This window comes from Nonomuraea muscovyensis (assembly GCF_014207745.1).
Lineage (GTDB): Bacteria > Actinomycetota > Actinomycetes > Streptosporangiales > Streptosporangiaceae > Nonomuraea > Nonomuraea muscovyensis.
Map to the genome: position 1 here is coordinate 337,836 of NZ_JACHJB010000004.1, position 56,978 is coordinate 394,813.

The following is a 56,978-nucleotide window of genomic DNA, read 5'->3' on the forward strand; positions in this document are numbered from 1 at the left end:
GAGATGAGCAGGACCGGCAGCGCCAACACGGCCAGCCCGAGCCACTCCTTCCGCCCGGCCTTCGGTGGGGCTCCGTTCACGTTGTCGCTCCTTATGTACGTCGTACATCACCGCTCGCATACAGCGTACACAAGTCCGCCGACGGATCGACGTCTCCTTCGCGATGCGATTAGAAAACCCAGGGTAGACCGAATGATCGACAGAGGTACAGAGTGAGTTCGAGTCAGCGTTTCATCACACGGACAACTTCGATTACGTCACATGACCGCTGTGTTAGAATTCAGGATCGGAGGATCCATGCTGACCTGCGCACAATGTGGTAAGACCATGGACGCCCCGCCCAGAGGGCGGCGGCCTCGCTACTGTTCGCGTTCCTGCCAGGCCCGCGCCTACCGGGCACGGGCGGCCGCCAGGAACGACTCCCGGCACACCCACGCCGCCGCCGAACCCGCGCAGGACGGCCCGCCACCGCCCCAGCCCGAGGGCATCAACGTGCAGCGGCTGGTCCGCACCGCCATCGAGATCGCCGACGGCGAGGGCCTCGACGCGGTCTCCATGCGCCGGATCGCCACCCAGCTCGGCGTGGCCACGATGTCGCTGTACCGCTACGTCTCCGGCAAGGACGCGCTGATCGAGCTCATGGTCGACGCCGTGCACGGTGAGCACGACGACGCCATGCCGGCCGACGCCGGATGGCGGACCAGGCTCGAGTGGGCCGCGCGCCGCGAGTGGCGGCTGTACTCCCGGCATCCCTGGGTGCTGCAGATCGTCGCCACCCCCCAGCCGCCGGTCGGCCCCAACGTGCTGGCCGACGTCGAGCGGCTCATGCGCGCGCTGGACGGCCTCGGGCTCGACCCCGTGACCATGCACTGGGTGGCGATCGCAATCGGCGCCCAGGTGCAGGGCGCCGCCCTGCTGCTGGTCAACGAGGTGGAGGCGCAACGGCGCACCGGCCGCACCACCGAGCAGTGGCGCTCCGACAAGACCCCCGCCATCCGGGAGATCCTCGACTCCGGCCAGTTCCCCATGCTCACCCGCCTGTTCGAGGAGCGCGACGACGTGGCCGACATCAACGACTGGTTCGAGTTCAGCCTCGGCCGGCTCCTCGACGGCCTGGCCGTCTTCGTGGACGGCCGGACCAGCCTGGCCGACTGCCCCGAGGTCCGTCCGGTGACATGATCGGCGCGGTCGGCGCCGGGCGTGCGGCGGGAGCGTCACCGGCGTGAGCCCGCTCAGCCCGTCCGGTGGCCGAACTCCTTGGCGACGGCGCACACGTACGTGCCGTAGCCGGACGGGGCGAGTTGCGAGCCGAGGCGGTGGCAGGCCGCCGCGTCGATGTAGCCCATGCGCAGGGCGATCTCCTCCACGCAGGCGATCCGCACGCCCTGCCGCTGCTCCAGCGTCTGGACGTACTGGCTGGCCTGCAGCATCGACTCGGGGGTCCCGGCGTCCATCCAGGCGAACCCGCGGCCCAGGTCCACCAGCCGCGCCTTGCCCCTTTCCAGGTAGACGCGGTTCACATCGGTGATCTCGAGCTCTCCGCGCGCCGACGGGCTGATGTTCTTGGCGATGTCGACGACGTTGTTGTCGTACAGGTAGAGCCCCACGATCGCGCGGTTGGAGCGCGGCTCGGCCGGCTTCTCCTCCAGCGAGATGAGCCTGCCCTCGGCGTCGGTCTCCGCGATGCCGTACCGGTGCGGGTCGCTGACCGGGTAGCCGAACAGCACGCATCCGTCGACGTCGGCGACGCTGCGCTGGAGGATGTCGTAGAACGCGTTGCCGTGGAAGACGTTGTCGCCGAGCACCATGGCGACCGGGTCGTCGCCGATGTGGCCGGCGCCGATGATGAACGCCTCGGCCAGCCCGTGCGGCTCGTCCTGCCGCGCGTAGCTGATGTCGAGCCCGAGGTGCGAGCCGTCGCGCAGCAGCCGCTGCAGGTTGGGCAGATCGGCGGGCGTGGAGATGACCAGGATCTCCCTGACACCCGCCAGCATCAGCACCGACAGCGGATAGTAAATCATCGGCTTGTCATTGACGGGCAACAGTTGCTTAGATACGGCGAGCGTCACCGGATACAGGCGCGTGCCGTGCCCACCGGCCAGAACAATGCCTTTCACCGGAAAATCCTTTCGCGTGTGAGCATTACCGCAGAGCCTGGCATCGTGAATGTACGGCGACAACCCCGGTCGCCCCCTATCTTCGGCCGCCCCCCTATTTTCCCGGCCCGCCCGCACAACCGGGCTAGAATCGCCGGAAATTGCAGAACCAAGCAGCGGAAGGGGCGGCCATGCGGCTTCTCGTAACCGGAGGCGCGGGGTTCATCGGGTCACATTACGTGCGCACGGTGCTGAGCGGCGACGGGCCCGAGCACGTGACCGTGCTCGACGCGCTGACCTACGCCGGCAACCCGGCCAACCTCGACGAGGTGCGCGACGACCCGCGCTTCACCTTCGTCAAGGGCGACATCTGCGACGCCGACCTGGTGGACGACCTCGTCGCGGAGCACGACCAGGTCGTGCACTTCGCCGCCGAGTCGCACGTGGACAGGTCGATCGCGGCGGCCGGCGAATTCGTGCGCACCAATGTCACCGGCACCTTCACGCTGCTCGACGCCGCCGCGCGCCACCGGATAAGCACCTTTGTGCATATCTCGACGGACGAGGTGTACGGTTCGATCGACGAGGGATCGTGGCCGGAAACGGATCCGCTGCGCCCCAATTCGCCTTACTCCGCCACCAAGGCCGCGGCCGATCTGCTGGCACTCTCCTTTCATCGCACCCATGGCCTGGACGTGCGCGTCACCCGATGTTCCAACAACTACGGGCATCATCATTACCCCGAGAAAATCATCCCGCTTTTCATCACGAACCTGCTGGACGGACTGAAGGTCCCGCTCTACGGCACGGGCCGCAACGTCCGCGACTGGCTGCACATCGACGACCACGTCCAGGGGATCGAGCTGGTGCGGCGCGGGGGCCGGCCGGGCGAGGTGTACAACATCGGCGGCGGCGCCGAGCTCGCCAACAAGGAGCTGACGGGGCTGCTGCTGGAGGCGTGCGGCCACAGCTGGGACATGGTCACCTACACCGAGGACCGCAAGGGCCACGACGCGCGCTACTCGGTGGACCACGGCAAGATCTCCGACGAGCTGGGGTACCGCCCGCGCAAGGACTTCGCCACCGGGCTGGCCGAGACGGTCGCCTGGTACCGCGACCACCGGGACTGGTGGGAGCCTCTGGTGTCCCGCCACCGCTGACCGGGCCGGTCGGCGCCACTCGGCGCCATGTCACGGCGATGGACGCCGGCTGGTGTACTGAAGCGGGTGACCGCCGGACGGGGTGTCTCCGCGCGGCACGGCGATGGCGGCGACCAGCAGCCCCCGGCCCGCCAGCCAGCGGCCCCGGAACCCGGTGATCGGCCCGCCCTCGGGCGTGCGGCCCTCCACCAGCAGCCGGGCGGCGAACGTGCCCGCCTCCGGGTCCACCGTCACCGTCGCCTCGGAGAAGTCCAGCCACCGCCTCGTCAGCGGGAACCACGCCTTGTACACGGCCTCCTTCGCGCAGAACAGCAGCCGGTCCCACGAGATGTCCGGCCGGGCGACGGCCAGCTCGGCGATCCAGGCCCGCTCGGCGGCGTCGGACACGGCCTCCAGGACACCATCGGGTACGGCGGCGTTCGGCTCGGCGTCCACCCCGACCGTCAGCACGTCCACACTCGGGGCCACGGCGCACACCCGGTAGCCCTCGCAGTGGCTCATGCTGCCCACCACGCCGCGCGGCCACACGGGCGCGCCGCGCTCCCCCGGCAGGATCGGCACGGCCGGCTGCCCCAGCTTGGCCAGCGCCTCCCGGGCGCACACGCGCACGGTCGCGAACTCGTCGCGGCGCTTCTGCACCGCCCTGGCGATCAGCGCCTCCTCCTCGGGGAACAGCTCCGGGCCCGCCGCGTCCTCGAACGCCTCGACGGCCACCACCGCACGGGGCAGGATCTCCTCGATCATCGCGCCGCTCCCGCGGCCGGCCCGGCCTGGTCACGGACGGGCAGGATCACCCTGGGACGCGGGGGCAGGCCGGTGCCGCGCGCCCGCCACTCGCGCGGGTAGCCGACCGAGACCTCCTCGAACGGCACGCCGTCGTAGCGGGTGCTGCGGGGAATGTGCAGGTGACCGTACACGACGGCGGCGGTGCGGTACCTCAGGTGCCAGTCGGCGGTGCGCTCCGTCCCGCACCACAGCGCGAACTCGGGGTATCTCAGGATGTGCGTGGGGTCGCGCACCAGCGGATAGTGGTTGACGAACACGACCGGCTGCCCGGGGTCGAGCGCGTCGAGCCTGCGCTCGGTCTCGGCGATCCGCTCCGCGCACCAGGCGTCGATGCCCGGATGCGGGTCGGGATGCAGCAGCATCTCGTCGGTGCACACCACGCCCGCGTCGTAGGCCCGGGCCAGCGCCTCCTCCTTGGTCGCGGTGCCGGACGGCCGGAAGGTGTAGTCGTACAGCACGAACAGCGGCGCCACCGTCACCGGCCCGCCCTCGCCGCGCCAGACGGGGTAGGGATCCTCGGGCGTGATCACGCCCAGGCTCCGGCACAGGTCCACCAGATGCCGGTACCGCGCGCTGCCGCGCAACTGGACGGGGTCCTCGCGCGGGGTCCACAGCTCGTGGTTGCCCGGCGCCCACACCACGCTCGCGAACCGCTCGCTCAGCAGCCGCAGCGCCCACTCGATCTCGCTCGTCAACTCGCCGACGTCGCCCGCGACCAGCAGCCAGTCGCCCTCCACCTCGGGGTGCAGCGCCGCGACGTACTCGCGGTTCTCCGGATAGTGCACGTGCAGGTCGCTGACGGCCAGCAGCCGGGGGGCGGCACTCATGCCGTGATCATAAGCCGCCCGCCCGGCGAGCCCCAGCACCGCAGGGGCTTCGCGTCAGGAGGCCGACAACAGCGATGAAAGCGAAAACCCCAGGTAGATCCCTACCTGGGGTTTTCTGCGGTGCGCCGCCAGGGACTCGAACCCCGGACCCGCTGATTAAGAGTCAGCTGCTCTGACCAACTGAGCTAGCGGCGCCTGCAACACGTGTAACTGTAGCAGCCGCCGAGCACCGCTCGCACACTCAGCCGAGCCGGGAGGCCAGCCGCCCGTACGCCTCCAGCACCACATCCCAGAACCGGTCCACCTCCAGGGAGGTCGCCACCAGGGCGTTCGCGGGCCGGTCGCGCAGCGCGAAGTCGGTCACGGTCATCCCCGAGGTGTACCGGCCGGCGGTCTCCACGTGCACCACCGCGGGCAGGCAGGTGAACAGCGACGGGTCCAGCACGTACGCGACGGCGCAGGCGTCGTGGATGGCGGGGCCGCCCTCGGCCGTGACCACGCCGTACGAGGTGGCGGCCGGGACCAGCAGGTCGGCGGCCAGCCGGCCGAGGGGGCGCATCCGGTCGAGGACGCCCCGGGTGACCAGCGCGGTGAGGGTCACGTCGAGGCCGAGCATCTTCACCGTCCAGCCGGCGTCGAACACGATCGAGGCGGCCTCGGGATCGGCGGCCATGTTGAACTCGACGGCCGGGTTGTGGTTGCCGCGGGTGTAGCTGCCGCCCATGATGACGAAGTCGCGGGCCCACTCGGCGACGCGCGGCTCCCGGCGTAGGGCGAGGGCGATGTTGGTGAGCGGGCCGGTGGCGGCGAGCGTCACCTCGCCGGGCGCGGCGCGCAGGGTGTCCACGATGAAGTCCACGGCGTGGCCGGCGTCGGCGATGCGGGCGGGAGGCGGCAGGACGGCGTCGCCGAGGCCGGTGGAACCGTGCACGTGGGCCGCGCGGACCGTGTGCCGCAGCAGCGCGCCGGCGCTGCCGGGGACCACCGGGACGTCGCCGAGCCGCAGGAACTCCCTGAGCGCCAGGGCGTTGCGCGTCGTCCTGGCGAGATCGACGTTCCCGCCGACGGTGGTGATCCCGACGATCTCCAGGGAAGGGGAGCCACCCGCCAGGGCGAGCGCGAGCGCGTCGTCGATGCCGGGGTCGCAGTCGATGAGGAGCTTTGTCACGAAACCGAACCCTACGCAAGTCCGGACATGAGTCGGGGCCGGGCAGTTCCCCCAAACTGCCCGGCCCCGATCGAAGGCGGTCCAGGCCGGCGATTCCCCCAAAACGCCGGCGGTCCCGCACTGCGGACTGCGGTCCCCCTCCGCGTCCGCCTCGGTAAAAGCTCTGCAGGCCAGTCGCCGTGCTCCCGACCTGCCTCGACATTACCGAGACGAATGCAACGGACGCGTCATAACGGGGTCGAATATCGGCCTAATCGGGCTACGAAAGCTCCAAACGGACCTCCGTGCCCTCCGCGAGGGTGCGGCTCACCGTGCAGTACTTGTCGTGCACCCGCTGCGCGACCGCACGGTAGACCTCGTCGGCCTCCTTGGACGGCAGCTCGACGTCGTAGGTGATCGTCACCGGGCCGAGCAGGTTGGGCTCGACCTTGTCGGCGGACACCGTCATCGCCAGGCGCAGCAGCCGGTGGCCGCGCTGGGCCGTGAGCGGCTCCACGGTCACGATGTTGCACCCGCCGACGGCCGCCAGGAGCAACTCGACCGGCGTGAACACGCCGTCCTCGTCGCCGCCGCCCATGCGCACCTCGGCGCCTCGGTCGTTCGTCGCCCTGAACCCGCCGTCGTCGGTCCGCTCCACACGCACGTTTGCCATGACCTGACCCTACTCATCCGCTCCTACGGTGGCGGAACCGCGGCGGAGTCCCGCATCGCGCACGGCCCGGTGAGCGGCTTAGCGTGACATTACGGCTTCTGTGCAACGGTGGACGGCGGACAAGGAGGCAAGGTGACGACTTTTCCCGGAACCACCCGCGCCGAGACGATCAGCGGCATCCCCGTGAGCGTGGACATCCGCACGGCCCTGCCACGGCGGGAGCTGGCGCCTCTGCTCGACGACGCCTTCGCCTGGCTGCGGTGGGTGGACGAGACGTTCAACCCGGTCCACGAGGACAGCCAGATCGGCCGGCTCAACCGCGGGCGCACCATCGAGCAGATCCCCGAGCTGGTCGAGGTGCTGCACCGCTGCGACGAGCTGAGCGAGCGCACCGGCGGGTGGTTCGAGGCCCGGATCAACGGCGTCATCGACCCGTCCGGATACATCAAGGGGTGGGCCCTGGAACGGCTGTCCCGCGCGCTGACCAACGCCGGCGCCGTGGACCACCGCCTCGACGCGGGCGGCGACGTCAGGCTGCGCGGCTCGGCCGCGCCCGGCCGGCCCTGGCGGAGCGCGGTCCGCGACCCGCGGTCCGGGCTGGTCCGCAGGACGGTCGCGGCCCACGACCTCGCCATCGCCACGTCAGGCGGCGCCCCGGTGCTGAACCCGCGCACGGGCGGGCGCCAGGCCGGGCTGCGCTCCGTCACGGTGCTGGGGCCCGACCTCGGGGTCGCCGACGCCTACGCCACCGCCATGTACGCGATGGGGCCGGTCCTGGCCAGGCGGTTCGCCGTCGAGCTGGCCGAGTCGGAGCCGTACCAGGCGCTGATCATCGGCGGGGACGGCAGGGAGGTCGCCACGCCGGGCTTCGCGGCGTACGCGGTGTCGGAGGACCGCCTGGTCGGCTAGCCCCGCGGACCGCTGACCCGCAGACCCGTCGGACGGGCGGACGGGCGGACGGGCGGGACGGCGGCGCGGGGCCGGGAGCAGGACAGGGGGTCAGGCGTCCGGGTGCTTGGACAGGTAGTCGATGTAGACGGGGCGCAGGGCGTCGCCGAGGTGTCCCTCGCCGGCGGCGAGCGCATCGCTGAGCAGGGCGGACACCCGGCTGAGGTCGGCGGTCGTCTCCGTCTCGTGCCCTGACGCGGCCTCGGCGGCCGGGATGATCTTCAGCAGGTTCCACAGGAAACCGACGTCCCCGTGGCGAACGGCGTAGCGGACCGCACGCTCGTGCAGTTCGCCGGCGGGCAGTGACTCCAGTCCCTCGGTGCTCATCTCGCCTCCTCCCCGGCCCTCTATCCCGCGTCCCCGGCCCAAAACGCCACCCTGACGGCCGGGAAGCGCGAACGGCGCGCCGGTGGGCTATCCGAACGCCAGGCACGAATGGGAGGATCATCCAGCGTGAGATTCATCATCAGAACCATCGCGGCAGCGGCCGCGCTGTGGGTCGCCGTCCAACTCCTCGACGGCATCAAGGTCACCGCACCGGAGAACTCCGCCACCTACTGGGGCACGCTGCTCATCGTCGCGCTGATCTTCGGCCTGATCAACGCCGTCGTGAAGCCCATCGTCAAGGCGCTCGGCTGCGCGATCATCGTGCTCACGCTCGGAGTGTTCCTGCTGATCATCAACGCGGCCATGCTGCTGCTGACGAGCTGGATCGCGGGGCAGCTCGACATCCCCTTCCACGTCGACGACTTCTATCCGGCCGCCTTCTGGGGCGCGATCATCATCAGCGTGGTGAGCTGGCTGCTCGGGCTCTTCATCCCCGACGGCGACTGACCCCGCACGCCCCTCACGCCCGGGGCGGGTGGCTGACCGAGCCGCGTTCGCGCAGGGTGGGCTGCTGGACGACGCGGCGGCGGCGGCCGACGCCGTCGGCCGCCGCCGACACCAGGCGGACCGCGGCCCGCACGATGCCGTCGATGTCCCAGTCGACGGTGGTGAGCCCCGGCGTGAGCAGCCCCGACATGGGGTGGTCGTCGTACCCCATGACCGAGACGTCGCCGGGGATGGACAGCCCCAGCTCGGCCGCCGCCGCGTAGACGCCGTAGGCGATCGAGTCGGCGAAGCAGAAGACGGCGCTCGGCCGGACGTCGCTCAGGACGCGGTGGGCCGCCCGGGTGGCGGCGGCGAGCCCGTGGGGCGCGGTGACCACCGTGATGTCGAGGCCGAGCCGGTCGGCCTCGGCCGTGACGTGCACGTCGGCCGGGCGGTCGGGGGTGCTGGCCCGGGTCGGGGTGAGCACGGCGACGCGCCGGTGCCCGAGCTCCTTGAGGTGCTCCAGCGCGAGCGTGACGCCGCGGCGGTTGTCGAAGACCACCTCGCCGGCGGTGCCGGCCAGCGAGTCGCCGATCGCGACCACGGGCACGGACTCGCACAGCTCCGGCCAGAACGCCGCCGCCGGGTCGAGTGGCTGCACGATCATGCCGTCGACCCGCTGGTCGCGTAGCTGCTGGGCGAGGGCGCGCTCGCGGTCCGGGTCGCCGACGGCGTCGAGGATGAGGGCGTAGCGGTCCTTCTCGCGCAGGCCCCTGCTGATGCCGACGGCGAGCGACTGCTGCCACAGGTCTTCGAGGGAGCCGCAGAGCAGGCCGATCATGCCGGTGCGGCCGCTGGCCAGCGCCCTGGCGATGGGGTCGGCCTCGTAACCGAGTTCGGCGGCTGCGGCGCGGACCCGCTCCATGGTCTCCTCGGAGACCTGCAGGCCGCGCAGCGCGTAGGAGACGGCCGCAGGAGACAGCCCTGTAGCGCGGGCCACTTCCCGGATCGTCGCTCTCTTCCGGGGCATTGCGTCAGCTTATTGCGTGGCGCCGCCGCAATCGGGAAAGCCACCGTACCGGCCGGGGCATCGCGTTGACAGGAACCGAGGTGAAGCGGTTCACTGAACCGTATCACTGAACCGCTTCACGAGCTCGATTCGGCGGAATGATCCTCTAACCTATAAAGTCTGTAGGAAATACAGGGAGGTGTGATCGTGACCATCGACGTGCACCAGCACGTGTGGACCCCGTCCTTCGTCGAAGCGCTGCGTGCCCGCCGCACACCGCCCCGCCTGGACGGCTGGACGCTGCTGCTCGACGGTGAGCCTCCCTACGAGGTGAACCCCGCCGACCACGAGGCCCGCGACACCACCGGCCTGGCGCTGGCCCTGGTGTCCCTGTCCAGCCCCCTCGGCATCGAGTCGCTGCCTCCCGAGGAGGCGTGGCCGCTCATCGACGCCTACCACGACGGCGCGCTCGCGCTCGGCGAGCCGTTCGGCGCCTGGGCGGCCACCTGCCACAGCGAGCCCGACCCGGGCCGCCTGGCCGAGGACCTCGACCGCGGCTTCGCCGGGCTCCAGATCCCCGCGACGGCCCTGCCCGACGACCGGCTGCTGGAGGTGCTCACCGACCGCGACCTGCCGCTCTTCGTCCACCCCGGCCCGGCCGCGGCCCAGCCGGACGCGTCCCTGCCGTCGTGGTGGCCCGCGCTGGTGCCGTACGTGCAGCAGATGCACGCGGCCTGGCACCACTTCCACGCCGTCGTCCGCCCCAGGCACCCGAGGCTGCGCGTGTGCTTCGCGCTGCTCGCCGGCCTGGCGCCGCTGCACACCGAGCGGCTGCTCGCCAGGGGCGGCGCCGGCCGTGGCCGGGTCGATCCGGGCTGCTACGTGGAGACCTCCTCCTACGGCCCGCGCGCCATCGACGCGGTCGTCCGCGAACTCGGCGTCGACGTCGTCGTGAACGGCTCCGACGCCCCCTACGCCACCGCACCCGAGCCCGGACTCGGCGAGGCCGCCTCGCACGCGATCCGGGTCGTCAACCCCCGTCGTCTACTCGGTAGAAAGGAGACACTCACGTGACCGAGGCCGCTCAGCCGACCATCGACCACAGCCGTCCCACCCAGGACACGAGCCTGTGCACCGGGCTTCCGGAGCGCACGCTCGACCGTCGCGAGTTGCGCGCCCTGGTCGACGACCTGGCCGCCCGCCCGCAGGAGTGGGTCCACCACGTGGACTTCCCCGAGGACGGCGGGCGCCACTACGCCTCGCTGCACCGGGACGCCTACGTGGACGTCTGGCTGCTGTGCTGGCGGCCCGAGGACGACACGGGCTGGCACGACCACGACATCTCCTCCGGCGCGGTGCGCGTGGTGCAGGGGGCGCTGCTCGAGTGCAACCCGCGCATCGGCGGCGAGCACCTGGAGACGGTGGTGACGGAGGGACAGGCGTTCTCGTTCGGCCCGGACCACATCCACCGGCTCACGGGCGCCGTGCAGGGCAGCGTCTCGATCCACGCCTACTCGCCGCCGCTGTGGCGGCTCGGCCAGTACTCGATCGACGGCACCGGCGTGATGCGCCGCGTCTCGGTCAGCTACGCCGACGAGCTGCGCCCGCTCGACCCGGAGCCCGAGGCGGAGCTGCCCGCTAGGGACGGCGCCGCGGCCTGAGCACGCAGCAGCTTCCGCAGGCGTCCGCCCCGGGCAGCGTGACCCACAGGCAGCACGTCCTGCGGAAGTAGCCGTCGCCGTGGGGCTCGATCAGCCCGTCCACGGGCTTGCCCACCTGGCGCAGCAGCTCCATGAAGTCGGCCGGGACGACGCTGGTCAGCGGATGGACCAGCGCCTCGGCGGTCGAGCCCCACAGCGTCCGCTCGCCCACCTTGGCCAGCGAGGCCAAGGTGCGCACCAGGGGCTCCTGCGCGTCGGCCAGCGCCCGGGCGATCGCCGGCGCGCCGGTGCCCCACTCCAGGCGGGAGGCGGCGATGGTCACGCCCGCATCGGAGACCTTGAAGTACGTGGCCTCCAGCGGCATCAGCGGGATCGGCGCGTCGAGCGCCCAGCCGAGCGCCATCGGCATCGTGTGCCAGTAGGCGTAGGTCTTCCAGAACAGCGCGGCGCCGACGTGACGCGGGGCCTTCCAGCGCGCGGCGGTCTCGTCGGCCAGCTCGCCCAGCAGCGTGTACGGCGCGCGCAGCAACTCGGCGACCGAGGTCCAGGTGTCGTCCGGGGAGACGGTCAGGCCGGGCTCCAGCCCGATCACGCCGCCACGTTCGGCGGCCACTCGGTCGAGCACGTCGGTCACCACGCCGGAAGTCCTTCCCCTGATGCCATAGGTAAGCCTTACCTAAGGTAGCAGGATTCCCCGCCGGCACCGCAACAACCCCGTACCCTGACATAGGGTGTGACAACGTTGTCCATGCGACCGACATGGGACATGATCCAGGCGTGAGACCGACGATGAAGGACGTCGCCTCCGCCGCCGGCGTGGCACTCAAGACCGTGTCACGGGTGGTGAACGGCGAGCCGGGCGTCAACCCGGGCACGGCCGAGCGGGTGCGCGAGGCCATCGAGCGGCTCGGCTACAGCCGCAACGAGAGCGCCCGCGTGCTGCGCCGGGGCCGGACGTCGACCGTCGGCCTGGTCATCGAGGACGTGGCCGACCCCTTCTACTCGGTGCTGGGCCGCGCGGTCGAGGACGTGACCACCGCGCACGGCTGCCTGCTGCTGAGCGGGTCGTCCGGCGAGGACCCGGCCAGGGAGCGCGAGCTGATCCGCACGTTCTGCGCGCGCCGGGTGGACGGGCTGATCGTCGTGCCGGCCGGCGAGGACCACTCCTTCCTGCGGCCGGAGCTGGATGCGGGCACACCGGCCGTGTTCGTCGACCGGCCGCCCGGCCCCGGCCTGGACGTGGACACCGTGCTCTGCGACAACGCCGCGGGCGCCCGCCTGGCCACCCGCCACCTGCTCGCCCACGGGCATCGGCGGATCGCCTTCCTCGGCGACCGGCCGTCGATCTTCACGGCCTCCCGCAGGCTGCACGGGTACCGCGCCGCTCTGGGCCGCCTGTTCGACGAGCGCCTCGTGGCGATGCGCGCCCCCACCCCGGAGGGGGTGCGCGCCGACCTCGAAAGGATGCTCGCCCTGGACGACCCGCCGACCGCGCTCTTCACGGGCAACGGCCGGCTCACCATGACCGCGCTGCGCGCCCTGCGGACAAGGGAGGACGGCAGGAGGATGGCGCTGGTCGGGTTCGACGACTTCGAGCTGGCCGACCTGCTGCGCCCCGGCGTGACCGTGGTGGCGCAGGACCCCACCTCGATGGGCGGGCTCGCGGCCGAGCTGCTGTTCCGCCGCCTGGCCGGCGACGGCGGCCCAGCGGAGCACCTGCGCCTGCCCGTCCGCGTCATCCCCCGTGGCTCGGGAGAGCTTCCGCCCTGACCGGCGCCGGGCGCTGCGGGCGGAGCACCCCGGCGAGGGCGAGGGCCACCACGACGCCCACGCCGCCGGCGAGCGCGATCGCCGTTCCCGGACCGGCGACCTCGCCGAGCACGCCCACCAGGGCCGCCCCCGCCGCCTGCCCGGACATCAGGCCCGCCGACAGCAGCCCGAACGCCTGCCCGCGCACCTCCTCCGGCACCGCGTCCACAAACCGCCGCTGCAGCCCGAGCTGGTAGGCCAGCCCCGCCGCGGCCAGCCCCGCGAGCACCGCGGCCCACGCCAGGCCGGGCCCGGCGGCGAAGGCCAGCCACGGCAGCCCGAGCAGCACGGCCAGCGGCAGCGACAGCCGCTCCCGCAGCGCCGGCGCGGCGAACCGGCCCACCGCGAACTCCCCCGCCGCCATCCCCACGGCCGCCATCGCCAGCACCAGCCCAGCCTGCCCCTGGCCGCCCAGGTAGGGCACGACCATCGCCTCGGCCCCGGCCACGCACATGGTGGGCAGCCAGGAGGCCAGCAGCAGCCCCCGTACCCGCCGGTCGGCCAGCAGCCGCCCGTTCACCCGCACCGTCTCCCCCACCGCCCCGCGCCTCCCGGTGCCGGCGCTCCGCGCGGCGCGGTGCGGCAGGCCGCAGCGGAGCACCAGGGCGGCCACCAGGGACAGGCCGGCCGTCACCGCGAGCGCCCCGCGCGGCCCCACGGTGGCGAGGAAGGCGCCGCCCACGGCCAGCCCCGCCACCTGCGCGGCGGCCGAGGTGACGCCCATGAGCGAGCGGCCCAGCACGAACGCGTCGCCGGGCAGCACGTCCGGCAGCAACGCGTTGCGCGCCGCGCCGAACACCGGCGAGAACAGGCCCGTGACCAGCACCAGAGCGAGCATCGCCGGCACCGGCAGCCCCGCGTGGGCCAGCACCAGGCAGGTGCCCGCCCGCACCAGCTCCCCGGCGATCATCAGCCCGCGGGGCGGTAGCCGGTCGGCCAGCGACAGCAGGAACATTCCGCCGGCCAGGTAGGGCAGCCAGCCCACCATGTACGCGGCGGCCGACAGGCCGGGCGAGCCCGTCTCCGCGTACACCAGCACCGACAGGGCCAGCATCTTGACGGAGTCGCCGGAGATCAGCAGCGCGAAGCTGCCGAACAGCACCCTGAACTCCCGGACGGCGAACACCTCGCCGAAGGTCGCCGTTTGCTCGCTCACACCTGCCCCTTCCCTGCCGTGTCCCGGTCGTGTCCCGGTCGTGACCGATGGTCGCGGGCACCCGCGGCCCGGGCGAATGTTTCGGATATAACCGAAAGGTGCTCAGGATCGAGGTATCGCCGCAGGACGTGGCCGCCAGCAGGTTCGCGATCTCGCCGCTGATCGAGACCATGCACGCGCACTGGGTCCTCGCGGGCCGGATCGAGACCGGTCCGCACCGGGGCTGGGCCGAGCGGTGGCGCGGGCCGTACGCGGAGCTGGAGCGCGCGCATCCCGCGCTGCGGGCCACCGCGGCGATCACCGGGATCAAGGGCGACAACGTCGACTTCGTCGCACCCCCGCCGGCCGGGGTCGGGGTGCCGTTCGAGACGGAGCTGGCCACGATGCGCGCGACCCCGGTGGAGCAGGCGCACGCGGAGATCACCTCGGTGCTGGCCGGCCGGCCGCCCGTCCCGGGCTGGGTCAGGGAGCTGCTGCTGGGGCCGGACGTCGTGCGGGTGCTCGCCCGGGCGTGGGAGGCGCTGTGGAGGGAGATCGTCTCGCGGGAGTGGCCTCGCCTGCACGCCCTGCTGGAACGCGACGTGGCACGGCGGGCGGGGCGGCTGGCGGCCTACGGCTGGGCCGCGGCCCTGGAGGACCTCAGCCGGCAGGTGCGCTGGCACGACGACGGGCACATCGCGATCCGGATGCTCGGGGACGCCGAGCCGCCCGCCGGGCGGAGCGAGCAGGGCGGCCCTGGGCGGGACACGTGGCACCGGCTCGGCGGCCGGGGCCTGCTGTTCGTGCCGTCGGTGTTCACCGGCAACGTCGGGGCCTACCTGGAGGACGCCTGGCCGTACGCGCTGGTCTATCCCGCGTGGGGCGTGGCGGCGGGGGCGCCGGCGCCGGGCGGCGCGGCGCTGGCCGCGCTGCTGGGCCGCAGCCGGGCGCGCGTCCTCACCGAGCTGGCCGTGCCCGCCACCACGACCCACCTGGCCGCGCTGCTCGGGCAGAGCCTCGGCACCACGGGCGGCCACCTCGCCGCGCTGCGCGGCGCCGGGCTGGTCGCCGGGACCCGCACCGGGCGCAGCGTCCGCTACTCCCGCACGCCGCTCGGCGACGCCCTGGTGGCGGGCGGCCTGCTGTGAAGCGCTCCGGGGCGCCGGCGGGGCTCGCTAGCCTGGTGCGCGGAAGCACGGAGGTATAGTCGGTGGGCATCGGTTCCGCACACCTGTTCACGGATGAGGGAGAGGGCGCGCGCATGAATGCCGCCGACGTCGCACCCGAGCCCCAGGGGACCAGGTTCCCTCTGGAGCTGATGTACGCGGCCGCGTCGCAGTACTACCTCGACGACGCCACGCAGGCGGACATCGCCAAGCGGCTGGGCGTCAGCCGGGCGACCGTGAGCCGCCTGCTGACCGAGGCGCGCAGGCACGGCATGGTCGAGATCAAGGTGCACCGCCCCGCCACGCTGGAGGAGGGCCCGCTCGCCGCCGGCGTGGCCGAGGCGCTGGGTCTGGAGCGCGTCTACCTGGTGCCCAAGGTGAGCGGCCCGGCGCTCGGGCCGTGGCTCGCTCCCGGCCTGGCCAGGGCGCTCGCGGGCGTGGGCCTGGCTCCGGGCGACGTCGTGCTGGTCTCGTCGGGCAGCACGGTCTACGAGTGCGCCCGCGAGAGCCTCGGCCACTTCCCCGGCGTGACGATCGCGCCCGCCGTGGGCGGCCAGGAGGACCCGCAGCCCTGGTTCCAGACCAACGAGACAACCCGCCTGCTCGCCGAACGGGTCGGCGGCGTGCCCGCCTACCTGTACGCGCCGGCCCTGCCCGGCCCCGAGCTGTTCTACTCGCTGCAGCACGAGCCGTCGGTGCGCAAGGTCATGGACCTGTGGGGACACGCCAAGTGCGCGATCGTCGGCGTGGGGTCGCCGCCGCTGATGCGGCAGGTCGTGCCCGCGTTCGTGCCGCGCTACGCCGACAGCCTGCGCCGGGCCGTGGGCGACGTGTGCTCGCGCTTCTACGACCGCGAGGGGCAGCCGGTCGGCTATCCGGGCAGCGAGCGGCTGGTGGCGACCGGCCTGGAGGAGCTGCGCGGCATCCCGTACTCGATCGCGGTCGCGGTCGGTCCCGAGAAGGTCGTCTCCATCGTCGCGGGGGCCAGGGGCGGCTACTTCAAGCGGCTCGTCACCGACGCGCTCACGGCCGAGAGCCTGCTCGCCGCCATCGCCTGACCGGCCCGCCGCCGCCGGCCGATCTACCTTTCGCGGACGAACAGCAGGTCACACCTGTCCAAACACTGTGAACACTTTTGCTGGACAAAGGTTCCGAACCCACGCTAGCGTGAAGTGCACCACAGCGCACCGTCGTGTGTGAACGGCTCGTGCGCGGCGCTTGGGGGAACTCAAGGGACCCAGCAAGGTGAGGAACAACCCGTGAAAAGTGCGAAGAAGCGGACCTCTGCGTTGGCCGCAGCGGCAATCGTCACGAGCGTGGCCCTGGCCGGATGCGGCTCCGGGTCGGACTCGGGCTCCGGTGCCACCGGCTCCCCGGCCGGCGGCGGCGTGGAGAACGCCAAGGTGGCCTTCCTCATGCCCGACCTCGCCTCGACCAGGTACGAGCTGCAGGACAAGCCGCTGTTCGAGGCCAGGATGAAGCAGCTCTGCCCGAGCTGCACGGTCATCTACCAGAACGCCGACTCCGACGCCGCCAAGCAGCAGCAGCAGGTCAACTCGGCTCTCGCCCAGGGCGTGAAGGCGATCGTCCTCGACCCCGTCGACTCCGCGGCCGCGGCCACCATCGTCCAGACCGCCCAGTCGCAGCAGGTGCCGGTCATCGCCTACGACCGGCCGATCCCCGACAAGCCCGCCGACTACTACGTCTCGTTCGACAACGAGAAGATCGGCGCGATGATCGCCCAGTCGCTGGTCGACCACCTCAAGGAGCAGAACGCCCAGGGCGGCCTCCTGGAGGTCAACGGCTCCCCGACGGACGCCGCGGCCGGACTCATCAAGAAGGGCATCCACAGCGCGATCGACCCGAGCGGCTTCAAGCTGCTCGCCGAGTACGACACCCCCGACTGGCAGCCGGAGAAGGCGCAGACCTGGGTCAGCGGCCAGATCACCCGCTTCCGCGACCAGATCGCGGGCGTGGTCGCGGCCAACGACGGCACCGGCGGCGGCGCGATCTCCGCGTTCAAGGCCGCCGGGGTGAAGGTGCCGCCCGTCACCGGCAACGACGCCGAGCTGGCCGCCGCCCAGCGCATCATCGCCGGCGACCAGTACAACACCATCTCCAAGCCCATCAAGATCGTGGCCGAGGCGTCGGCGAACATCGCCTACGAGTTCATGCAGGGCAAGAAGCCGGCCGGCAAGACCACGCTCTACGACACCCCGTCCGAGCTGTTCGTCCCCACGGTCGTGACCAGGGAGAACATCAAGGAGGTGCTGTTCGAGAGCGGGATCATGAAGGCCGCCGACGCGTGCACCGGCGAGTACGCCAAGGGCTGCGCCGAGCTCGGCATCGAGTAGAACCCCGGGAGCCCCGTTGACCTCCACCCAGCAAGCGGCCGAGCGGCGGACGGACGAGGTCGTCCTGTCGCTGCGCGGCATCAGCAAGCACTTCGGCGCCGTCGCCGCGCTCACCGACGTGGACCTGGACGTGCCGGCCGGGCACGTCGTGGCGGTCGTCGGCGACAACGGCGCCGGCAAGTCGACGCTGGTGAAGATCCTGTCGGGCGTCCACCCGCCGGACTCGGGCACGATCTGCTTCGACTCGAAGGAGGTCTCCATCCCGACCCCGGCGGCGGCCCACCGGCTCGGCATCGCCACCGTCTTCCAGGACCTCGCACTGTGCGAGAACCTCAACGTGATCCAGAACCTGTTCCTGGGTCAGGAGGTCCGCCCGCTCCGCCTCAACGAGGTGGAGATGGAGACCCGCTCGTGGGACCTGCTCCGCCAGCTCTCGGCGAAGATCCCCAGCGTGCGGGTGCCGGTCGCGTCGCTGTCCGGCGGCCAGCGGCAGACCGTCGCCATCGCCAGGTCGCTGCTCGGCGAGCCGAAGGTCATCATCCTCGACGAGCCCACGGCCGCCCTCGGCGTCGCGCAGACCGCCGAGGTGCTCAACCTGGTCGAACGGCTCCGCGAGCACGGCCTCGGCGTCGTCATGATCAGCCACAACATGGCGGACGTGCAGGCCGTGGCCGACACCGTGGCGGTGCTCAGACTCGGGCGCAACAACGGGGTGTTCCCCGTGGCCGACGTGTCCACCGAGGACATCATCGCCGCGATCACCGGGGCCACCGACAACGCCGTGTCCCAGCGGAACGAGCGCAGCCAGACGCGGCAGGCGCGGGACAAGGAAGGGCTCTCCTCGTGAACACCATGGTCACCACCGACCGGCAGGACGAGCGGCTGCAGTCCCGCGTCGGCGTGCGCGGCGCCATCACCGACGTGATCGAGCGGGCCCGCGGCGGCGACCTCGGCGTGATCCCGGTCGCGGTCGGCCTCGTCGTCATCTGGAGCGTGCTGCAGGTACTCAACCCGGTCTTCCTGTCCAGCGCCAACCTGGTGAACCTCACCCTGGAATCGGCCGCGGTCGGCATCATCGCGCTCGGCATCGTGTGCGTGCTGCTCGTCGCGCAGATCGACCTGTCCGTGGGCTCGGTCAGCGGCCTGTCCGGCGCGGTGGTCGGCGTGCTGTTCGTCCTGCAGGGCCTGCCGATCTGGGCGGCCATCGCCGCCGCCGTCGTCATGGGCGCGGTGATCGGCTGGCTGTACGCGCAGCTGTTCAACCGGTTCGGCGTGCCCAGCTTCGTCATCACGCTGGCCGGGCTGCTCGCCTTCCTCGGGCTGCAGCTCTACGTACTGCGCACCCGGGGCTCGATCAACCTGCCCTTCGACTCCGGCCTGGTCCACTTCGCGCAACTCGCCTTCGTCCCGGCGTGGCTGTCGTACACACTCGCGGTGCTCGCCGCGGCCGGGCTGTTCACCAGCGGGTACGTCCACGCGCGGGAACGCCGCAAGGCGGGGCTGTCGGCCAACAGCGTGACCATGCTGGCCGTGCGCAGCGCGGCGCTGCTGGCCGTGCTGGTGTTCGTGGTCTGGTATCTCGGCCGGACCCGCGGCGTGGGCTGGATGTTCGTGCTGTTCGTCGGGATGGTGCTGGTCATGCACTACCTGCTGTCGCGCACCAGGTGGGGCCGGTCCGTCTACGCCGTCGGCGGCAACGTCGAGGCGGCGCGGCGGGCGGGCATCAACGTCAAGGCCATCTACACCTCCGTGTTCGTGCTCTGCTCCACCTTCGCCGCCGTGGGCGGCATCCTGGCCGCCGCCCGGCTGGCCGCGGTCAACCAGAGCAGCGGCGGCGGCGACGTCAACCTCAACGCCATCGCGGCCGCGGTCATCGGCGGGACGAGCCTGTTCGGCGGGCGCGGCACGGCGTTCAGCGCGCTGCTCGGCATCATCGTCATCCAGTCCATCTCCAGCGGCCTGACCCTGCTCAACCTCGACTCCTCCATCCGCTTCGTCGTCACGGGCGTGGTGCTGCTGCTCGCCGTGGTCGTCGACTCGGTCGCGCGCAAGTCGCGCACCTCACACGGAAGGGCCTGATGGCGGTCATCTGCGTCGACGCCGGCACCACGGTGATCAAGGCGGTCGGCTACGACGAGACGGGGGCGGAGGTCGCGCTCGCCCGGCACGAGACCGGCGTGTCCAGGCCCACGCCCGGCCACGCCGAGCAGGACATGACGGCGGTCTGGGACGCGGTCGCCCGCACCGTGCGCGACGTCGCGGCCCGGGTCGGCCCGGCCGACTTCGTGGCGGTCACCGCGCAGGGCGACGGCGTCTGGCTGGTCGACGCCGCCGGCGAGCCCACCGGCCCGGCCATCCTGTGGAACGACGGCCGGGCCGCCGCCACGGTCGACGCCTGGCACCGCTCCGGCCTGGCCGAGCGGGCCTTCCGCGTGAACGGCTCGGCCGCCGCCTCCGGGCTGCCGCACGCGATCCTCACCTGGCTGAAGGAACACGACCCCGGCCGGCTCGACCGCTCCGCCACCGCGCTGACCTGCGGCGGCTGGATCTTCTCCCGGCTCACCGGGCAGTTCGCCGCCGACGAGTCCGACGCCTCGGCCCCGTTCATGGACCTGCGCGCCCGCGCGTACTCGCCCGAGCTGCTCTCCCTGTTCGACCTCGGCTGGGCGGCCCGGCTGCTGCCCGAGCCGCGCGGCGACGCCCGCCGCGTCGCCCCGCTCATCCCGGACGCCGCCGCCCTGCTGGGCCTGCCGGCCGGGACCCCGGTCGTGCTGGCCCCGTACGACATCGTCACGACCGCGATCGGCGCGGGCGCCGTGCACCCCGGTCAGGCGTGCGGCATCCTCGGCACCACCCTGTGCACCGAGACCCTGGTCACCGAGCCGGACCTCGACGGCGAGCCCGTGGGCATCACGGTCGCGGCGCCCGGCGGCTACCTGCGCGCCTTCCCCACCTTCGCCGGCGTCGAGGTGGTCCAGTGGGCCTGCCGCCTGCTCGGACTGTCCGGCCCGGAGGCGCTGGGCGAGCTGGCCGCCGCCACCCCGCCGGGCGCCGCCGGGCTGGCGTTCCAGCCGTACTTCTCACCGGCAGGCGAGCGGGCGCCGTTCTCCGACCCGCTCGCCCGCGGCGCCTTCCTCGGCATGTCGTTCGAGCACGGCCGCGAGCACGTCGCCCGCGCCGTCCTCGAAGGGCTCACGCTCGTCATCCAGGACTGCCTGGCCGCCTTCGGCACACCCCCCGGGGAGCTGCGGGTGTGCGGCGGCGGTTCGGCGAGCGAGCTGTGGGTCCGGATGATCGCCGACGTGACCGGCCTGCCCGTGCTCCGCTCGGCCGACGCCGAGGTGGGCGCGCGGGGCGCCCACCTGGTGGGGCTGGTCGCCACGGGCGCCGCGCCCGACCTCGCGGCCGCCGCCGGCAAGTACGTCCGGCTGCGCGACGCCGTCCACCCGGAGCCGGGCCCGTACCGGACGGCCTACCGCGATTTCCTGGCGCTGCGGGAGACCACCGCGCGCACCTGGCCGCTGCTCGCCGAGATGCGCGACCGGCCCCGGAGCCGTCCATGAGCGTGTGGATCGGCGTCGACCTGGGAACGCAGAGCGTCCGGGCGATGGCCGTCGCCGACGACGGCCGGGTGCTGGGCGCGGCGAGCCGGCCGCTGACCAGCCACCGCGACGGGCCGCGGCACGAGCAGGACCCCGAGCAGTGGTGGCGCGAACTGGCCGCCGCCACCCGCGAGGCGCTGCGCGACGTGCCGCCGAGCCGGGTCAGGGGGGTGGCCGTGGACGCCACCTCGGGCACGATCCTGCTCACCGGCCGCGACGGCCGGCCGCTCACGCCCGGCCTGATGTACGACGACCGGCGCGCCGCCGACCAGGTGGAGCGGGTCAACGCCGCCGGGGGGCCGGTGTGGGAAGCGCTCGGTTACCGGCGGATGCAGGCCACCTGGGCGCTGCCCAAGCTGCTGTGGCTGCTGCGGGACGCGCCGGCCGGGGCGCGACTCGCGCACCAGAGCGACTTCGTCAACCGGCGGCTGACCGGCGGGGAGGTGGCGACCGACCTGAGCAGCGCGCTCAAGACCGGCGTGCACCTGATCGACGAGCGCTGGCCGGCCGAGGTGTTCGACGCGCTCGGCGTGCCCGCCTCGATGCTGCCCGGCGTGGTACGGCCGGGCGGCGTGCTCGGCGAGGTGTGCCCCGAGGCCGCCGCCGCCACCGGCATCCCGGCGGGCACCCCCGTGGTCGCCGGCACCACCGACGGCTGCGCGGCGCAGCTCGGCGCGGGCGCGCTGACGCCCGGAAGCTGGAACTCCGTGCTGGGCACGACGCTCGTCCTCAAGGGCGTCACCCGCCACCTCGTCCACGACCCCCTGGGCGTCGTCTACTCGCACAAGGCGCCGGACGGTTCGTGGCTGCCGGGCGGCGCGTCGAGCACGGGCGCCGGCGTGCTGGCGCGTGACCTGCCCGGCCGCGACCTCGACGCCCTCGGCGGCCTGGCCGCCGAGCGGTTCGGCGGGCGGTCCGGGGGCGGGCGCGTGCCGGACGCCACCATCTACCCGCTGGTGTCGCGCGGCGAGAGGTTCCCGTTCGCCGCGCCCGAGGCGGAGAGCTTCACGCTCGGCGAGGTGCGCGACGACGTGGACCGCTACGCCGCGATCCTGCGCGGCGCCGCGTACGTCGAGCGGCTCTGCTTCGACTACCTCGACCTGCTCGGCGCGCCCGCGGACGGGGAGATCATCCTCACCGGCGGGGCGACCCGCAGCGCGTACTGGAACCGGCTGCGCGCCGGCGTCCTCGGGCGGCCGGTCACGCTGCGCGAGAACGCCGAGCCCGCGCTCGGCATGGCGCTGCTCGCCGCGGTCGGCGCCGCCGGGCGCGACGCGGGGCCCGCCGAGATGCGCGAGGCGAGCCGGGAGCTGACGGCGCGGATGGTCCGCACCCGCGAGGTCGTCGAACCGGACGGCGGCGACCTGACCGAGCACTACCTGCGCTTCGTCGGCGAGCTGGAGAAACGTGGCTGGCTCCCCTCTCCCGCCGCCGCCCACGCCCGCACCCGTGCCTCCTCCTCCTCCGAAAGGACCGCCCCATGACCCGGCTCGTGCTCGTCCGCCACGGCGAGACCGTCTGGCACGCCGAGAACCGCTACGCGGGGCTCAGCAACATCGAGCTGACCCCGCGCGGGCACGCCCAGGCGCGGGAGCTCGCCGTGTGGGCCGCCTCCGCCGGGCTGTCCGCCGTCTGGGCGTCCACGCTGAGCCGGGCCCAGATCACCGCCGCGGCCAGCGCCAAGGCCGCGGCGGTGGAGCTGCGGGTGGACGAACGCCTGCGCGAGCTGGACTTCGGCCAGGGCGATGGGCTCACCTCCGCCGAGATGCGCGAACGCTTCCCGGAGGCGCGCGCCGCCTTCGAGGCCGATCCCGCCGCCCACCCGCTGCCCGGCGGGGAGGACCCCTACGAGGCGGCGGCCCGCTTCACGGCCGCCCTGAACGACATCCGCGCCGCCCATCCCGGCGAGCGGGTGCTCGTCGTGGCCCACACGACCGCGATCAGGCTCGCGCTGTGCCGGCTCATCGGCGTGCCGCTGGGCTCGTACCGGCGGCTGTTCCCGCAGTTGGACAACTGCGCCGTCACCGAGTTGCGCCTGCGCGAGGGAGAGGTCGCGATCCTTCAGTTCAACAGCCCGATGGGAGCCGTCTCTTGACCGTCCGAGTACTGGCCGCCGGCGACCACTTCGTCCAGAACCGCCTGCTCATCGACGCGTTGCGGAGCGAGGTCGGGGGCGAGCTGGACGTCCGCGAGCTCACGCTGCCGTGGCCGGTGGTGCCGTTCGGGCCTGTGGGCGAGGTCGACGAGGCCTCCGACGTGGAGGACGAGCTCATCGACGCGCTGCGCGGGGTGGAGATCTGCGTCACCCAGATGGCGCCGCTGACGCGCCGTGTCCTGGAGGCGGCACCTGACCTGAAGCTCTTCTGCGTCAGCCGCGGCGGCCCCGTCAACGCCAACCTGGAGGCCGCCACCGCCGCCGGGGTCGCGGTCACGTTCGCCCCCGGCCGCAACGCGGTCGCCACCGCCGAGCACACGCTCGCCATGCTGCTCGCCGCCACCCGGCGCATCCCGCAGACGCACGCCGACCTGGCCGGCGGTGTGTGGCGGGGCGACTACTACATGTACGACAAGGTCGGCCCGGAGCTGGAGGGCGGCACGGTCGGCCTGGTCGGCTACGGCGCGATCGGCCGTCGGGTGGCCCGCATGGTGGCGGGGTTCGGGGCCGAGGTGCTGGTCTTCGACCCGTACGTCGAGACGCCCGGCTCCGTCGAGCTGGACGAGCTGCTGTCGCGCTCCGGGTTCGTGTCCCTGCACGCCCGGGCCACGCCCGAGACCACCGGGATGATCGACGCGGCCCGGCTCGCGCTGATGCCGCCCGGTTCGGTGCTGGTCAACTGCGCGAGAGGGTCGCTGCTGGACTACGACGCGCTGTGCGACGCGCTCGACTCCGGCCACCTGTTCGGCGCGGCCCTGGACGTCTTCCCGGAGGAGCCCATCCCCCCGGGATCGCGGCTGCTGACGACGCCTAACCTGGTGATGACGCCGCACCTGGCCGGGGCCAGCAAGGAGACGGCGGTCAAGGCGGCGCGGATCGTCGCGGCGGACGTGGCCCGCTACCTGCGCGGCGAGCCCCTCGCCCATTGCGCCAACCCGGCGCCGGCCAACCTCTGAGCGCCGGGGCCCGCCGCGAAAGCCGGGAGCCGGGTTTCCGGCTGCCGTGGAATGCCCAGGCGCACACGGAGGTTGCGCACGTCATGAGTCAAGGTCCCTCGCCTCGCCCGCTGTCCGACGAAGCCCTCTCCGACCTGCTGGGCGGGCAGCAGTTCGGCACCCTCGCCACCAACAAGCGCAGTGGTCATCCTCATCTGACCACCATGCTTTTCAGCTGGGACCCCGAGGCCCGCGTCGTCCGGTTCTCCACGACGGCAGACCGCATCAAGGTCAAGCACCTGCGGCGCGACCCGCGCGCGGCTCTGCACGTGCAGGGCGGTGACGTCTGGTCGTTCGCCGTCGCCGAGGGCGAGGCCGAGGTCTCCGAGAGCACGACCGTCCCGGGTGACCCGGTCGGGCGGGAGCTGCTCGCGATGATTCCGGAGGCCGCGAAGCCGGCGGACGAGGACGCGTTCCTGGCGCAGCTCGTCGCCGAGCGCCGGGTGGTCATCCGGCTGAAAGTGGATCGGCTGTACGGGACGGCGCTCGACATCAGCGGCCCCAGCTAGCCCTTCAGCGCGCCCGCCATCAGGCCGCGCATGAAGAAGCGGCCCAGCAGCACGTAGATGAGCATCGTCGGGACCGACGCCAGGATGGCCGCCGCCATCTGCTGGCTGTAGGGCGTGGCCTGGGCCCCGGCGATGTTGTTCAGCATCACGGTGGCGGGCCAGCTCTGCGGTCCGGTCAGGAACACCGCGAACAGGAAGTCGTTCCACAGCGAGGTGAACTGCCAGATGATCACTACGGCGATCGCCGGCCCGGAGACCGGCAGCACCACCGACCAGTAGGTGCGCAGCATGCCCGCGCCGTCCACCCGCGACGCCTCGATCAGCTCGTCGGGGATGGTGACGTAGTAGTTGCGGAAGATCAGCGTGCAGATCGGGATGCCGTAGACCACGTGCGCCAGCACCAGCCCGGGGATGGCGCCGTAGAACTGCAGCCCGGTCAGCTCGTTCAGCCCCACAAGGAGCTGCACCAGCGGGATCATGACGCCCTGGTACGGGATGAACATGCCGAACAGGAACAACGTGAACAGCAGGTCGGCGCCGGGGAAGCGCCATTTGGACAGCACGTACCCGTTCATGGAGCCCAGCGCGCACGACAGCAGCGAACCGGGCACCGCGAGCAGCACGCTGTTCCACAGGCCCGGCGCCAGCTTCTCCCAGGCCACCCGCCACGCCTCGACGGTCCAGGTCCGCGGCAGGTTCCACGCCTGACCCGGGTCGGCCTCGGTGAGCGGCTTGAAGCTGGTGACCAGCAGCACGTAGATCGGGATCAGGAAGACGACGACGAACACCACCAGCACGCCGATCCGCACTCCGGTGGACGCCCTGCGGCGCCCGGCCGCGACCGCTGTCATGACCGCCTCTCCCTGCGTACGGACCAGATCAGGTACGGGATGACGAAGACCGCCACGCTGAGCACGATGTACGAGGCGATGGTGGCGCCCTTGGCCGGGTCGTGGGAGTCGAACACCGCCACCCACATGAACACCGCGGGCACGTCGGTGATGATCTGCTTGCCCGACACCGCCACGATCAGGTCGAACACCTTCAGCGAGATGTGCCCGAGGATGATCAGCGCCGAGAGCGTCACCGGGCGCAGCAGCGGCAGCACCACGTGCCGGTAGACGCCCCACTCGGTGCAGCCGTCCACCCGCGCGGCCTCGCGCAGCTCCTCGGGCACGCCCCGGAAACCGGCCAGGAACAGTGCCATGACATATCCGGACATCTGCCAGATGGCGGGGAGGGCCATGGCGGCCATCCCCCAGTCCGGGTCCCGGAACCACTGCCACTGCGGCAGCCCGATCGCGTCGAACAGCCGGTTGAACCCGACCGCCCGCTCCTCCATCCCCGAGTTCATCAGCCACCGCCACACGATGCCGGTCGCGACGAACGAGACGGCCATCGGGAAGAGGTAGATGGCCCGGAACGTGCCCTCGCCCCTGATCCCCTTCTCCATGAGGAAGGCGAGGAACCAGCCGAGCACCAGCGCGCCCAGCACGAACGCGATCGTGAACATGATCGCGTGGTTGACCGATATGTGCCATCTGGGCTGATCCCAGAGGCTGATGAAGTTCTCCAGGCCGACGAACCTGCCCTCCGACACCTCGTCGTGCTTGTCGGTCATGGCCAGCCGGAAGTTCCAGCCCAGCATGCCGTACACGAACACGCCGATCGCCACGATCGACGGGGCGACGAGGAGCAGGCCGGGCAGCCAGGTGCGTACCCGACTCACGAGCACCTCCTCCAAGCGGGCGAGGCGGGCGACCGGGGCCGCCCGCCTCGCCCCGGGTCACTGGGCGTTGGCCTGCGCGGCCTCGGCCAGCGCCTTCTGCAGCGCGGGCACGTCCTTCGTGCCCATGAACAGGCCCACGGCCTCGTTGACGGCGGCCAGCCACGGCTGGTTCACGGCCACGCCGTGCTGGATGGACCCCGCGAGCTTGTCGCCCGACCAGTCCTTCAGCGCGTCGGCCAGGTAGTCGGTGTAGAGCGACTGGTCGGCGTCCTTGCGGGCCGGGATGGAGCCCTTCTTCGGGTTGAAGGCGTCCTGGCCCTCCTTGCTCGCCGCGACCTTGAGCCAGGCGAGCGCCCCGTCACGGTTCTTGGCGCCCTTGGGCAGGGTGAAGCTGTCGGACAGCCACAGGTAGGTGCCCTCGGTGCCGGGCGCGGGCGCCCAGTCGAAGTCGGTCTTCGACTGCTTGCCCAGGCCGCCCTCCGGCGGGTTGTGGAAGTAGCCGTACGCCCAGTCGCCCATGATGTTGAAGGCGGCCTCGCCGTCGGCGACCTGCTTGGCCGCCGGCTGCCAGTCGTCCTGCGGGTCGCCCGCGTACGACAGGATCGTCTTGAACTGCTCCAGCGCCCTGGTCACCTGCGGGCTGTTCCAGTCGGCGCCCGGCTTGAACAGCGCGTTGTAGGCGTCGGTGCCGAGCGAGCCGAGCAGGACGCTCTCCAGCAGGTGGGTGACGGTCCACTCCGACCCGACCGACAGCGGGATCTTGCCCTTGGCCTTGACCTTCTCCAGCGCCGCGACGAACTCCTCCAGCGTCTTCGGCGCGCCCGCGACCCCGGCCTCCTCCAGCACCGCCGGGTTGAACCACAGCACGTTGGACCGGTGGATGTTCACCGGCACCGAGTAGATCTTGCCCTGGACGCTGATCTGCTCGATGAGCTGGGGCGGGAAGACGTCCTTGAGCTTCAGCTCGTCGTAGAGGGAGTTGAGCTCCTCCAGGTCGCCCGCCTTGATGTAGCCCTGCAACTCGGCGCCCGCGTGCCCCTGGAAGGTGTCGGGCGGGGTGTCGGCCTGCAGCTTCGACTGCAACAGCGCCTTGGCCTTGTCACCGGAGCCGCCGGCCACCGCCGCGTCGAAGAAGGTGTAGGACGGGTTCTGCTGCTCGAAGATCTTCCGCATCGCCTGCAGGCCGTCGGCCTCGCCCGGTCCCGTCCACCAGGAGAACACCTCGACCTGCTTCTTGGCGTCACCGCCGCCCGGGCTGGGCTGCGCCGCCTGGTCGCCGCCACCGCCACAGGCCGACAGGCTCAACACGCCCGCCATCACGGCCGCCGCGGCGGCCGTCCAGCGTGATCGCAACTTTCGCCGCATCGCACACCATCCCTTCGTGAAACCCCCGAAGTGGTGATTTTGACAACGTTGTCAGTACGGCCATCAACCCACTTGGCACTCCTCACCGTCAAGGCATGGGCGGATAACAGGTCCGCAAACTCAGGCCCACCTGATCTAGGACGGGGAATTGTCGGTCCGGCCGGGCACACTCCTGAGCGTGGCCGACGAACCCCTCGAACTCGGTGAGATCTCCCTTTCCAACTGGCACGCCCACATGGACAAGATGACCGAGGTGGGCTTCCTGCCCATCGCCCGCCGGCTGCCCTCCCTGGTGCGCCACGCCATGAGCCTGGCGTGGCGGGCCAGCCCACGCGACACGCTGGCCACCATCGTGCTCAACCTCCTGGGCGGCGTCTTCACGGCCTTCGGGCTGCTGGCCACCACGGGTGCGCTGACAGCGCTGTTCCAGGACGGGCCGACACCCGACCGGGTGCGGGCCGCGCTGCCCAGTCTCGTGCTGGTCGCCGCCGCGGCGGCGCTGCGCACCGCCGTGCAGGCCGGGGCGGGGTGGGCGCAGTCCCGCCTGGAGCCGCAGATCACCCGCCAGACCGAGGAGCGCCTCTTCGGCCTGACGAGCCGGGTCGAGCTGGTCTCCTACGACGACCCCGAGTTCCACGACTCGCTCCAGCGGGCCAGGACGCGCGGCGTGGCGATGGCCGACTCCGTGGTCAGCTCCGCCGTCGACGTGGTGACGGCCGCCGTCGGCATCGCCGCCGTGGCCGGGGTGCTCGGCGTGCTCCACCCCGTCCTGCTGCCGCTGCTGCTGCTCGCCGTGCTGCCCGACGCCTGGGCGGCCGTGCGCAGCGCGCGGATGCGCTACTCCACGCTCAACGCGCTCATCCCGGCGATGCGCCGCAAGTGGATCATCGCCGAGCTGCTGGCCGAGCGCGACCCCGCGGCGGAGGTCCGCTCGTTCACCATGCGCGACTTCCTGCTGCGCATGTACGACGCGGTGGCGCGGGCCGAGCAGGAGGTCATGCTGCGGCTGGCCAGGCGCCAGACGATCGCCCGCCTCGTCGGCGAGGCGCTGGGCGGGCTCGGCAGCGGCCTGGTCTACGTCGCGCTCGGGATCCTGCTCGCCGTCGGCGCGATCCCGCTCGCCGTCGCCGGCACGGCCGTGCTCGCCATCAGGTCCGGCGCGACCTCGCTGGCCAGCCTCCTGCACTCCACCAACCGGCTCTACGAGGACGGCCTCTACTTCACGGACTTCCTCGACTTCTGCGCCGACGCCGAGCGCCGCCTGGGCGAGCCGCGTCCCACCACCCCGCCCGAGCGCTTCGAGCGGATCAGCGTGGTCGACGCCGCCTTCACCTACCCCGGCGCCGATGCGCCCGCGCTGCGCGGCGTGTCGTTGGAGATCAAGCGCGGTGAGGTGATCGCCTTCGTCGGCGAGAACGGCTCCGGCAAGACGACCCTCGCCAAGATCCTGGCCGGCCTCTACGAGGCCGACAGCGGCACCGTCCTGTGGGACGACGTCGACCTGCGCGAGGTCTCCCCCGAGGCGATCCGCGAGCGCACCGCGGTCATCGCCCAGGACCACACCCGCTGGCCGCTCACCGCCCGCTACAACATCACGATGGGCACCGGCAAGGGCGAGCCCGCCCTGCACGCGGCGGCCTCGGTCGCCGGGGCCCACGAGGTGATCGCCGAGCTGCCGCACGGCTACCGCACCCTGCTCGACCGCCGCTTCAAGGACGGCCATGAGCTGTCGGGCGGCCAGTGGCAGCGCATCGCCGTGGCGCGCGGCTTCCACCGCGACGCCGACCTGCTCATCTGCGACGAGCCCACCGCCGCCCTCGACGCCCGGGCCGAGCACGCCCTGTTCGAGCGCATCCGCGGCCACTCCGACGGGCGCACGGTCCTGCTCATCACCCACCGCCTGGCCAGTGTCCGCTACGCCGACCGCATCTACGTCCTCGACCACGGCAAGATCATCGAGCAGGGCGACCACGACACCCTCATGGCACTCGACGGCCTCTACGCCGACCTCTACACCCTCCAGTCCTCCGCCTACCGCTGACCCGCCCCCGTCCGGACTCCGGGGCCCCCAAGACCGCCGCCACCCGAAGACCCGCACCTCGGGCAGGCTGCCGCCGCCGTCACGACAGGGCGGCCCGGAGGATGGCGCGGGCGACGGGGGCCGCCGGGGCGGTCCCCGGTTCGAGGACGACCCCCACCGCCACCTCCGGCGCCGTGGCCGGGGCGAAGGCGGTGACGACATCCGGGCCCGGCTTGGCCGCCACCTCCACCCCCTGCAGGGCCAGGTCCGGCCGGGTGGCCGTGGCCATGAGGATGGTCAGCTGGCCGGCCAGCGCGGGCGACATGGCGGTCCGGTAGGGTCTCGGGCCGGCACGGTTGATGATCGACCCGTCCGGGAGGCGCACCTCCTCCACCAGGTACGGCCGCATCGCCACCCCTCCGTTGGCCACGGCCGCCGAGAGCATGGCGATCATCAGGGGCGTGGCCCGGTCGGGCAGCCCGGCGGCCGACAGGGCGGTGCCGGACCGGTCGAGCCCGGCCGGGAAGGTGCTGGCCGCCACGCGCAGCGGCACGGTCAGGTCGGCCGCGTTGAACCCGAAAGCCTCCGCCTGGTCGCGCAGCAGGTCCGGGCCGAGCTGAACCCTGAGAGCGGCGAACGCGGCCGCGCAGGAGAGCCGGAAGGCGTGCGCCAGCGTGGGACGGCCGTTCCCGCAGGACCGCTCGCCCGGGCCGGGCGAGCCGGCCGGGAGGCTCAGCGGTGGCGCCACCTCCCCGGCGCGCGCGGTGATCGGCGAGGCGATCGTGTACTCCCCGGAGGCGAGCGCGGCGGCGGCGGTGACCACCTCGGACGCCGGGCCCGGCGGGTAGGCGCGGCGCAGGGCCCGGTTGAGCATCGGTTGCGCCGGATCGCCGCGCAGCAGCCGGTCGACCGCGTCCACCGTGCCGGCGTCCTGGACCGCGTGGCCGGCCGGGTCGTACGACGGATAGCTGGCCAGGGCCAGGATCGCGCCCGTCACCGGGTCGATCGCCACCGCGGCTCCCGGCCGGCCGGCGCGGGCGAGGCTCTGGTAGGCGGCCTGCTGGACGCGGTGCCTGATGGTGAGCCGCACGTCGGCGCCCTCGGGCCGGCCGTCCCGGACCAGCGTCCGCACCCGGACGCTGGGATGGGAGCCGGACAGCACGGCGTCCTCGGCCCGTTCGAGGCCGGCGGCCCGGTGCAGCGAGAAGTGCCCGGTCACGGGCGCGTACATCCTCCCGCCGGGGTAGACCCGCCGGTGCCGGAACGGACCCGTGTCCGTCGCGGCGCTGGTCGCGAGGACCCGGCCCTCGTGGGTGAGGATGTCACCGCGCGGGTGGGCGTACCTGGCGAGCAGGGTACGCTCGTTGCGGCGGTCGGCGACCAGGTCACGCGGGCCGAACGCCTGCAGGTAGGTCACGTTGGCCAGCAGCGCGAACAGCAGCACCGCGCACGTCACGGCGACGCGGCGCAGCGGGATGTTCATCCGTCTCGCCCTGGGCCCGGCCATGCGTCCTGATTAACAACCGGACTGCCAAGCGAGGGCTACAGAACGCTGCGGTAGTAGGAAATCTTGTTGGAGATGTAGTGCTGCCGTTCGGTGAGGTTGGCGATCTGGCCCTGGATACGGCGGTCGTGCTCCTCCAGCAGCCGGATCCGGTCGGGGATGGTGTGATCGCCCGCGCGCACCAGCTCGGCGAAGCGGAGCATCTGGGCGATCGGCATGCCCGTGTCGCGCAGGCAGCGGACCAGCCCCAACCAGCTCACGTCGCTGTCGCTGAACCGGCGCTGACCGGCGGCGTTGCGCTCGACGGGCTCCAGCAGGCCGATCTTCTCGTAGTAGCGCAGGGTGTCGAGGGTGAAGCCGGTCTCCTCGACGACCTCGGCGGGTGTGTACACGCTCACGGGTTCGAGGATCCCACCTGGAGTGGGCTCCAGGTCAACCCTCTTGACCTGGAGTCCGCTCCAGCCGCCAGAGTGAACCACCATGAACATCGCACTCGGCACCATTCCTTTCGGCACGACCGTCAGCGAGCGGGACTCGTTCGCGATCCTCGACCGGTTCCACGAGGCCGGTGGCACGATGCTGGACACCTCGAACAACTATCCGTTCTGGGTGGAGGGCTGCTCGGGCGACGAGAGCGAGCAGACCATCGGCGCCTGGCTGGCCGCGCGGGGCAACCGCGACGCCATGGTCGTCGGCACGAAGGCGGGCGCCCGGCCCACGACGCCCGGCGACAGGACGCTGGACTCGGCGGAGGGGCTGTCCGCCGCCGCCGTCGCCCGCGCCGCCGAGGCCAGCCTGCGGCGGCTGCGCACCGACCGGATCGACGTCTACTGGGCGCATATCGAGGACCGTTCGGTACGCCTTGAGGAGACCCTGGGCGCCTTCGACGCGCTCGCCCGGCAGGGCAAGGTGCAGAGCGTGGGCGCCAGCAACGTGCCCGCCTGGCGCCTGGAGCGCGCCCGGAACACCTCGGCCGCGCACGGCTGGCTGCCCTACACGCACGTCCAGCTCCGCCACACCTACCTGCGTCCGCGCCCGTTCACCCGGCTCGCCGAGACGGGCCACGTGATCGCCTCGGACGAGATGCTCGACTACCTGCGCGCGGAGCCGGACGTGACGCTGTGGGCGTACAACACGCTGATGGCGGGCCGCTACACCCGCGCGGACCGCCCGCTGCCGGAGTCCTACGACCACCCGGGCACGACGCGGCGGCTGGCCGTGCTGCGGGAGGTGGCCGCGGAGCTGGGGGTGACGCCGAACCAGGTGGTGCTGGCCTGGATCCTGGCCGGCGGCCACGTCCCCATCGTCGGCGTCTCCAGCCTGGCGCAGCTCGACGAGGCGATCGCCGCGACGGAGGTCAAGCTGGACGACGAGCTGCGCGCACGGCTGGACGCGGCAGGCTGAGCCGCCGCCTGACACGGTCAGGGCAGGTGGTCGGCCAGGTAGCGGCGGACCAGCAGCTTGCACTCGGCGATCATCGCCGGATCGCCCTCGGGGTCCATCCGGAACGCCAGCTTCAGCACCGCGTCGGTGGCCTCCACCGCCACCAGCAGCGCCCGGTCGAGGCCGGGGCCGGCGGGAGCGTCCAGCAGGTCGAGCGTGAGCGCCCGCAGCCGGTCGGCCACGACCGCGTTGTTCTCCAGCGCGGCGTCGAGCATCCGGTCGCTGCCCTCGATCGCGGGCCCGCCGGGCGCGGTGAGCACCTCGCCGAAGTCGACCACCGCGAAGCCGGGGGTGGTGCGCTTCATCGCGACGAACTCGTCGACGGCCAACTCGACGAGGTCGGTCCAGTGGCCGAGGTCGGCCCGCGCGATCCGCTCGGTCACGCGCTCCAGGAACGCGTCGAGGTTGCGCAGCGCCAGGGCCCGCACCAGCCCCTGCTTGTCGGGGAAGAACTGGTAGAAGGTGCCGATCGGCACCTCCGCGCGGCGCGCGACCTCCTTCGTGGTCAGAGCCTCGTAGCCGACCTCGTCGAGGAGCCGGGCGCACTCGTCGAGCATGCGCTCGACCCGTTCGACGCTGCGGCGTTGGGCGGGGCGGCGCCGCAAGGTACTGGTCATGTCCCCATCCTGGCGTATTACCGAACGGTAAAGGGCGCCTCCGGCGCCGTCAGATAACATGAGCCTCACTCATAATCAGTGGGGAGACGAGATGTTCCTGTGGGGCACGGCCACGGCCGCCTACCAGATCGAGGGAGCCACCGGCGAGGACGGCCGGGGGCCGTCCGTCTGGGACACCTTCGCGCACGAACCCGGCCGCGTGCGCGACGGGCACACCGGCGACGTGGCCTGCGACCACTACCACCGGTGGCGCGAGGACGTGGCGCTCATGAGCGAGCTGGGCGCCGGCGCCTACCGGTTCTCGATCTCCTGGCCGCGCGTCCTGCCCGAGGGGATCGGCGCCCCGAACCCCCAGGGCCTCGACTTCTACGACCGGCTGGTGGACGGGCTGCTGGCCGCGGGCATCACGCCGGTGCCGACGCTGTTCCACTGGGACCTGCCGCAGGCGCTGCAGGACCGCGGCGGCTGGCTGAACCGCGACGTCGCCGGCTGGTTCGCCGACTACGCGGCGGTCGTCGCCGAGCGGCTCGCCGACCGGGTGCGCATGTGGATCACGCTGAACGAGCCGTTCGTCCACATGGCCTTCGGGTACGGCATGGGCATCCACGCGCCGGGCCAGGCGCTGCTGCTCGACGCGCTGCCCGTGGCCCACCACCAGCTTCTCGGCCACGGGCTGGCCGTGCGGGCGCTGCGGGCGGCCGGGGCCGAGCAGGTGCTGCTCACCAACAACTGCACGCCCGTCCGGCCCGCCTCCGGCTCGCCGCAGGACGTGGCGGCCGCCGACGCCTACGACGTCCTGCACAACAGGCTGTTCGCCGACCCGGTGCTCCTCGGCCGCTACCCCGACCTGTCGGCGTACGGTGTCGACGCGCCGGACGACGCGCTGGGCGTCCGCGACGGCGACCTGGCCACGATCGCCGCCCCGCTGGACGGCCTGGGGGTCAACTACTACAACCCCACGCGCATCGCCGCCCCGGCAGGCGCCGAGCCCGGCCTGCCGTTCGCCGACGTCGGCATCACCGGCCATCCGACCACCGCCTTCGGCTGGCCGGTCGTGCCCGACGGCCTGCGCGAGCTGCTCACCGGCCTGCGCGACCGCTACGGCGCCGCCCTCCCACCGATCTACGTCACCGAGAACGGCTGCTCCCAGCCCGACGAGCTCACCCCCGAGGGCGTGGACGACCAGGAGCGGATCGCGTTCCTGCGCGACCACATCGCCGCCATGGAGCGGGCCCGCGCCGAGGGCGTGGACGTGCGGGGCTACTTCGTCTGGTCGCTGCTGGACAACTTCGAGTGGGCCGAGGGCTACCACCAGCGCTTCGGCCTCGTCCACGTGGACTTCGCCACCCAGCGCCGCACCCCGAAGGCGTCCTTCCGCTGGTACAGGGACTTCCTGGCCGGCCACTGAACCGCTCGGCCCCGCCGCCGTCGTCGTGGCGTGGCGCGGCGTGGCCGGGTCAGAACACCGACACGTGGACGTGGTCGTAGTGGTTGGCGGTGGCACCGCCGCGGTCGGACATGGGGTCCCAGCCGCCGCCCGAGCGGATGTCGTAGTAGCGCTGCTTCCAGATGATGTACATCACGCCGAGCCGTGACCCGTTCTGGATCAGCCACTCCGCCAGCGCGTCGCCCCGCGCGGCGTCGGCCCCGCCGGCCACCGAGCCACCACCGGAGATCATGAAGTCGCAGGCCCGGCCCTTGCCGTGCTCGCCGGGGTCGCCGCGGCGCAGGCAGCCGACGCCGTGGGGCATGGGGAAGTTCTGCATGACCTCGGCGCGGACCGAGATCATGCGCTGGGTGAGCCCCTCGGCGCCGCCGGGCTGCTGGAAGCCGTACTTCGCGAGCAGCCGCTCCACCTCGCGGCGCTTGCCCATGAGGGTCTTGACCTCCCGCTCCATCTTCTTGATCTTGTCGTTGGCGGCGAGCTTGGCCTTCTTGGCGTCCTCGATCATCTTCTCGACGCGCCTGACCTTGTGGATGCGCTCCTCGGCCATGTGGCCGAGGTTCGCCGCCTGGCCCAGCATCGCGTGGGGCTCGGTCTTGAAGGAGAAGAGCTGGAAGCCGTCGATCGGGCCGGCGATGTAGGTCGTCTGCGCGATGGTCCTGACCTCGGTCCTGGCGGCGTCGAGCCGCTTCTGCAGGCCGTCGGAGTTGTCGAGGGCGCGTTTGGCCTGGATGCGCAACTCTTCCAGGCTCTGGATCTGGCCACGGTAGAGCTGGTTGAGCCGAGCCGCGTCCTTGGTGAGCTTGCGCAACTGGGCCGGGCTGGGGTCGGCGGAGGCCCCGGGCTGGAAGGGGAACACGAACAGCCCGGCCAGGAGGACGACAAAAAGGGCAAAACGACCCGTTTTCACGCCCGCCCTCCCCTCATAGACGGACCGAAACTATAGAAGATGATCTTGAATGCTGTCACCTGAACAGGACAACCCGTATGGGTTGGCGATCTATATCACGATTTTTCAGTACATAAGGTCAAGATAAAGATTGGGCCTTGCCAAGATCGGAGGGCCGGTTTGAGATGGCGACGAACTCGTCTCTGCGAAGGGGCAGACCGTGTCGCGAACCTCAGCCCTCGCCCTCGCCGTCGTCCTCGGCCTGGGCACGTCCCTGGCAGCCGTGGAAGCGCAGGCGGCGACCGACCCGTTACCATCCGCCGACCGGATCGAGCTCTACGAGCTCGACGGCTCGCCGGGCACCGCGCACACCCTCAGGGAGAAGGGTTACGACGTCGTCCAGGAGGAGGCCGGCGCCGGCAAGGAGCACGTCGAGCTGACCGCGGCCCAGGCCGACCTCGAGGGGCTGCGCAAGCTCGGGCTCAAGCCGGAGCCCGTGCGCAACACCCGTGGCCAGACCCAGTTGGAGGCCGCCAAGGCCCAGGCGGCGGGCGGCTACACCATCTGGAGGTCCTACTCCGAGCCCGGCGGCATCGCCGACCAGCTCAAGGCCATCGCGAACGCCAACAAGGACATCGTCAAGCTCCAGTCCATCGGCAAGTCGCTGAAGGGCCAGGACATCCTCGCGGTCAAGGTCAGCAACCTGGCCAGGACGCTGCCCGACGGGCTCAAGCCCGCCACGCTCTTCTCGGCCACGCAGCACGCCCGCGAATGGATCGCCGCCGAGGTGGACATGCGGCTGCTGAAGCACGTGGTGGCCAACAGGACGGCGCTTCGCGACCTGCTCACCAGGACCGAGCTGTGGTTCGTACCGGTGGCCAACCCCGACGGCTACGACTTCACCTTCACCGAGGGCAACCGCCTGTGGCGCAAGAACCTGCGCGACAACAACGGCGACGGGAAGATCACCACCGGCGACGGAGTCGACCCCAACCGCAACTTCCCCACGAACTTCCACTACGACGAGGAGGGCTCCTCGTCCATCCCGAGCAGCGAGACCTACCGCGGCGCCGGCCCGGCCAGCGAGCCGGAGACCAAGGCCATGGACGGGCTGCTCAGGCGCGTCGGCTTCGAGATGCAGCTCAACTACCACTCGTACGGCCCGCTGCTGCTCTACCCGATCGGCGTGCAGATCGCCACGGAGACGGCCGACAACCCGATCTACGAGGCCCTGACCGGCACCGACGACCGGCCGGCGGTCCCGGGCTTCGACCCCGACCTCGGCGCGGAGCTGTACACGACGAACGGCGACACCAACGACCAGGCGCACTACAGGTACGGCACGCTGTCGTGGACGCCGGAGCTGAACGAGGGCTGTGACGGCTGCGGCTTCGTCTTCCCCGACGACGAGGCGCTGGTGCAGGCCGAGTTCGAGAAGAACCTCCCGTTCGCCCTCGACGTCGCCCGCTCGGCGGTCAACCCCGTCGAGCCGGTCAGCCACCTGGGCAACAGGACCCCGGACTTCGTGCTCGACCCGTTCGAGGTCAGCCACGGCAGGAACCAGGTGGTCCAGGTCAACGCCAAGCGCCGGCTCGGCCCGGTGCTGCTCAACTACCAGGTCAACGGCGGCCGGACCAAGGTGGCCAGGACCGGCGAGTGGAAGGGCGGCGAACGCTACGGCGAGGGCTACGACCGCTACTACCACCGGATGCGCGGCACGATCACCGGCACCAAGCCGGGCGACAGCGTCAAGGTGTGGTTCACCGCGCCGGGCAAGCGAAGCGCCGACTTCACCTACCGGGTCGCCGAGGACATCGGCGGGAAGGTGCTCGTGCTGGCCGCCGAGGACGTGACCGGTATCAGCCCGGTCCAGGGCGGCACCGAGGCCAAGTACGCGGCCGAGTACGTGCGGGCGCTCGACGAGGCCGGTTACACCTCCGACGTGTACGACCTGGACACGATGGGACGTAAGGCGCCGCACCCGCTCGGCGTGCTCAGCCATTACCAGGCCGTGGTGTGGGAGACGGGCGACGACATCATCCCGAGGAGCACCGGCCAGGTGGGCGGCACCGTCGCCAAGGCCGGCGTCGACACCGAGCTGGCCGTGCGCGACTACCTGAACGAGGGCGGCAAGCTGCTGCACGCCGGCAAGTACCCCTCCTACGCGCAGAACGCCAACGGGGCGTACTACTACCAGCCCGACCAACCGGCGCGGCCGGAGTGCACGGAGCCCGGCGACCCGCCGTGCATCCCGGTGTTCAACGACTTCCAGCAGTACTACCTGGGCGCCTACGTGTACTTCGACGACGCGGGCACCGACCACGGCACCGGTCAGCCGTTCGCGCTGAAGGGCTCGGGCGGCCGTTTCGACGGCTTCGCGGCCACGCTGGAGCCCAGCCACACCAACTCCTTCGTGGCCACCTCGGCGATCCTGCCCGCGCAGCGCTTCCCGCGGTTCGCCGCCTCGGCTCCGGTCAAGTGGGTACGGCCGGGCGGCCCGTTCGACCCGCACACCGGTTCCTGGGACGTCTACAGCGGGATCGCCGACGTCTCCTGGAAGCGGCTGACCAAGACCATCGACCTGACCGGCAGGAGCGGGGGCGACCTGTCGTTCTGGACCTCCTACGACACCGAGGCCGAATGGGACTTCCTCACCGTGGAGGCCCGCACGGCCGGCCAGGACGACTGGACCACGCTCCCCGACGCCAACGGCCACACCTCGCAGGCGACCGGCAGCAGCTGCGACCCGCCGAGCGGCGGCGCGGGCTGGCGCGTCATCCACCCGTTCACCCAGCGCTACCAGGGGCCGGGCTGCGAGCCCACCGGCACCTCCGGCGCCTGGCACGCCGCCTCCGGCAACTCCGCCGGCTGGCAGCAGTGGAAGATCGACCTGACCCCGTACGCGGGCAAGCGGGTCGAGCTGTCCATCTCGTACATCAGCGACTGGGGCACCCAGGGCGCGGGCGTCTTCCTCGACGACCTCGCGGTCACGCTGGACGGCGCCACGGCGGAGCAGACGTCGTTCGAGTCCGACCTCGGCGGCTGGGCGGTCTCGGACCCGCCGGAGGGCACCTCCCTCTCGATCAACAACTGGTCCCGCACGGACCAGGTCTTCGAGGAGGGCGGCGGCGTCACCACCAAGGACACCGTCTACCTGGGCTTCGGTGTGGAGAGCCTGACCACGCAGGCCATGCGGACCGACGTGGTGAAGCGGTCGATGCGCCACCTGATCGGAGACCCGCGCTGACCTCCTGATCCCGGCCTCGCGCAGGGGCACGGCAGGCGCCGTGCCCCTCTTGCGCGCATGCACAGAACATGATTCGGTCGCCTTGAGACTGTACGGAAACAAGCAAGCATTCGGTCAAGCAGGAGGCTCACGACATGCGCCAGCACGACACGCTGTACATCGGGGGCGAATGGGTGGCCCCGGCCGGCACCGGAACCATCGACGTCATCTCCCCCCACACCGAGCAGGTCGTGGGCCGCGTGCCCGACGGCACCAACGCCGACATGGACCGGGCCGTCGCCGCCGCGCGCGAGGCGTTCGACCACGGTCCCTGGCCGCGCATGACGTTCGCCGAACGCGCCGAAGTGATCGGCCGGCTGGCCGAGATCTACGCGGCCCGGCAGGCGGAGATGGCCGCGCTCATCACCGAGGAGATGGGCTCCCCCATCACCTTCTCCCAGCTCGCCCAGGCTCCGCAGCCGCTCGGCATGCTCCAGTACTACGCCGAGCTCGGCAGGACGTTCCAGCAGGAGGAGCAGCGGCCCGGCCTGTTCGGGCCGACGACCGTGCGGCGCGAGCCGGTCGGCGTCGTGGCGGCCATCGTGCCGTGGAACGTCCCCCAGTTCGTCGCCATGACCAAGATCGCCCCCGCGTTGCTGGCGGGCTGCGCGATCGTGCTCAAGCCCGCCCCCGAGACACCGCTCGACGCCTACCTGCTGGCCGAGATGGCGCAAGAGGCCGGCCTCCCGGCGGGCGTGCTCAACATCGTGCCCGCCGGGCGCGAGGCGGGCGAGCACCTGGTGTCCCACCCGGGCGTGGACAAGGTGGCCTTCACCGGCTCGACCGCCGCCGGCCGCCGCATCGCCTCCATCTGCGGCGAGCAGCTCAAGCGGGTCAGCCTGGAACTGGGCGGCAAGTCGGCGGCCATCGTCCTGGACGACGCCGACCTGGCCTCCAGCATGGGCATGCTGGCGATCGCCTCCCTCATGAACAACGGCCAGGCGTGCGTCGCGCAGACCCGCATCCTCGCCTCCCGCAACCGCTACGACGAGGTGGTGGAGGCCGTAGCCGGCATGGTCACCTCCCAGCCCGTCGGAGACCCGGCCGACCCCGCCACCGGCATCGGCCCGCTGGTCGCCGAGCGGCAGCGGGAACGCGTCGAGGGCTACATCAGGATCGGCATGGAGGAGGGCGCCAAGGTCGTCGTGGGCGGGCTCGACCGGCCGTACGAGCGGGGATGGTACGTCGCCCCGACCGTCTTCGCCGGGGTGGGCAACGACATGCGCATCGCGCGTGAGGAGATCTTCGGCCCCGTGCTCGTCGTCATCCCGTACGAGGACGAGGCCGACGCCGTCCGCATCGCCAACGACAGCGACTACGGCCTGGCGGGCACCGTCTGGACGGCCGACGCCGACCACGGCATGGACGTGGCCCGGCAGGTGCGCACCGGCACGTACGGGATCAACTGCTTCATGCTGGAGTCGAACGCGCCGTTCGGCGGCTACAAGGCCAGCGGCATCGGGCGTGAGCTGGGCCCCGAGGGGCTCAACGGCTACCTGGAGTACAAGACCATCGCCCGGCTGGGCTGACCCTGCTGCCGCGTCCCGGCAGGGCTCCGGCCTCGTGCCCGGAGCCCTGCTCGCGGTGGACGGCACCCAGCGCGCCCCCGCAACGCTAGGTGCCCGTCCGCTGCCCCGCAGACCACACTGGGCAACCGTCCCGCTACATGAAGTATGTCCTACGGCAACCACCTGCGGCGGTTTCCTTCCCCAAGGACTTCTCCCGGCGGTTTTCTTCCATCCGCCCTAGGTAGACGCATCTCACTCAGGAAAGGTTCGTCGTGATCCATTTTCCGATGCGATGGATGAGCTCGGGGGTGGCCGCGGACTCGGCGTGACCGTACCCGGGCTCGATCCACAGCTCCTTGGGCTCGCGGGCGCCGTCGTAGAGCTGGTGCGCGTGCTCCAGCGGGAAGAACGTGTCGCTGTCGCCGTGCACGACGAGCAACGGCGCCGGTGAGACGAGCCCGGCGGCCTCGTGCGGCGGCATCGGGATCGGGTCCCACCGGCCGCGGGCGATCCTCGTGCGCTTGGCCATCCGGGCCGCCAGCCGCCCGACCGGCTGCTCGATGGCCCAGTGCACCTGCCGCATCGGCTTGGTGCCCCGGTAGTACCACCGGGCCGGGCCGCTCACCGCCACGACCGCGTCGACGCCCCGGTGCAGGGCCGCGTGGCGAAGGGCCACCGCCGCCCCCATCGAGAACCCGACCACCGCGATCCTGTCGTAGCCGACGACCCGCGCGTGCCGGACGGCCGCGGCCACGTCGAGGATCTCAAGATCGCCCACGGTGGACTCCCCGCTCGACCGGCCGTGTCCCCGGAAGTCGAACGCCACTACCCCGCCGTACCCGCTCAGCACGTGCACGATCCGCCGCGCCGTCCGCTCCCGCCACGACCCCGTGAACCCGTGCGCCACCACGATCCCCACCCCGGCACCCCCCTCCCCTCCCCCACCGTCGCCGGGGTGGACGGGCGGAGTGTGCGCGGCGTCGATGCGCACGCCGTCATCGGTGCGGAGCATGACCGGAAAACTGGACGCGAACGGCATGTCCCGAGCCTACGGTCGCCCGCCCACCCCGACCGGCCCCGCCCTCAACCTCCCACCGTCCACACCCACCGCCCACCGCCGCCTCACCCGCCGCAGCGACCCGGACGCATCACCGGCACCCGCCTTCCCGGCTCCGCGCGTCGCCGCCCTCGCCCAGGTCGGCCACGCTCACCACCATCCGCACGTGCGACCCGTCGGCGGCCTCCATGGCCTGCGGCAGGTCGGAGATCATCACCCGCGCGTGACTGGCCAGAATGCGCCTGCGCAGGGCCGAGGTGTCGAGCCCAGGCGGAACCGCCCAGACGACGCCGCCGGCGGCGATCACCGCGTCGGTCGCCACCAGCAGGTCCGGCCCGACCGGCAGGCAGACGAGCACCGGGTCGCCCGCCCGCACCCCGCGGCGTCGCAACCGGACGGACGCGGCGGCCGACCGCGCGTCGAGCTGACCCTCGGTGAGGCCCAGCCCCGTGTCCGAGTCGACCATGACGATGCGCTCACCCATATGCCCCACGGTAAGCAGGGCATCTCATCCCGACATGGGGCGGAATATGCAGATCCCTATGCAGACACCCTCAGGTGCTGGGCCGCCCACACCGCGATCTGCGCCCGGGAGGTGTGGCCAAGCTTGTCCATGATGTTGGCGATGTGCCGCGCCACGGTGGCCGGGCTGATCACGAGTTCCTCGGCGATGGCCCGGTTGGACAACCCCCGGGTCAGCAGTGCGGCGATCTCCTGCTCGCGCGCCGTCAACGGCGAGCGCCGCACCCCACCAGCAAGCCCACCGGCACCGCCCGCCTGACGGCTGACCCCGCCCACACCCCCAGGGGCAGCGCCCACACCGACAGCACCCCCACCGCCGGTGACGCCTTCCACGGCGCCGACACCGCCGAGGACGCCGCCCACCTCCCAGGGCGACTCGCCGTCCTCGCCGCCCGGCCCGGCGGTGCGGCCGGGCACCCCGGCCAAGCCGGGCGTGCCGGCCAAACCGGGCGTGCCGGCCAAACCGGGCGTGCCGGCCGTACCGGATGCGTCCGTCGGCCCGAACGTGCCGTGCGCGCCCGCCGAGCCGGACGTGCCGGAGGCACCGGATACCACGGTCGTATCGGACGTGCCGTGCGTGCCGGCCAGTCCAAGCGCGTCGGACGTGCCGGTCACACCGGGCGAGCCAGACGCGCCGGGCACTCCGGAAGCGCTCGCGCCGGCCGCTCCCGTCAGGCCGGGAGCTTCGGGCACGCCGGTCACGCCGGACGCTTCGGTCACGCCGGACGCGCCCGACAGGCCGGGCGCGCCGACGCCGGGCACCGCGGACACCCTGGTCACGCCGGACAGGCCGGGAGCACCGGCCGCCACGCCGGGCGTACCTGGGGTGCCTGGGGTGCCTGGAGTGCCCAGCGTGCCTGGGGTATCCAGTGTGCCTGGAGTGCCCAGCATGCCTGGAGTGCCTGAGGTGCCTAGCGTGCCTGGAGTGCCTGAGGTGCAGTTCACGCCGGTCGGGCCGGCAGCGCCAGTCAGGGCAGGAGGGCCGGACGTGCCTGGAGTGCCAGGCATACCTGAAGTACCCGGCACGCCCGAAGTACCCGGCACGCCCGAAGTACCCGGCACGCCCGAAGTACCCGGCACGCCCGAAGTACCCGGCGTGCCCGAAGTACTCGGCGTGCCTGGAGTACTCGGCGTGCCTGGAGTGTCCGGTGTGCCTGGAGTGCAGTTCACGCCGGTCGGGCCGGCAGCGCCGGTCAGGACAGGAGGGGCGGTCAGGCCGGGGGGGCGGGTCGGCGGGGCGCTGTCGAGGACGTGGTGGGCGGCGGCGTCGGGGGTCATCGTCATGCCCCGCGACCAGAGCGCCACGGTGCGGCCGTCGCCGAGCTTGGCGCGCGCCCGGGCGAGCAGGCCCTCCGTGCGGCTGCTCGCGCTGTGCTGCCGAATCTCCTCCCGCAGGCCGGCCGCCGCGGCGGCGGTCAGCACGGCGCCCTCCAGGTCGCCCTCGGCCTCGGCCAGCACGGACAGGCCGACCAGGCACCGGGCCACGCCCTGGCGCTGGCCGGTGCGCCTGCTCAGCGCGAGGCTGCGGCCGAGGCGTTGCCTTGCCGCCGCGAACTCGTGCAGCATCGCCGCCACCCTGCCGCCCCGCGCCAGGCAGCGGGCCAGCTCCACGCCGCTGCCCAGCTCGCACAGCCAGGGCACGGCCATCTCGTAGTGGGCCATCGCCGTCACCAGGTCGCCGCGCGCCTCGGCCACCGCGCCGAGCTGCGTCGCCGCCCTCGCCATGATCCACCGGTGGCCGTGCTCGCCGGCCCGCTGCAGGGCCAGCTCGCCGTGCCGCTGCGCCTCGCGCAGCCGCCCGCGGACGAGCGCCACAGCCGACAGCCCGGCCAGCCCGGACGCCTGGTTCCACGGGTCGTCGGCGGCCGTGGCCAGCTCCAGGCCCTGCCGCGCGTGGCGCAGCGCCTCCTCCGGCCGGCCCAGGCGCAGCAGCACCATGACGAACAGGCTGTGCATGACGCCCATCGCGAACGGGCCGGCGCCGTCGAGCCCGTCGATGGCCTCGCGGGCCAGCCGCAGCGAACGGTCCAGCTCGTCGCGCGCCTCCAGCCCGTAGGCGAGGTAGGCCTTGGCCTGGGCCACCTGGTCGTCGGGCACGCCGGACAGGTCGAGGGCGAGCAGCCGCTCGGCCCAGCCCACGATCTCCGTCAGCCCGCTGACCGGCAGCAGGCCCGTGCTGTGGAAGCACAACTGCAACCCGAGCCACGCGTTGCGGGACTCGACCGCCCAGTCGAGCGCCACCCGCACGTCGTCGGCCAGAGCCCGGCCGGCGGTCAGCGCGGCCAGCCTGCGCGGCCACGGCACGCGACCCTCGGCCATCTCGGTGGTGAAGTGGTGTCGCTGCAGCTCGCACAGCACACTCAGGTGGCGGTCGCGTAGGGCGTCACGCTCCCCGGCCGCCTCCAGCCGCCCGGCCGCGAACCGTTTGATGGTCTCCAGCAGCCGGTAGCGTCTGCGGTCCTCGTCGCACTGCACCAGGGACTTGTCGACCAGGCCGCCCAGCAGCTCGACCATCTCCGGCCGGGACAGGGGCGGGGCGGCGCAGGTCCGCTCGGCGAGGTCGAGGTCGAACGCCCCGGCGAACACCGACAGGCGGCGCAGCAGCACCTGCTCGTGGACCGACAGCAGGTCATGACTCCACTCGACGGCGGCGAGCAGCGTGCGCTGCCTGGCGGGCGCCGTCCGCCCGCCCGTGGTCAGCAGGGAGAAGCGGTCGTCGATGCGGTCGGCGATCTGCCCGGGGCTGAGCAGGCTCGTGCGCGCCGCGGCCAGCTCCAGCGCCAGCGGCAGCCCGTCGAGGGCCCGGCAGAGCCGCACGGTGTCGGCGAGGCTCTCCTCGCCCAGCCGGGTGCCCGCGGCGGCGGCCCGGTCGAGGAACAGCCGCACCGCCTCGGCGAGAGGCGCACCCGGACCGGATGCGCCGGGCTCGGGCAGGTCGAGCGGCGGCACCCGCCACACCAGCTCGCCCGCGATGCGCAGCGGCTCCCTGCTGGTGGCCAGGATGCTCAGCCGCGGGCAGCCGGCGAGCAGCCGGGCGCTCACCTCGGCGCACCGGTCGACCAGGTGCTCGCAGTTGTCGAGCAGCAGCAGGCAGCGGGTGTCGCCCAGCCGGGCGGCCACGGTGTCGAGCAGCGGCCGGCCAGTCTCCTCGCGCACGCCGAGGACCCTGGCCAGCTCCTGCTCGACCTGCTCGGCGTGGCCGATCCTGGCCAGCTCGACCAGCCACACGCCCGCCGGGTAGGCGGGCACGAGCCGGGCGGCGACGCGCAGGGCCAGCCGCGTCTTGCCGATGCCGCCGACGCCGCACAGCGTCACCGCGCGCGCGTCGACGAGCAGCCCGGACAGCTCGTCAAGATCTCTGTCACGTCCGACGAAGCGGTTGGGCTCGGCCGGAAGGTTGTGCCTGGGGGGTTGCGGCATGTGGTCACCCTGCGTTGCGGAAGGATCACACTCTCCCACAGTGTCGCACTTCTCACAGGGCCAGCGAACCGGCCAGTGCCCTTTCGTCGACGACACGCAGCGCGGGATCGCCGGACAGCCTCCTCGCCAGCTCGAACGGGGCGACGGCGAGCGTCACGGCGTGCTCGTGGGCCAGCACCCGGCAGCCCGTCAGCGTCGGCTCCTGCGCGACCACCACGTGCGCGCCCGTCATCAGGGCCAGGTCGAGCACGCGCAGCCCCTTCACGATGTCGCTCACCGCCGCGAGGACCACGTCGCCCCTGCCGACGACGACGCGGGCGGACAGCGCGCGCAGGTCGTCGGCCAGCTCGTCGTGGTGCAGGACGCGCCCGCCGTCCACGCCGAGCGCCGGACCGGCCAGCGGCCCGAACTCCACGGTCGCGTCGCCCATCAGCTCGGCGAACGGCGTCGCGCCCGGGATCGGCTCCAGCGAGAACACCCGCTCGACCTCGGCGGCGGGATCCAGGCGGCGGTGGACGATCATCATGCGGGCGCTGCCCCGCGAGCCCAGCACGGCCACCCCGCCCGACCAGGCCACCGAGTGCACCGCGACGGCGAACCCGGCGCCGAGCGGGACGTCGACGAGCACCCGGTCGCCGTAGCGGAGCCCGTGGCGGCGCAGCCCGGCGGCCGATCTGGTGACCCGCCGGGCGAACGCCGCATGGGAGAGGACCTCGCCGGTGCGCACGTCGGTCACCGCGGGCCGCTCCCCGCGTGTCGGGGCCGCCCCCATCACCAGCTCTGTCCAGGTCATGCCGCCAATGTAGGGACCCCAGGCCCCGCGGGCATGCGTACAAATGTGCAACCGCATATGTACGTCAGCCCCCCGGGGACGGGCACCCGCGGGCGGGATCGGTGCGGACGGACGCAGAGGGCATCTGAAGGGATCAACTAGACTTGATGGCGCCGCGCCATCGCGTGGTGGCCCCACGACACAGAGCGAGACCTCATCATGCCTTTGAACAGCCGCGACGACCTGCGGAACATCGCGATCATCGCGCACGTCGACCATGGCAAGACCACACTGGTCGACGCCATGCTCTGGCAGTCCGGGGCCTTCCGCGCCAACCAGGACGTGGACGACCGGGTCATGGACTCCAACGACCTGGAGCGCGAGAAGGGCATCACCATTCTCGCCAAGAACACCGCCGTCCAGCACGGCGGCATGACCATCAACATCATCGACACCCCCGGCCACGCCGACTTCGGCGGTGAGGTCGAGCGCGGCCTGTCGATGGTCGACGGCGTCGTGCTGCTGGTCGACGCCTCCGAGGGCCCGCTGCCGCAGACCCGCTTCGTGCTGCGCAAGGCGCTGGCCGCGAAGATGCCGGTGATCCTGTGCATCAACAAGGTCGACCGGCCCGACGCCCGCATCAAGGAGGTCGTCGACGAGGTCTACGAGCTCTTCATGGACCTCGACGCGACCGAGGAGCAGATCGACTTCCCGATCGTCTACGCCTCGGCCAAGGCCGGCCGTGCCTCGCTCAACCGGCCCGAGGACGGCGGCATGCCCGACTCCGAGGACCTGGAGCCCCTGTTCGACATCATCAAGTCGACGATCCCGGCTCCGACGTACGACCCGAACGCGCCGCTGCAGGCCCACGTCACCAACCTCGACGCCTCCTCCTACCTCGGCCGCATCGCGCTGTGCCGCATCCACCAGGGTGTGCTGCGCAAGGGCCAGCAGGTGGGCTGGTGCCGCACCGACGGCACGATCCAGCGGGTGAAGATCACCGAGCTGCTGATGACCGAGGCGCTGGAGCGCAAGCCCGCCGAGGAGGCCGGGCCCGGTGACATCATCGCCATCGCCGGCATCCCCGACATCATGATCGGTGAGACGCTGGCCGACCCCGACGACCCGCGCCCGCTGCCGCTGATCACGGTCGACGAGCCGGCCATCTCGATGACCATCGGCACCAACACCTCGCCGCTGGTCGGCAAGGTCAAGGGCTCCAAGGTCACCGCCCGCATGGTCAAGGACCGTCTCGACAAGGAGCTCGTCGGCAACGTCTCGCTGCGCGTGCTGCCCACCGACCGGCCCGACGCGTGGGAGGTGCAGGGCCGTGGCGAGCTGGCGCTGGCCATCCTGGTCGAGCAGATGCGCCGCGAGGGCTACGAGCTGACCGTCGGCAAGCCGCAGGTGGTCACCAGGACGATCGACGGCAAGGTGCACGAGCCGGTCGAGCGCCTCACGGTCGACTGCCCGGAGGAATACCTGGGCGCGGTCACCCAGCTCCTCGCCGTCCGCAAGGGCCGCATGGAGCACATGACCAACCACGGCACCGGCTGGATCCGGATGGAGTTCGTGGTGCCGGCGCGCGGCCTGATCGGCTTCCGCACCGAGTTCCTCACCGAGACGCGCGGCACCGGCCTGGTGCACCACGTGTTCGACTCCTACGAGCCGTGGTTCGGCGAGCTGCGCACCCGCAACAACGGCTCGCTGGTGGCCGACCGCTCCGGCCCGGTGACGGCGTTCGCCATGCTCAATCTGCAGGAACGCGGCACCCTGTTCGTCTCCCCCACCACCGAGGTGTACGAGGGGATGATCGTCGGCGAGAACTCCCGGTCCGACGACATGGACGTCAACATCACCAAGGAGAAGAAGCTCACCAACATGCGCTCCTCCACCAGCGAGGAGACCGAGAAGGTGATCCCGCCGCGCGTCCTGTCGCTGGAGCAGGCGCTGGAGTTCATCCGCGAGGACGAGTGCGTGGAGATCACGCCCGACGCGGTGCGCATCCGCAAGGTCGTCCTCGACGCCGCCACCCGCAACCGCACCGCCGCCCGGGCCAAGCGCGCCTGACCGGAGCCGTCCGCCGCCCGCAACCGTCACGCACTGTCCCGAGCCGCCTCGCGCCGTCACGGCGGGGGCGGCTCCGGCGTTCGGGGCGCCGGGACAGCACACGGGCACGCGGGCGCGGTCACGGGCACGCGGTCACGGTTCGGCTCGGCCGGTGGCCCAGGCCCAGGCCGCGACGGCGACCCGGTTCCGCGCGCCGGTCTTGCGCTGGACGGCCGCGACGTGGTTCTTGACCGTGCCGGGAGAGAGGAACAGCTCGGCCGCGATCTCGGCGTTGGTCCTGCCCTGCGCGACGAGCCTCACGACCTCGTCCTCGCGCTCGGTCAGGACGACGTCCGGCTGTTGCCGCGGCAGGCCGCGCTCGCGCAGCAGCCGGACGGTGAGTTGCGGGCTGATGAGCATGTCGCCGTTCATCGCGGCCCGGATCGCCTCGACGAGCAGCGCGGGGCCGGATCGTTTGAGCACGAACCCGGAGGCGCCGTGCCGCAGCGCGGTGTGGACGTACCCGTCGAGCCCGAACGTGGTGACGATCACCACGTGGATGCCGGTGCCGGCCAGGGCGCGGGTCACCTCGATGCCGTCGGCTCCGGGCATGCGGATGTCGGCGAGCACCACGTCGGGCCGGATCGCCGTGGCGGTGTCGATCGCGGCGCGGCCGTCGGCGGCCTCGCCGACGACGGTCATGTCGGGCTGGGCGTCGAGGATGATGCGGAAGGCGCTGCGGATGCCCTCCTGGTCGTCGGCGATGAGGATGCGGGTGGGCACTCCAGCGATTGTGCCAGTGGCAGGCGGGCCGTCAGCGACCAGCCGTCCGGCAGGGCCCGCGCGACGAGCTCGCCGCCCTGCGCCTGGACCAGCTCGGTCAGGCCGGGCAGACCGGTCCCGCCCCTCCTGCCGCCCCGCCCGCCGCCGCGCGTGCGGCCGACGCCGTCGTTGGTCATCGTGAGCTCCAGGGCGCCGGATCCGGCTGTGACGTCCAGCTCGACCCGCCTCGCCCGGGCGGCGTGCCGCCGGACGTTGTTCAGTCCTTCGATCACGATGCGGCAGGCCAGGGCGGCGGTGTCGGCCGGAGCCGTCACGGCCGGGTCCATGCGCAGATGGACCCGCGCCGGGCCGGCGGCGGAGAAGCGCTCGGCCGCCTCGCGGATGCCGTTCAGGTCACCGGCGGCGGTGAGGGGCCGGTCGTGGTGCAGCGTGTCCAGGGTGCGGTCCAGCATCGACAGGGCCCGCTGGCCCGCGGCCTCGACGCGTTCGAGGGCCTGCGACGGGTCTCCGCCGGCCCGGCCCGCCTGGGCGTGCGCCACCATCTCGCTGATGTCGTGGGCGAGGAAGTCGTGCAGGTCCCTGGCCAGCCGCAGCCGCAGGACGGTGCGCATGCCGGCCATGGCGCGCTCCTGGCGTGCCTCAAGAGCACGCAGGTAGGCCCCCACCGCGGCGGCCAGCACCGCGCCCAGCCCCCAGAACGCGGCCGCGCCCACCCCTTCCAGCGGCGAGGCGGGCGTGAAGAAGCGCAGCAGCCAGACGGCCGAGGCCAGGCCCGCCGCCAGCGCGGCCGGCGCGGCCCGCCGGGCAGGCACGTGGCGGACGACCAGGCCGGCCAGCGCCATGAGCGCGACGCTCTCGATCATCCCCAGCGCTTCGGCGCCCCACGCGGGGCGCGCCATGCCGGCGACGTGCGCCAGGGTGACGGCCGCCGAAACGGTCGCGGCCACGCAGGTCGGCACGGGCAGCCGCGGCCTGAACCGCGGCCGGCACGACCCGGCCACCGCCACCGCGACGGCCGACGACACCGACACCAGGGCGGCGACCCACATCCAGCTCACCGGAGCAACTGTACGTCCGGGTGAGATCCGCCTCCAGGTGCCGAACGGCACGTTCGCCGGTGGCGAGGGGTGCCGAACGGCATCTGGCCCGGCGCCCCGGCGGCCCGCGACGCTGATCTCATGAAATCCCTCATTTCCGGCCGGCAAGGCCATGCGGCGGCGTTGTGGGCGCTGGCCTACGGCCTGCTCGGCTCGGCATGGGCACTCGGGATGCCCGGCTTCCCCTGGGGCGCCTCCGACCCCGACCCGGACGGCGCACTGTCCGTCCTGGCCGGCACGACGCCACGTTTCGGCTGGTGGATCGCGGCGTTCTCACTGCTCACCGCGTTGACGGCGGTGGCGCTGGCCCGCGGGGGCGGTGGCCGCGCTCCCCTGTTCCTGGCCTGGCCGATCGCCGCGCTCCTGGTCCTCGTGGTCCCCGACTCGCGCCTGATGATGGGCGTCGCCTACACGCCGCTGCTGCTGGTGGCGCCCCTGTTCGGCTGGAGCCTGGGCGGCGCCTCGTTCGCCGACGCCTGGCCATGGCCCGTGCTCAACCAGCTCGTCTGCGTGCTGGGCGGGCTGCTGCTGGCCGCCGCGGCCGTGGCCTACGGCCGCGGGCGGAACCGCCCGAGCTGGTTCACCCCGGATCGGGGACGCAGGGCCGTGTACGTGGCCGTCGTGGTGCCGCTGGTGTACTGCGCCACCCGGTGGGCGTGGGCCCTGGGCATCCCCCTCGGCGTGAGCCCGGAGTTCCTCGCCGAGGGCGAGCGGGGCCTGTGGCTGGCGGGCGCCTACCTGGCGACCTTCGGCGCGCTCGGCGGCGTGCTGACCTTCGGCCTGACCCAGCGATGGGGTGAGGTCTTCCCGCGCTGGATCCCCGGCCTGCGCGGGCGGCGGGTGCCGCCGTCGCTGGCGGTCGTCCCCGCCGGGTTCGTCTCGATCATCGTCACCGTGGCCGGGCTGACGTACGTCCGGTGGTCGGTCGCCGGCCGGTTCGCCCTGGCCGAGTGGGGCGCCTGGCTGCCGGAGTGCCTCTGGCCGATCTGGGGCGCCGCGCTGGCCACCGCCACCGTCTCCTACCACCTGCGCCGCAAGCACGACGCGCAGCCCTGTACCCGCACGAACTCCGTCGAGCACGGACATCTTGACAACTCCCGTGACCACAACGTTACCGATTGAGTGCGAACATTCGCGCTCCCGCGTGGATCATCCCCACTGTGGGGAATCTCCGGATCGTCCTTGCGTTCGGGCTGGCTCTGCTCTCGCTGGGGGCCGTGGTGTGGTGCACGGCGGCGGCGCGGCCGGTGGGCGACCCCCCGCGGCCGACGGCCACCGTCCCGCCCGATCCGTGGGAGCCGGTCACGAGCCCGTCCGGGCTGGAGACGTCGCCCGAACGTGAGGCCACCACCGAGGTGACCGTCGCCAGGGCCGTGGACGCCGACCTCGCGGGAGTGCCTGACGGTCGGCTGGACGAGCGGCGGCGGCAGGTGAAGGTGTCCGTCACGCACCGGCTGCTGATGGACGCCGACGACGAGCTGGTCGCGACCCTGCGGCGGGGCAGCGGGTTCCCGGAGGGCATCCAGCGCTTCACCGACGACGGGTTCGGGCCGCTCAAGGTGGGCGGGACCATCCTCGCGCCGACGACGAGACGTGCTCCGGTGCTGACCACGGTCGACGGGCGGACCACGGTCGAGTTCAGGGTGACGCTGCTGCGGCAGCTGGAGCCGGACGACCTGCTGGAGCTGTCGTTCGGGGCGCCCACCACCAGCCCGCCTCTCGTCGGCGAGCGCGTGGTGACGTTGCTCCCCGGCGAGTGGAGCGTGCTGCGGACGTGGGGCGTCCTGCCGTCGCGCGAGGAGCCGGAACGGCTGGAGTTCCGAGCGGGGGCGCACTCGGCCGACGTGACGCTGGCCCACGAGCTGCACGGGTTCCCCGACGTGCAGCGGGAGGACGACTTCTCGTGGGAGACCGCGCTCGGCGTGCTGACCGCCGTGGTGATGGTGGCGCTGCTGCTGCGGGCGCTCGGCCTTTCGTGGTGGGAGCGGGTGCCGAACCGCGAGCTGGCCGTCGGCCTGGCCCTGGCCGCCCCGGCGATGCTGGTCACGATCGTGGCGACGGAGTGGAAGCCGGTCGCGTACGTGATCCTGTTCTTCGCGGTGCCGTTGCTGGCCGTACGGCACGCGGGGCGGTCCCTGCCGACGAGCCCGCCCTGGACGGTCCGCGACCTGCTGGGCGCGACCGCGCTCGGCGTGCTGCTGGCCGTGGGCATGCTGTCGTGGTCGTGGGTGCACGGGCAGTTGCCCGGCCGGACCCTGGTGGCCGGCGCCCTGGTGGCGGCGCTGGCGGCGGCCGGCGCGGCGGTGGGGTTCAGCGCCGACCTCGGTGTCCGCATCGTGATCGTCCGGCTGGCGGTGCTGGCCGCGGGCGCGGCGGTCACCGTGCTGGCGCTCGCCCTGTGGGCCAAGGCGCTGCTGACCGGGGCCTACCCGCCCGACAGCGTCCGGCTGGTGCTGGCCCTGGCGTGGGCGCTGATCCCGTTCTCCGCCGTCGCCGTGGCCACCCGGCAGTGGACGCACGGGGGGCTGCTGGCCGCCGTGACGGCGAGCCTGCTGGTGCAGGGCTGGCCGACGGAGTGGCTGGACGCCGGGTCGTGGAGCCTGCCGCTGCTGTCGGAGGCCGCGCCGCCGAGGATCGGCTTCCTGGTGCTCGACCCCATGACGCGGGGGCTGCTCGGGCTGCTGCTGCTGGGGTTCGCCCTGCTCGTGCTGCGGCTGCGGCGCCTCGGCGACACGGTCTCGGCCATCAGTCACCCGTCGGCCGAGGCCACCATGATCGTCTGCCTGATGGTGCTCTACCTCACCCCGCGGGGCAGCATCCTGATCGCCGGCAGCAACGTGCCGCTGCCGCTGCTGTCGATCACCTCGGTCGTCGCCTGGATCGCGGTCCGCTCGCTGCTGGTGACCCCGCACCCGGCGATCGTCGAGCCGACCTCCGCCGACGAGCACCGGGAGCTGGTCAGGAAGGCCCTGCACAAGCGGCTGCTGCTCGTCTCGGAGCAGGAGCTCTACCGCATCGGCCGGGGCAGGATCGGCGCGGGCGAGATGTCGATGGCCGAGTTCGACGGCCGGCGCCACGACCTGGAGGAGGCGCTGCGGCTGCAGGGGCGCGACCCGGAGACGGCGTTCGCCACGGCCGCGGGCTGCCCGCCGTGGGTGAACGGCGTCCACGGTTTCGTCGTCGGCCTGCTGCTGAGCATGCCGTTCGCGTTCCTGTACGGCTGGCCGTCCGGGGTGGACCTGAGCAGCTTCGTCTTCGACACCCGCTATCTGCTCACGTTGCCGGCCTTCGGCTTCCTGTTCGGCTACTTCTACCCGCGTGTCCGCGGCACCCAGCCGATGACCAAGGCGCTGCACCTGATGGCGGCCGCGCTGCTCACGGAGCTGTCCGGGTACGTCTCCACGCTCGTGGAGCCCGACATCGGGGTCATGGACAAGGTGCAGGCGGTGGCCATCGTCGGGGGTCAGGTGGCGCTGGTGTGCATCGGGCTCGGGCTGACCTGGGAGTGGCGGCTGATGCACCTGGCGGGCGAGCCGTGGGGGCGGGTGCGCAACGTGCGCAGCCTGCGCAGCCTGGCCACACCGCTGCTGGCGATCGTCATCGCGGCCGTCACCACGGCGGCCACCTCGGCGGCCGGTCAGACGGTCGAGCGCATCCTCCAGGGCGACGACCACCTGACGGGCGCTCCGAGGTGAGCACCACGCCGCACGCCCTTGCCTCCCCTCGCGGCTCCCACCCCGTCAGCGGCGGGGCAGCTCGCTCCCCCGTACGTGCGCGCACAGCCAGTCGACCAGCGGCTCGAAGGCGCGCCAGCTCTCGCGCACCCGCTTCACCACCTCCCCGGTGTGCACCCACGGCTCCGGCTCGAAGCGGCGGCCGGCGTACAGCGACCGATGGCGCAGCAGCTCGATGCGCGGATGGTCGTCGGTGAAGCCGCGCGGCCTGGTCTTGAGCCGGTCCCCCTCGACGGCGTAGCCGGCGGACCTCAGCGCGGCGACCACGGCCTCCAGCGGCCGGCCGGTGAGGTCCTCGTCCACGGCCGCGCGGTAACGGGCGACCTGGTCGGAGGCCTGGCTGTAGAGGCCGCCCGCCGCCCGGATGCCGTCGGCGTCGATCTGGACGTAGAGCCCGATGCCGGGCTGCCTCTCGACGAAGGCGCCTTGGTGGGTCTTGTACGGCGACTTGTCCTTGGCGTAGCGGACGTCACGGTGGGGCCGGAACAGGTGGGCCGTCCCGAACTCTCCGGCCAGTTCCTCGGCCAGGGCGAGCATGGGTGCCCGCACGGCCTCCTCGTAGAGGTGCTTGTGGCGGGTGAAGTAGGTCTTGGAGTTGTCCGCCTCAAGGCCCTCGTAGAACAGGAAAGCCTCGTCGGGAAAGCCGCTGAAACCCATGCGTCCAAGCCTGCCACGCCGCACCGGCGGTCAGCGCTTCGCGGCCGACGCCCGCCGCCCCCCGCCGGCCAGCTCGGACACGGTGACGAACCGGTAGCCCCGGCGGGAGAGCCGGTCGAGGACTCCGGTCATGGCCCTGACGGTGGCGCGGTGCAGGTCGTGCATGAGCACGACCGAGCCGGGCGAGGCGCGGGCGGCGCGCCGCGTCACGTCGGCGGGATCGCGGTCGCGCCAGTCGCGCGTGTCGACGTCCCACAGGATCTGCGCCATCCCCTGGCGACGGGTCTCGCGCGCCACCCTGCCGTCGGTCATCCCGTACGGCGGGCGCATGACGCGCATCCGCACCCCGGTCAGCCGGCGTACGAGGTCACCGGTGCGCAGCAGCTCGCGTCTGAGCCGGTCGTCCGGCAGCGCGGTGAGCGCCGCGTGGCTCCAGGTGTGGTTGCCCAGCTCGTGGCCCTCCTGGGCGATGCGCCGGACCAGCCCGGCCCGACCGGCGGCCACCATGTGCCCGACCACGAAGAACGTCGCCCGCGCCCGCCGGGCGCGCAGGAGGTCGAGCAGCCTGCCGGTGTGCGGACCGGGCCCGTCGTCGAAGGTGAGCGCGACGCACCTGTCGCGCCGGCAGTCGGGCGCCGGGGCGGGCCAGCCGGGCTGCATGGCGGCCAGCCGCCTGGCCAGCAGGCCGAGGTCGACGACCTGCGGCGGACGCGACACGGGCATGCTCGGGGGTCGCGGCGCGCAGGCCCCGCCGACCAGCAGCACGACCAGCAGCGCGGCCAGCGGCACGACCAGCGGCCACCCGCGATTCCTCGGCCGGTTCATCCCCTCACAGTGGGATATCGGACCGGAGTCCGGTAAGGCGACGCGCCAGCCTTATGGCATATCCGCTCCTGATCCGTGCCCGGATGCCGACGTTCGGGAGCGGAAGGCGTCATTGGTCGGGTGCCTCCCGAGGCTCGGCGACGGCCATGATGAGCCGCAGCTCCTCCTCGCCCGCGTTGGCGTAGCGGTGCGGCCGGTCGGCGGCGAAGAGCACGGCCGCGCCCGCCCTGACCAGGTGGCTGCGGCCGTACACGATGAGGGTGAGCTCGCCGGTGAGCACGGTGAGCATCTCGCGGGTGCCGGGCGGGTGGGCGTCGCCGTCGTGGTGCTCGCCGGGGGCGATCCGCCAGTCCCACAGCTCCAGGATCATCGGCGAGTCGGCGCCGACGAGCAGCCGCGCCTGCGTGTTGCCCTGCTCGAAGGTGACCACGTCGGCCTGCTCGACCACCCTGACCACCGGGACGTCGGACACCTCGACCAGTCTGGCGACGGTGACGCCGAGGGCGGAGGCGATGCGGGTGAGCGTGGAGACGCTCGGGTTGGTCCGGCCCTGCTCGACCTGGACCAGCATGCCGCGGCTGACGCCGGACCGGGCGGCCAGCGCGTCGAGCGTCAGGCCGCGGTGCGAGCGCTGGGCCCTGACGTTGTTGGCGATGGCCTGGGTGATCGTCTCCGGGTCCTCCATGGAGTCCAGTGTAGTGACAAGGATTTGCACTGTGGTGCACTCTATGTGTTGTACTAGAAGTGCAATCCATTGAACTACGGACGGGTGACGACGTGACCGCGGTGGTCCTGGCGACGGCATGCGCGCTGGTGTACGGAACGGCCGACTTCCTCGGCGGGCTGGCCACCCGCCGCTCCAGGGTGCTGCCGGTCGTGGCGCTCTCGCAGACCGCCGGCCTGGCCCTGATCCTGGCGCTGCTGCCGCTGTTGCCCGGTGCCCTCAGCGGCCAGGCGCTGCTGTGGGGCCTCGGCGCGGGCCTGGCCGGCGCGGGCGGGCTGGTGCTGTTCTACCGGGCGCTGGCCACGGGCGTCATGTCGGTGGTCGCCCCGGTCGCGGCGGTGACCTCGGCGGCGCTGCCGGTGCTGTTCGGACTCGCCACCGGAGACCGGCCGGAGCCGATGGCGCTCGCCGGGGTGGCGCTCGCCCTGGGCGCCGTGCTCCTCGTCAGCCAGGACCGGTCGGCCGCCAGGGGCGGCTCGTTCGCCTCGGTGCTCGTCGCGCTGGCGGCCGGCGCGGGCTTCGGCGGCTTCTTCGTGCTGCTCGCCATGGCTCCCGACGGCTCCGGCCTGTGGCCCCTGGTGGGCGCGAGACTGTCGTCGGTGACCCTGGTCGCGCTGATCGCCGTCACCACCGGCCGCGCGCTGCGGCCCGGCCGCGGGGCGCTGCCGGTGATCGCGGCGGCCGGCAT

General features: G+C 72.5%; 52 protein-coding genes and 1 tRNA gene (2 of these 53 cut by a window edge). 26 read left to right on the forward strand and 27 right to left on the reverse strand.

Features of this window, described 5'->3' with window-relative positions:
- Positions 1-95: the 5' end (the start) of an MFS transporter gene (locus FHU36_RS39340; RefSeq protein ID WP_376774205.1), read on the reverse strand. 1,462 nt of this gene lie to the left of the window's left edge; only the first 95 of its 1,557 coding nucleotides appear in the window; the start codon lies at positions 93-95; its stop codon lies off the left edge, out of view.
- A gap of 232 nt (positions 96-327) precedes the next feature.
- Between FHU36_RS39340 and FHU36_RS39345 the strand changes: the two genes are divergently transcribed.
- Entirely contained in the window at positions 328-1,179 is an 852-nt protein-coding gene (locus FHU36_RS39345) for a TetR/AcrR family transcriptional regulator (protein ID WP_185089204.1), read from the forward strand.
- 53 nt (positions 1,180-1,232) lie between these two features.
- On the opposite strand, the gene rfbA is transcribed toward FHU36_RS39345, so the two are convergent.
- A complete protein-coding gene (gene rfbA, locus FHU36_RS39350; RefSeq protein ID WP_185089205.1) occupies positions 1,233-2,117 on the reverse strand; it encodes a glucose-1-phosphate thymidylyltransferase RfbA in 885 nt (294 codons plus the stop codon).
- Between the two features lie 170 nt (positions 2,118-2,287).
- Here rfbA and rfbB point away from each other — a divergent pair, with 170 nt between their 5' ends.
- Positions 2,288-3,256: a dTDP-glucose 4,6-dehydratase gene (gene rfbB / locus FHU36_RS39355; protein WP_185089206.1), complete on the forward strand. Its 969-nt coding sequence runs from the start codon at positions 2,288-2,290 to the stop codon at positions 3,254-3,256.
- Positions 3,257-3,286: 30 nt separating this feature from the next.
- On the opposite strand, the gene FHU36_RS39360 is transcribed toward rfbB, so the two are convergent.
- The 5 genes from FHU36_RS39360 to FHU36_RS39380 form a co-directional block, all read right to left on the reverse strand.
- A complete protein-coding gene (locus FHU36_RS39360; protein WP_185089207.1) occupies positions 3,287-4,000 on the reverse strand; it encodes a 4'-phosphopantetheinyl transferase family protein in 714 nt (237 codons plus the stop codon).
- Complete coding sequence (locus FHU36_RS39365) at positions 3,997-4,869, reverse strand: metallophosphoesterase family protein (protein WP_185089208.1); 873 nt, start codon at positions 4,867-4,869, stop codon at positions 3,997-3,999. Before FHU36_RS39365 ends, FHU36_RS39360 begins: the two co-directional genes overlap by 4 nt.
- A 121-nt stretch (positions 4,870-4,990) precedes the next feature.
- Positions 4,991-5,064, reverse strand: a tRNA-Lys gene (locus tag FHU36_RS39370).
- Positions 5,065-5,110: 46 nt separating this feature from the next.
- The gene (locus FHU36_RS39375) at positions 5,111-6,037 is read right to left on the reverse strand and encodes a nucleoside hydrolase (protein WP_185089209.1); all 927 of its coding nucleotides are present in this window, start codon (positions 6,035-6,037) and stop codon (positions 5,111-5,113) included.
- A 259-nt stretch (positions 6,038-6,296) separates the two neighbouring features.
- Positions 6,297-6,689: an OsmC family protein gene (locus FHU36_RS39380; RefSeq protein WP_185089210.1), complete on the reverse strand. Its 393-nt coding sequence runs from the start codon at positions 6,687-6,689 to the stop codon at positions 6,297-6,299.
- Positions 6,690-6,821: 132 nt separating this feature from the next.
- Here FHU36_RS39380 and FHU36_RS39385 point away from each other — a divergent pair, with 132 nt between their 5' ends.
- Positions 6,822-7,598, forward strand: a complete 777-nt coding sequence (locus tag FHU36_RS39385; RefSeq protein ID WP_185089211.1) for an FAD:protein FMN transferase — start codon at positions 6,822-6,824, stop codon at positions 7,596-7,598.
- A 90-nt stretch (positions 7,599-7,688) separates the two neighbouring features.
- Here FHU36_RS39385 and FHU36_RS39390 read toward each other — a convergent pair whose 3' ends face one another.
- Entirely contained in the window at positions 7,689-7,964 is a 276-nt protein-coding gene (locus FHU36_RS39390; RefSeq protein WP_185089212.1) for a hypothetical protein, read from the reverse strand.
- 126 nt (positions 7,965-8,090) lie between these two features.
- Between FHU36_RS39390 and FHU36_RS39395 the strand changes: the two genes are divergently transcribed.
- Entirely contained in the window at positions 8,091-8,471 is a 381-nt protein-coding gene (locus FHU36_RS39395; protein ID WP_185089213.1) for a phage holin family protein, read from the forward strand.
- 13 nt (positions 8,472-8,484) lie between these two features.
- Here the strand turns inward: FHU36_RS39395 and FHU36_RS39400 are convergent, their stop codons facing one another.
- A complete protein-coding gene (locus tag FHU36_RS39400; RefSeq protein WP_312892150.1) occupies positions 8,485-9,450 on the reverse strand; it encodes a LacI family DNA-binding transcriptional regulator in 966 nt (321 codons plus the stop codon).
- A 216-nt stretch (positions 9,451-9,666) separates the two neighbouring features.
- Between FHU36_RS39400 and FHU36_RS39405 the strand changes: the two genes are divergently transcribed.
- A complete protein-coding gene (locus FHU36_RS39405) occupies positions 9,667-10,533 on the forward strand; it encodes an amidohydrolase family protein (RefSeq protein WP_312892151.1) in 867 nt (288 codons plus the stop codon).
- Positions 10,530-11,120: a cysteine dioxygenase gene (locus FHU36_RS39410; protein ID WP_312892152.1), complete on the forward strand. Its 591-nt coding sequence runs from the start codon at positions 10,530-10,532 to the stop codon at positions 11,118-11,120. Before FHU36_RS39405 ends, FHU36_RS39410 begins: the two co-directional genes overlap by 4 nt.
- Here FHU36_RS39410 and FHU36_RS46655 read toward each other — a convergent pair.
- Positions 11,098-11,757, reverse strand: a complete 660-nt coding sequence (locus FHU36_RS46655) for a (2Fe-2S)-binding protein (RefSeq protein ID WP_185089215.1) — start codon at positions 11,755-11,757, stop codon at positions 11,098-11,100. The genes FHU36_RS39410 and FHU36_RS46655 overlap by 23 nt on opposite strands.
- A 140-nt stretch (positions 11,758-11,897) precedes the next feature.
- On the opposite strand from FHU36_RS46655, the gene FHU36_RS39420 reads away from it, so the two are divergent.
- Positions 11,898-12,890, forward strand: coding sequence for a LacI family DNA-binding transcriptional regulator (locus FHU36_RS39420; protein WP_376774194.1), 993 nt, complete (start codon positions 11,898-11,900; stop codon positions 12,888-12,890).
- Here FHU36_RS39420 and FHU36_RS39425 read toward each other — a convergent pair.
- On the reverse strand, positions 12,856-14,085 hold the full coding sequence (locus FHU36_RS39425; RefSeq protein ID WP_312892154.1) for an MFS transporter: 1,230 nt from the start codon (positions 14,083-14,085) through the stop codon (positions 12,856-12,858). The genes FHU36_RS39420 and FHU36_RS39425 overlap by 35 nt on opposite strands.
- Before the next feature lie 98 nt (positions 14,086-14,183).
- Between FHU36_RS39425 and FHU36_RS39430 the strand changes: the two genes are divergently transcribed.
- From FHU36_RS39430 to FHU36_RS39475, 10 genes are all read left to right on the forward strand, one after another.
- On the forward strand, positions 14,184-15,212 hold the full coding sequence (locus tag FHU36_RS39430) for an ArsR/SmtB family transcription factor (protein ID WP_312892155.1): 1,029 nt from the start codon (positions 14,184-14,186) through the stop codon (positions 15,210-15,212).
- 113 nt (positions 15,213-15,325) lie between these two features.
- Positions 15,326-16,288 carry a sugar-binding transcriptional regulator gene (locus tag FHU36_RS39435; RefSeq protein WP_185089217.1) on the forward strand — a complete coding sequence of 321 codons (963 nt, stop codon included), beginning with the start codon at positions 15,326-15,328 and terminating at the stop codon, positions 16,286-16,288.
- 231 nt (positions 16,289-16,519) lie between these two features.
- Positions 16,520-17,584 (forward strand): ABC transporter substrate-binding protein, encoded by a 1,065-nt coding sequence (locus FHU36_RS39440; protein WP_221497287.1) that lies wholly within the window; start codon positions 16,520-16,522, stop codon positions 17,582-17,584.
- A 16-nt stretch (positions 17,585-17,600) separates the two neighbouring features.
- Positions 17,601-18,431: an ATP-binding cassette domain-containing protein gene (locus FHU36_RS39445; RefSeq protein ID WP_185089219.1), complete on the forward strand. Its 831-nt coding sequence runs from the start codon at positions 17,601-17,603 to the stop codon at positions 18,429-18,431.
- Positions 18,432-18,436: 5 nt separating this feature from the next.
- Complete coding sequence (locus FHU36_RS39450; RefSeq protein WP_185089708.1) at positions 18,437-19,663, forward strand: sugar ABC transporter permease; 1,227 nt, start codon at positions 18,437-18,439, stop codon at positions 19,661-19,663.
- Positions 19,663-21,147 (forward strand): FGGY-family carbohydrate kinase, encoded by a 1,485-nt coding sequence (locus FHU36_RS39455; protein WP_185089220.1) that lies wholly within the window; start codon positions 19,663-19,665, stop codon positions 21,145-21,147. Before FHU36_RS39450 ends, FHU36_RS39455 begins: the two co-directional genes overlap by 1 nt.
- Positions 21,144-22,670, forward strand: coding sequence for an FGGY-family carbohydrate kinase (locus tag FHU36_RS39460; RefSeq protein WP_185089221.1), 1,527 nt, complete (start codon positions 21,144-21,146; stop codon positions 22,668-22,670). The genes FHU36_RS39455 and FHU36_RS39460 overlap by 4 nt, the downstream gene beginning before the upstream one ends.
- Entirely contained in the window at positions 22,667-23,281 is a 615-nt protein-coding gene (locus tag FHU36_RS39465; RefSeq protein WP_185089222.1) for a histidine phosphatase family protein, read from the forward strand. The genes FHU36_RS39460 and FHU36_RS39465 overlap by 4 nt, the downstream gene beginning before the upstream one ends.
- Positions 23,278-24,297, forward strand: a complete 1,020-nt coding sequence (locus tag FHU36_RS39470) for a 2-hydroxyacid dehydrogenase (protein ID WP_185089223.1) — start codon at positions 23,278-23,280, stop codon at positions 24,295-24,297. The genes FHU36_RS39465 and FHU36_RS39470 overlap by 4 nt, the downstream gene beginning before the upstream one ends.
- Before the next feature lie 83 nt (positions 24,298-24,380).
- Positions 24,381-24,845, forward strand: coding sequence for a PPOX class F420-dependent oxidoreductase (locus FHU36_RS39475; RefSeq protein WP_185089224.1), 465 nt, complete (start codon positions 24,381-24,383; stop codon positions 24,843-24,845).
- On the opposite strand, the gene FHU36_RS39480 is transcribed toward FHU36_RS39475, so the two are convergent.
- From FHU36_RS39480 to FHU36_RS39490, 3 genes are read right to left on the reverse strand one after another with little or no spacing between them, the layout of a single operon-like run.
- Positions 24,842-25,696 (reverse strand): carbohydrate ABC transporter permease, encoded by an 855-nt coding sequence (locus FHU36_RS39480; protein ID WP_185089225.1) that lies wholly within the window; start codon positions 25,694-25,696, stop codon positions 24,842-24,844. The genes FHU36_RS39475 and FHU36_RS39480 overlap by 4 nt on opposite strands.
- Entirely contained in the window at positions 25,693-26,574 is an 882-nt protein-coding gene (locus FHU36_RS39485; protein WP_185089226.1) for a carbohydrate ABC transporter permease, read from the reverse strand. Before FHU36_RS39485 ends, FHU36_RS39480 begins: the two co-directional genes overlap by 4 nt.
- 57 nt (positions 26,575-26,631) lie before the next feature.
- Complete coding sequence (locus tag FHU36_RS39490; protein ID WP_221497358.1) at positions 26,632-27,927, reverse strand: ABC transporter substrate-binding protein; 1,296 nt, start codon at positions 27,925-27,927, stop codon at positions 26,632-26,634.
- Positions 27,928-28,174: 247 nt separating this feature from the next.
- Between FHU36_RS39490 and FHU36_RS39495 the strand changes: the two genes are divergently transcribed.
- A complete protein-coding gene (locus tag FHU36_RS39495) occupies positions 28,175-29,980 on the forward strand; it encodes an ABC transporter ATP-binding protein (RefSeq protein ID WP_185089710.1) in 1,806 nt (601 codons plus the stop codon).
- 79 nt (positions 29,981-30,059) lie between these two features.
- On the opposite strand, the gene FHU36_RS39500 is transcribed toward FHU36_RS39495, so the two are convergent.
- Positions 30,060-31,442, reverse strand: a complete 1,383-nt coding sequence (locus FHU36_RS39500; protein ID WP_281394597.1) for a penicillin-binding transpeptidase domain-containing protein — start codon at positions 31,440-31,442, stop codon at positions 30,060-30,062.
- Positions 31,443-31,501: 59 nt separating this feature from the next.
- Positions 31,502-31,861, reverse strand: coding sequence for a MerR family transcriptional regulator (locus tag FHU36_RS39505; RefSeq protein WP_312892158.1), 360 nt, complete (start codon positions 31,859-31,861; stop codon positions 31,502-31,504).
- An 82-nt stretch (positions 31,862-31,943) separates the two neighbouring features.
- Here FHU36_RS39505 and FHU36_RS39510 point away from each other — a divergent pair, with 82 nt between their 5' ends.
- Positions 31,944-32,867 (forward strand): aldo/keto reductase, encoded by a 924-nt coding sequence (locus FHU36_RS39510; protein WP_185089228.1) that lies wholly within the window; start codon positions 31,944-31,946, stop codon positions 32,865-32,867.
- A 17-nt stretch (positions 32,868-32,884) separates the two neighbouring features.
- Here FHU36_RS39510 and FHU36_RS39515 read toward each other — a convergent pair whose 3' ends face one another.
- Positions 32,885-33,523 (reverse strand): TetR/AcrR family transcriptional regulator, encoded by a 639-nt coding sequence (locus tag FHU36_RS39515; RefSeq protein ID WP_185089229.1) that lies wholly within the window; start codon positions 33,521-33,523, stop codon positions 32,885-32,887.
- A 91-nt stretch (positions 33,524-33,614) separates the two neighbouring features.
- On the opposite strand from FHU36_RS39515, the gene FHU36_RS39520 reads away from it, so the two are divergent.
- Positions 33,615-34,931, forward strand: a complete 1,317-nt coding sequence (locus FHU36_RS39520) for a GH1 family beta-glucosidase (protein ID WP_185089712.1) — start codon at positions 33,615-33,617, stop codon at positions 34,929-34,931.
- A 49-nt stretch (positions 34,932-34,980) separates the two neighbouring features.
- Here FHU36_RS39520 and FHU36_RS39525 read toward each other — a convergent pair whose 3' ends face one another.
- Positions 34,981-35,826, reverse strand: coding sequence for a coiled-coil domain-containing protein (locus tag FHU36_RS39525; protein WP_312892159.1), 846 nt, complete (start codon positions 35,824-35,826; stop codon positions 34,981-34,983).
- A 250-nt stretch (positions 35,827-36,076) separates the two neighbouring features.
- Here FHU36_RS39525 and FHU36_RS39530 point away from each other — a divergent pair, with 250 nt between their 5' ends.
- On the forward strand, positions 36,077-39,103 hold the full coding sequence (locus FHU36_RS39530) for a M14 family metallopeptidase (RefSeq protein ID WP_185089231.1): 3,027 nt from the start codon (positions 36,077-36,079) through the stop codon (positions 39,101-39,103).
- Between the two features lie 134 nt (positions 39,104-39,237).
- Positions 39,238-40,671, forward strand: coding sequence for an aldehyde dehydrogenase (locus FHU36_RS39535; protein WP_185089232.1), 1,434 nt, complete (start codon positions 39,238-39,240; stop codon positions 40,669-40,671).
- Positions 40,672-40,906: 235 nt separating this feature from the next.
- On the opposite strand, the gene FHU36_RS39540 is transcribed toward FHU36_RS39535, so the two are convergent.
- From FHU36_RS39540 to FHU36_RS39555, 4 genes are all read right to left on the reverse strand, one after another.
- Positions 40,907-41,662, reverse strand: a complete 756-nt coding sequence (locus tag FHU36_RS39540) for an alpha/beta hydrolase (RefSeq protein WP_185089233.1) — start codon at positions 41,660-41,662, stop codon at positions 40,907-40,909.
- A 136-nt stretch (positions 41,663-41,798) separates the two neighbouring features.
- Entirely contained in the window at positions 41,799-42,191 is a 393-nt protein-coding gene (locus FHU36_RS39545) for an AMP-binding protein (RefSeq protein WP_185089234.1), read from the reverse strand.
- 56 nt (positions 42,192-42,247) lie between these two features.
- Positions 42,248-45,649 carry a LuxR C-terminal-related transcriptional regulator gene (locus FHU36_RS45275; protein ID WP_246503234.1) on the reverse strand — a complete coding sequence of 1,134 codons (3,402 nt, stop codon included), beginning with the start codon at positions 45,647-45,649 and terminating at the stop codon, positions 42,248-42,250.
- Positions 45,650-45,701: 52 nt separating this feature from the next.
- A complete protein-coding gene (locus tag FHU36_RS39555; protein ID WP_185089235.1) occupies positions 45,702-46,442 on the reverse strand; it encodes an AMP-binding protein in 741 nt (246 codons plus the stop codon).
- 198 nt (positions 46,443-46,640) lie between these two features.
- On the opposite strand from FHU36_RS39555, the gene typA reads away from it, so the two are divergent.
- Complete coding sequence (typA, locus tag FHU36_RS39560) at positions 46,641-48,491, forward strand: translational GTPase TypA (protein WP_185089236.1); 1,851 nt, start codon at positions 46,641-46,643, stop codon at positions 48,489-48,491.
- 132 nt (positions 48,492-48,623) lie between these two features.
- Here the strand turns inward: typA and FHU36_RS39565 are convergent, their stop codons facing one another.
- A complete protein-coding gene (locus FHU36_RS39565; RefSeq protein ID WP_185089237.1) occupies positions 48,624-49,253 on the reverse strand; it encodes a response regulator in 630 nt (209 codons plus the stop codon).
- Positions 49,169-50,302 (reverse strand): sensor histidine kinase, encoded by a 1,134-nt coding sequence (locus FHU36_RS46660; protein WP_312892216.1) that lies wholly within the window; start codon positions 50,300-50,302, stop codon positions 49,169-49,171. Before FHU36_RS46660 ends, FHU36_RS39565 begins: the two co-directional genes overlap by 85 nt.
- Positions 50,303-50,431: 129 nt before the next feature.
- Here FHU36_RS46660 and FHU36_RS39575 point away from each other — a divergent pair, with 129 nt between their 5' ends.
- Together FHU36_RS39575 and FHU36_RS39580 are read left to right on the forward strand one after the other, a co-directional pair.
- Positions 50,432-51,472, forward strand: a complete 1,041-nt coding sequence (locus FHU36_RS39575) for a hypothetical protein (protein ID WP_185089239.1) — start codon at positions 50,432-50,434, stop codon at positions 51,470-51,472.
- A 38-nt stretch (positions 51,473-51,510) separates the two neighbouring features.
- Positions 51,511-54,045 carry a hypothetical protein gene (locus FHU36_RS39580; protein ID WP_185089240.1) on the forward strand — a complete coding sequence of 845 codons (2,535 nt, stop codon included), beginning with the start codon at positions 51,511-51,513 and terminating at the stop codon, positions 54,043-54,045.
- Positions 54,046-54,090: 45 nt separating this feature from the next.
- Here the strand turns inward: FHU36_RS39580 and FHU36_RS39585 are convergent, their stop codons facing one another.
- The 3 genes from FHU36_RS39585 to FHU36_RS39595 form a co-directional block, all read right to left on the reverse strand.
- Positions 54,091-54,741: a DUF2461 domain-containing protein gene (locus FHU36_RS39585; protein WP_185089241.1), complete on the reverse strand. Its 651-nt coding sequence runs from the start codon at positions 54,739-54,741 to the stop codon at positions 54,091-54,093.
- A gap of 30 nt (positions 54,742-54,771) precedes the next feature.
- The gene (locus FHU36_RS39590) at positions 54,772-55,566 is read right to left on the reverse strand and encodes a polysaccharide deacetylase family protein (RefSeq protein WP_246503235.1); all 795 of its coding nucleotides are present in this window, start codon (positions 55,564-55,566) and stop codon (positions 54,772-54,774) included.
- 109 nt (positions 55,567-55,675) lie between these two features.
- Positions 55,676-56,251, reverse strand: coding sequence for a helix-turn-helix domain-containing protein (locus FHU36_RS39595; protein ID WP_185089242.1), 576 nt, complete (start codon positions 56,249-56,251; stop codon positions 55,676-55,678).
- 92 nt (positions 56,252-56,343) lie between these two features.
- On the opposite strand from FHU36_RS39595, the gene FHU36_RS39600 reads away from it, so the two are divergent.
- A protein-coding gene (locus FHU36_RS39600; protein WP_185089243.1) for an EamA family transporter crosses the window boundary here: on the forward strand, positions 56,344-56,978 show its 5' portion. Its footprint extends 199 nt past the window's final position; the window shows 635 of its 834 coding nt (coding positions 1-635); its start codon is at positions 56,344-56,346; its stop codon lies off the right edge, out of view.

Coding starts and splice junctions, on each gene's coding strand:
- FHU36_RS39345 (WP_185089204.1), top strand. CDS start 328: ATGGACGCCCCGCCCAGAGGGCGGCGGCCTCGCTACTGTTCGCGTTCC.
- rfbB (WP_185089206.1), top strand. CDS start 2,288: ATGCGGCTTCTCGTAACCGGAGGCGCGGGGTTCATCGGGTCACATTAC.
- FHU36_RS39360 (WP_185089207.1), bottom strand. CDS start 4,000: ATGATCGAGGAGATCCTGCCCCGTGCGGTGGTGGCCGTCGAGGCGTTC.
- FHU36_RS39365 (WP_185089208.1), bottom strand. CDS start 4,869: ATGAGTGCCGCCCCCCGGCTGCTGGCCGTCAGCGACCTGCACGTGCAC.
- FHU36_RS39380 (WP_185089210.1), bottom strand. CDS start 6,689: ATGGCAAACGTGCGTGTGGAGCGGACCGACGACGGCGGGTTCAGGGCG.
- FHU36_RS39390 (WP_185089212.1), bottom strand. CDS start 7,964: ATGAGCACCGAGGGACTGGAGTCACTGCCCGCCGGCGAACTGCACGAG.
- FHU36_RS39435 (WP_185089217.1), top strand. CDS start 15,326: ATGAATGCCGCCGACGTCGCACCCGAGCCCCAGGGGACCAGGTTCCCT.
- FHU36_RS39450 (WP_185089708.1), top strand. CDS start 18,437: ATGGTCACCACCGACCGGCAGGACGAGCGGCTGCAGTCCCGCGTCGGC.
- FHU36_RS39455 (WP_185089220.1), top strand. CDS start 19,663: ATGGCGGTCATCTGCGTCGACGCCGGCACCACGGTGATCAAGGCGGTC.
- FHU36_RS39460 (WP_185089221.1), top strand. CDS start 21,144: ATGAGCGTGTGGATCGGCGTCGACCTGGGAACGCAGAGCGTCCGGGCG.
- FHU36_RS39465 (WP_185089222.1), top strand. CDS start 22,667: ATGACCCGGCTCGTGCTCGTCCGCCACGGCGAGACCGTCTGGCACGCC.
- FHU36_RS39475 (WP_185089224.1), top strand. CDS start 24,381: ATGAGTCAAGGTCCCTCGCCTCGCCCGCTGTCCGACGAAGCCCTCTCC.
- FHU36_RS39480 (WP_185089225.1), bottom strand. CDS start 25,696: ATGACAGCGGTCGCGGCCGGGCGCCGCAGGGCGTCCACCGGAGTGCGG.
- FHU36_RS39495 (WP_185089710.1), top strand. CDS start 28,175: ATGGACAAGATGACCGAGGTGGGCTTCCTGCCCATCGCCCGCCGGCTG.
- FHU36_RS39500 (WP_281394597.1), bottom strand. CDS start 31,442: ATGAACATCCCGCTGCGCCGCGTCGCCGTGACGTGCGCGGTGCTGCTG.
- FHU36_RS39510 (WP_185089228.1), top strand. CDS start 31,944: ATGAACATCGCACTCGGCACCATTCCTTTCGGCACGACCGTCAGCGAG.
- FHU36_RS39515 (WP_185089229.1), bottom strand. CDS start 33,523: ATGACCAGTACCTTGCGGCGCCGCCCCGCCCAACGCCGCAGCGTCGAA.
- FHU36_RS39520 (WP_185089712.1), top strand. CDS start 33,615: ATGTTCCTGTGGGGCACGGCCACGGCCGCCTACCAGATCGAGGGAGCC.
- FHU36_RS39535 (WP_185089232.1), top strand. CDS start 39,238: ATGCGCCAGCACGACACGCTGTACATCGGGGGCGAATGGGTGGCCCCG.
- FHU36_RS39540 (WP_185089233.1), bottom strand. CDS start 41,662: ATGCTCCGCACCGATGACGGCGTGCGCATCGACGCCGCGCACACTCCG.
- FHU36_RS39545 (WP_185089234.1), bottom strand. CDS start 42,191: ATGGGTGAGCGCATCGTCATGGTCGACTCGGACACGGGGCTGGGCCTC.
- FHU36_RS45275 (WP_246503234.1), bottom strand. CDS start 45,649: ATGCCGCAACCCCCCAGGCACAACCTTCCGGCCGAGCCCAACCGCTTC.
- FHU36_RS39555 (WP_185089235.1), bottom strand. CDS start 46,442: ATGACCTGGACAGAGCTGGTGATGGGGGCGGCCCCGACACGCGGGGAG.
- typA (WP_185089236.1), top strand. CDS start 46,641: ATGCCTTTGAACAGCCGCGACGACCTGCGGAACATCGCGATCATCGCG.
- FHU36_RS46660 (WP_312892216.1), bottom strand. CDS start 50,302: ATGTGGGTCGCCGCCCTGGTGTCGGTGTCGTCGGCCGTCGCGGTGGCG.
- FHU36_RS39575 (WP_185089239.1), top strand. CDS start 50,432: ATGAAATCCCTCATTTCCGGCCGGCAAGGCCATGCGGCGGCGTTGTGG.
- FHU36_RS39585 (WP_185089241.1), bottom strand. CDS start 54,741: ATGGGTTTCAGCGGCTTTCCCGACGAGGCTTTCCTGTTCTACGAGGGC.
- FHU36_RS39590 (WP_246503235.1), bottom strand. CDS start 55,566: ATGAACCGGCCGAGGAATCGCGGGTGGCCGCTGGTCGTGCCGCTGGCC.
- FHU36_RS39595 (WP_185089242.1), bottom strand. CDS start 56,251: ATGGAGGACCCGGAGACGATCACCCAGGCCATCGCCAACAACGTCAGG.